The 48061-nt window shown below is 34.8% G+C and carries 37 protein-coding genes, 1 rRNA gene and 2 pseudogenes; 20 read left to right on the top strand and 20 right to left on the bottom strand.

Translation table 11 applies throughout. The features are described from left to right. Positions 1-230 precede the first annotated feature (230 nt). From F6K40_RS13715 to F6K40_RS13700, 4 genes are all read left to right on the top strand, one after another. Positions 231-3260, top strand: coding sequence for a pentapeptide repeat-containing protein (locus F6K40_RS13715; protein WP_293136701.1), 3030 nt, complete (start codon positions 231-233; stop codon positions 3258-3260). Positions 3261-3385: 125 nt separating this feature from the next. Continuing rightward, entirely contained in the window at positions 3386-6667 is a 3282-nt protein-coding gene (locus F6K40_RS13710) for a pentapeptide repeat-containing protein (protein ID WP_293136699.1), read from the top strand. Positions 6668-7208: 541 nt separating this feature from the next. Continuing rightward, on the top strand, positions 7209-10499 hold the full coding sequence (locus F6K40_RS13705) for a pentapeptide repeat-containing protein (protein ID WP_293136697.1): 3291 nt from the start codon (positions 7209-7211) through the stop codon (positions 10497-10499). Beyond that, complete coding sequence (locus tag F6K40_RS13700) at positions 10492-11010, top strand: type IV pilin-like G/H family protein (RefSeq protein ID WP_293136695.1); 519 nt, start codon at positions 10492-10494, stop codon at positions 11008-11010. The genes F6K40_RS13705 and F6K40_RS13700 overlap by 8 nt, the downstream gene beginning before the upstream one ends. Positions 11011-11157: 147 nt before the next feature. Here the strand turns inward: F6K40_RS13700 and F6K40_RS13695 are convergent, their stop codons facing one another. The 3 genes from F6K40_RS13695 to F6K40_RS13685 form a co-directional block, all read right to left on the bottom strand. Beyond that, complete coding sequence (locus tag F6K40_RS13695; protein ID WP_293136693.1) at positions 11158-11331, bottom strand: hypothetical protein; 174 nt, start codon at positions 11329-11331, stop codon at positions 11158-11160. Positions 11332-11584: 253 nt separating this feature from the next. Further along, complete coding sequence (gene cobJ / locus F6K40_RS13690; protein ID WP_293136691.1) at positions 11585-13654, bottom strand: precorrin-3B C(17)-methyltransferase; 2070 nt, start codon at positions 13652-13654, stop codon at positions 11585-11587. A gap of 293 nt (positions 13655-13947) precedes the next feature. Further along, positions 13948-14556 (bottom strand): cytochrome b/b6 domain-containing protein, encoded by a 609-nt coding sequence (locus tag F6K40_RS13685; RefSeq protein ID WP_293136689.1) that lies wholly within the window; start codon positions 14554-14556, stop codon positions 13948-13950. A 132-nt stretch (positions 14557-14688) separates the two neighbouring features. On the opposite strand from F6K40_RS13685, the gene F6K40_RS13680 reads away from it, so the two are divergent. Continuing rightward, positions 14689-15162, top strand: a complete 474-nt coding sequence (locus F6K40_RS13680) for a hypothetical protein (RefSeq protein ID WP_293136687.1) — start codon at positions 14689-14691, stop codon at positions 15160-15162. Positions 15163-15349: 187 nt separating this feature from the next. On the opposite strand, the gene F6K40_RS13675 is transcribed toward F6K40_RS13680, so the two are convergent. The 6 genes from F6K40_RS13675 to sufB all read right to left on the bottom strand — a co-directional run bounded on the left by F6K40_RS13675 (position 15350) and on the right by sufB (position 22142). Beyond that, positions 15350-15727: a DUF4177 domain-containing protein gene (locus F6K40_RS13675; protein WP_293136685.1), complete on the bottom strand. Its 378-nt coding sequence runs from the start codon at positions 15725-15727 to the stop codon at positions 15350-15352. A 142-nt stretch (positions 15728-15869) separates the two neighbouring features. Further along, positions 15870-17132, bottom strand: a complete 1263-nt coding sequence (locus F6K40_RS13670) for a cysteine desulfurase (RefSeq protein WP_293136683.1) — start codon at positions 17130-17132, stop codon at positions 15870-15872. A gap of 319 nt (positions 17133-17451) precedes the next feature. Next, positions 17452-18813 (bottom strand): Fe-S cluster assembly protein SufD, encoded by a 1362-nt coding sequence (gene sufD / locus F6K40_RS13665; RefSeq protein ID WP_293136681.1) that lies wholly within the window; start codon positions 18811-18813, stop codon positions 17452-17454. Positions 18814-19071: 258 nt separating this feature from the next. Then, positions 19072-19857, bottom strand: a complete 786-nt coding sequence (gene sufC / locus F6K40_RS13660; RefSeq protein WP_293136679.1) for a Fe-S cluster assembly ATPase SufC — start codon at positions 19855-19857, stop codon at positions 19072-19074. Between the two features lie 302 nt (positions 19858-20159). Continuing rightward, positions 20160-20516 carry a four helix bundle protein gene (locus F6K40_RS13655; protein WP_293136677.1) on the bottom strand — a complete coding sequence of 119 codons (357 nt, stop codon included), beginning with the start codon at positions 20514-20516 and terminating at the stop codon, positions 20160-20162. Between the two features lie 189 nt (positions 20517-20705). Next, positions 20706-22142 (bottom strand): Fe-S cluster assembly protein SufB, encoded by a 1437-nt coding sequence (sufB, locus tag F6K40_RS13650; protein ID WP_293136675.1) that lies wholly within the window; start codon positions 22140-22142, stop codon positions 20706-20708. A gap of 339 nt (positions 22143-22481) precedes the next feature. Here sufB and sufR point away from each other — a divergent pair, with 339 nt between their 5' ends. The 7 genes from sufR to nadC all read left to right on the top strand — a co-directional run bounded on the left by sufR (position 22482) and on the right by nadC (position 27255). After that, positions 22482-23168 (top strand): iron-sulfur cluster biosynthesis transcriptional regulator SufR, encoded by a 687-nt coding sequence (sufR, locus tag F6K40_RS13645; RefSeq protein WP_293136673.1) that lies wholly within the window; start codon positions 22482-22484, stop codon positions 23166-23168. Between the two features lie 67 nt (positions 23169-23235). Beyond that, complete coding sequence (locus tag F6K40_RS13640) at positions 23236-23607, top strand: hypothetical protein (protein WP_293136671.1); 372 nt, start codon at positions 23236-23238, stop codon at positions 23605-23607. A 250-nt stretch (positions 23608-23857) separates the two neighbouring features. Next, positions 23858-23974 (top strand): 5S ribosomal RNA (gene rrf / locus F6K40_RS13635). Between the two features lie 443 nt (positions 23975-24417). Further along, the gene (locus tag F6K40_RS13630; RefSeq protein ID WP_293136669.1) at positions 24418-24570 is read left to right on the top strand and encodes a hypothetical protein; all 153 of its coding nucleotides are present in this window, start codon (positions 24418-24420) and stop codon (positions 24568-24570) included. Between the two features lie 302 nt (positions 24571-24872). After that, positions 24873-25187, top strand: a complete 315-nt coding sequence (locus F6K40_RS13625; protein WP_293136667.1) for a tellurite resistance TerB family protein — start codon at positions 24873-24875, stop codon at positions 25185-25187. Between the two features lie 354 nt (positions 25188-25541). Beyond that, positions 25542-26033, top strand: a complete 492-nt coding sequence (locus F6K40_RS13620) for a tellurite resistance TerB family protein (RefSeq protein WP_293136665.1) — start codon at positions 25542-25544, stop codon at positions 26031-26033. A 361-nt stretch (positions 26034-26394) separates the two neighbouring features. After that, positions 26395-27255: a carboxylating nicotinate-nucleotide diphosphorylase gene (gene nadC / locus F6K40_RS13615; protein WP_293136663.1), complete on the top strand. Its 861-nt coding sequence runs from the start codon at positions 26395-26397 to the stop codon at positions 27253-27255. Positions 27256-27932: 677 nt separating this feature from the next. On the opposite strand, the gene F6K40_RS13610 is transcribed toward nadC, so the two are convergent. Then, complete coding sequence (locus tag F6K40_RS13610; protein ID WP_293136661.1) at positions 27933-28961, bottom strand: C39 family peptidase; 1029 nt, start codon at positions 28959-28961, stop codon at positions 27933-27935. Between the two features lie 776 nt (positions 28962-29737). On the opposite strand from F6K40_RS13610, the gene F6K40_RS13605 reads away from it, so the two are divergent. The 3 genes and pseudogenes from F6K40_RS13605 to F6K40_RS13595 form a co-directional block, all read left to right on the top strand. Beyond that, positions 29738-30232, top strand: coding sequence for a hypothetical protein (locus F6K40_RS13605; protein WP_293136659.1), 495 nt, complete (start codon positions 29738-29740; stop codon positions 30230-30232). Positions 30233-30336: 104 nt separating this feature from the next. After that, on the top strand, positions 30337-30393 hold the full coding sequence (locus tag F6K40_RS40835; protein WP_365671365.1) for a hypothetical protein: 57 nt from the start codon (positions 30337-30339) through the stop codon (positions 30391-30393). Between the two features lie 413 nt (positions 30394-30806). Further along, a pseudogene (locus F6K40_RS13595) lies at positions 30807-30968 on the top strand (element excision factor XisI family protein); the annotation flags it as partial. 4 nt (positions 30969-30972) lie between these two features. On the opposite strand, the gene F6K40_RS13590 reads toward F6K40_RS13595, so the two are convergent. Continuing rightward, positions 30973-31620 carry a sulfite exporter TauE/SafE family protein gene (locus F6K40_RS13590; protein ID WP_293136655.1) on the bottom strand — a complete coding sequence of 216 codons (648 nt, stop codon included), beginning with the start codon at positions 31618-31620 and terminating at the stop codon, positions 30973-30975. 279 nt (positions 31621-31899) lie between these two features. Between F6K40_RS13590 and F6K40_RS13585 the strand changes: the two genes are divergently transcribed. Continuing rightward, positions 31900-32895: an aspartate carbamoyltransferase catalytic subunit gene (locus F6K40_RS13585; RefSeq protein ID WP_293136653.1), complete on the top strand. Its 996-nt coding sequence runs from the start codon at positions 31900-31902 to the stop codon at positions 32893-32895. A 228-nt stretch (positions 32896-33123) separates the two neighbouring features. Here the strand turns inward: F6K40_RS13585 and F6K40_RS13580 are convergent. Both F6K40_RS13580 and F6K40_RS13575 read right to left on the bottom strand, forming a co-directional pair. Further along, positions 33124-33345: pseudogene (locus F6K40_RS13580) on the bottom strand (type II toxin-antitoxin system HicA family toxin); the annotation flags it as partial. A 47-nt stretch (positions 33346-33392) separates the two neighbouring features. Beyond that, positions 33393-33632 carry a type II toxin-antitoxin system HicB family antitoxin gene (locus tag F6K40_RS13575; protein WP_293136651.1) on the bottom strand — a complete coding sequence of 80 codons (240 nt, stop codon included), beginning with the start codon at positions 33630-33632 and terminating at the stop codon, positions 33393-33395. A gap of 227 nt (positions 33633-33859) precedes the next feature. Here F6K40_RS13575 and F6K40_RS13570 point away from each other — a divergent pair, with 227 nt between their 5' ends. The 3 genes from F6K40_RS13570 to F6K40_RS13560 all read left to right on the top strand — a co-directional run bounded on the left by F6K40_RS13570 (position 33860) and on the right by F6K40_RS13560 (position 35782). Further along, a complete protein-coding gene (locus tag F6K40_RS13570) occupies positions 33860-34333 on the top strand; it encodes a molybdenum cofactor biosynthesis protein MoaE (RefSeq protein ID WP_293136649.1) in 474 nt (157 codons plus the stop codon). 100 nt (positions 34334-34433) lie between these two features. Next, on the top strand, positions 34434-35090 hold the full coding sequence (locus tag F6K40_RS13565) for a sigma-70 family RNA polymerase sigma factor (RefSeq protein ID WP_293136647.1): 657 nt from the start codon (positions 34434-34436) through the stop codon (positions 35088-35090). A gap of 221 nt (positions 35091-35311) precedes the next feature. Continuing rightward, entirely contained in the window at positions 35312-35782 is a 471-nt protein-coding gene (locus F6K40_RS13560) for an anti-sigma factor family protein (RefSeq protein ID WP_293136645.1), read from the top strand. Between the two features lie 343 nt (positions 35783-36125). Here F6K40_RS13560 and F6K40_RS13555 read toward each other — a convergent pair whose 3' ends face one another. Then, positions 36126-36566 carry a gamma-glutamylcyclotransferase family protein gene (locus tag F6K40_RS13555; protein ID WP_293136643.1) on the bottom strand — a complete coding sequence of 147 codons (441 nt, stop codon included), beginning with the start codon at positions 36564-36566 and terminating at the stop codon, positions 36126-36128. A 987-nt stretch (positions 36567-37553) separates the two neighbouring features. On the opposite strand from F6K40_RS13555, the gene F6K40_RS13550 reads away from it, so the two are divergent. Continuing rightward, positions 37554-38153: a glyoxalase-like domain protein gene (locus tag F6K40_RS13550; RefSeq protein ID WP_293136641.1), complete on the top strand. Its 600-nt coding sequence runs from the start codon at positions 37554-37556 to the stop codon at positions 38151-38153. An 853-nt stretch (positions 38154-39006) separates the two neighbouring features. On the opposite strand, the gene F6K40_RS13540 is transcribed toward F6K40_RS13550, so the two are convergent. The 6 genes from F6K40_RS13540 to F6K40_RS13515 form a co-directional block, all read right to left on the bottom strand. After that, positions 39007-39555 (bottom strand): YqeG family HAD IIIA-type phosphatase, encoded by a 549-nt coding sequence (locus F6K40_RS13540; protein ID WP_293136639.1) that lies wholly within the window; start codon positions 39553-39555, stop codon positions 39007-39009. Between the two features lie 362 nt (positions 39556-39917). Next, complete coding sequence (gene mltG / locus F6K40_RS13535; RefSeq protein ID WP_293136637.1) at positions 39918-40994, bottom strand: endolytic transglycosylase MltG; 1077 nt, start codon at positions 40992-40994, stop codon at positions 39918-39920. A 291-nt stretch (positions 40995-41285) separates the two neighbouring features. After that, entirely contained in the window at positions 41286-41858 is a 573-nt protein-coding gene (locus F6K40_RS13530) for a DUF3727 domain-containing protein (protein ID WP_293136635.1), read from the bottom strand. Positions 41859-43026: 1168 nt separating this feature from the next. After that, on the bottom strand, positions 43027-43452 hold the full coding sequence (gene ruvX / locus F6K40_RS13525; protein WP_293136633.1) for a Holliday junction resolvase RuvX: 426 nt from the start codon (positions 43450-43452) through the stop codon (positions 43027-43029). A 348-nt stretch (positions 43453-43800) separates the two neighbouring features. After that, on the bottom strand, positions 43801-45087 hold the full coding sequence (locus F6K40_RS13520) for a GNAT family N-acetyltransferase (RefSeq protein ID WP_293136631.1): 1287 nt from the start codon (positions 45085-45087) through the stop codon (positions 43801-43803). A 387-nt stretch (positions 45088-45474) separates the two neighbouring features. Further along, on the bottom strand, positions 45475-46665 hold the full coding sequence (locus F6K40_RS13515) for a F420-0:Gamma-glutamyl ligase (RefSeq protein ID WP_293136629.1): 1191 nt from the start codon (positions 46663-46665) through the stop codon (positions 45475-45477). Positions 46666-48061: the final 1396 nt, after the last annotated feature.

Below are 48061 nucleotides of genomic sequence, written 5' to 3'. Positions count from 1 at the left end.
CGAATAAAAAACTATCCCAATAATTCCCCCCTTTCTAAGGGGGGTTAGGGGGGATATATTTTCAGTTATCAGTTAACAGTTATCAGTTATTAGTGATCAGGAGTAAATCTAATCCCACAGTTATGAGGCACATTGAAAATCCCCCTAAATCCCCCTTGGGAAGGGGGACTTTGAAACATCAGTTAACTACATAAATAAATTTTCTAATAACTTTTCAGGAGCAAATAATTATGCTAAATCATTCATCTAAACAACCACGGAGAAATCTTCAAGGTCGTTCTTTTAAAAATCGAGATTTGACTAATCAAGACTTTTCTTTTGCAGATATAAGAGGAGCAGATTTTACCGGAGCAAATCTCACGAATGCTAACTTCAATTATGCTTTAGCAGGATTAACAAAATTTCAGGTTATTAGACTATTTATTATTACAGTTATCCTATTTGTAACTGCAGGTATCGCAGCAGTAGTTGCTCTTGATGTTCCTGCAAGATTTCTCCTTCCTAAATTATGGAAACCAAATTATCTTAGTTCAACAGTTTTCATATTTATAGAACTTTTCAATATTGGTTTATTAGTAATTACTATTCGTCAAGGAATTGCAGAAACAATAAAATATTTTTATTATCTACTTTGTCTAATGATACTAATAATTCCATTACTTTCACAGTTGGCAAGGAGAGAGGAAAAAACCAGGGGAATTTTCAATTTTTTCGGAATTTCAGAAGCACCAGATTCCATTGTTTGGTTATTGGGAAAATTAAGAGTATTTAGAGGTGGCAATGTTCTCAGAAATGTAAATTATTGGTTCAATGGTAATACAGATATGAATCCTGTTATAGAGACGATTGTCACTTTTATTATCTCTATAGGGGCAATATTTGTACTAATTTCAACTATTAGTTTGGCAGTAGTTTTAGCTGAATTTATTGCTAAAAAATGGTTAGCAAATGTTGGAATAGGAATAACAGGAACACTGGCAACACTTATAGCAGGAAATTTTGCGAGAAACCGGGATGACTATTATCGAGACAATATGTCTTATTTATGGATGGGTGTTGTTATTACTGCATTTATTTGTCTAATCCTAATGTTAATAGCTCAACATCTGGCAAAAAAGATATTAGCTGAAGACGAAAAGAATATTTTTTTCCTCCGACTTGCTGTTGGTATTGGAACTCTCGGAGGCACCTGTTTTAAAAATGCAAATTTAACGGATGCCGACTTTAGTCACGCCATTCTTAAAAGCACAAATTTTCGATTTGTTAATGCTACTAGAACATTCTGGCGAGAAACCAAACATTTAAAATTTGCCAGAGTCGAAGCAACTATATTAGAAGACATAAAAGTCAGAGAATTATTAATAACTGGATGGGGAAAAGACCAAGATTATATAAGTGCCAACTTGAGAGGAGCAAACCTGATAAGTGCCGAGCTTAGTAATGCCAATTTAAAATTAGCAAACTTAAGCGAATCTTCTCTACAAGCTGCCAATTTAAACAACGCAAATTTAACCGAAGCATTAGCAATAGGCACTAATTTTACTACCGCTCAAATGTCAGGAACTTGTTTAGAAGCTTGGAATATTGACCATACAACTATCCTCGATCATATTGAATCAAAATATATCTATTTATTGGAAAAAGCGAAACCAGAAACAGACGATAGAGAGCGTCGTCCTAGTAGTGGATATTTTCAAGAGGGAGACTTTACAAAATTATTCACAGAAGTCTTAAATACTGTAGATTTAATATTCCGAAATGGGGTAGATTTTACAGCCTTTATGTCTTCTTTCAAAACAATACAAGTAGAAAATCAAGACACCCCCATGAAAATTCGAGGGATGGAAAATAAAGGTGATGGAGTAGTAGTAATTAAAATCGATGTACCTCCAGAAACCGAGAAAGAAAAAATTCATCGAGACTTTATGGAAATTTACGAGCAAAATGTTCAATCATTAGAGAAAAAATATCAGCAAGAATTACAAGAAACCAAACGACAGATAAATCAAAATCTTCGAGAAAGTGAGAGAAAGTATCAGATAGAGTTGGCAGAAATCAAGAAACAAAATGCTCATTCCGAAGAGCAAAATCAAAACATGAAATCTTTGGTTAATCAGATATTTCAAAAATCAACCTCTGCTAATTATTTGGTGACTCTCAATTTTGAAGGGGGAAGTTTTGCCACAGGTTTTCCAGTTATTAGAGCAAATATTTGGTCAGACAATCATCCTTTACCAATTTCTTTTACAGGTAACTTAACCCCGAATTTAAAATTTCCTCAGCTCTATCAAAACTGGAGTAAAAAATATAAACAATTAATAGAATACCATCAAAATTCCGGCTTCCTTCCTAGAATCAAAATGAAGAAACAGCAGACAACAAATTTTTCCAAAAAAGACATATATCAGGAAATTAAGGAATTAGAGAAAGAGTGGCGATCGCTCCTCAACAATTGGTTGAACGATCCGAATTTTCACAAAATCGAAAAGGAGCTACGAACTAGATTTAATCGTTCAGATCAAGTCAGGTTAATTATCCAATCTGAAGATGTTTTAATGCAGCGAATTCCCTGGCACTTATGGAATTTTTTCTCTGATTATCAATTTGCGGAAACTGCCATAGGTTTGCCAGAAGCTAACCGAGTCGAAAAGTTAAATATTGCTAGGGAAAAAATCCGCATCTTAGCAATTTTTGGAAATGACGAAAGGATAAATGTTGAGGCAGATAAACAATATTTGTCTAGTCTCTCTAGGGAAGCAGAAATTGTCTCTTTAGTTAAACCAAGTCGGCAAGAATTAGATGAAAAATTATGGGATGAAACAGGTTGGGATATTATTTGTTTTTCTGGTCATAGTCAAAGTAAGTCTGACGGAAGTACGGGATATTTTGATTTAGGAAATGAAACAAAAATGACAGTTGAGGAATTAGAACATTCCCTAGGAAAAACTATTAGGAAAGGTTTACAATTAGCTATATTTAATTCTTGCGATGGATTAGGTTTAGCAAGACAACTTGCCAAGTTACATATTCCGGCAATTATTGTTATGCGAGAAGCAGTTCCAGATGTAGTTGCCCAGAAATTTTTAGAGGATTTTATCCAGTCATTTACTAATGGTAAATCTCTATATATTTCCGTGCGAGAAGCGAGGGAAAAATTACAAGTAATGGAAGATAAATTTCCTGGTGCGAGTTGGTTGCCAGTTATTTGTCAAAATTCTGCAGAAGTTGCTCCGAGTTGGAAACAGTTATCAGCTTTCTGATAGGGGGATGGGGAGGTGTGGGAAGTGTGGGAGGTGTGGGAGGTGTGGGGAGTAGTTAACAGTTATTAATTATCAATGGACTAAATCAATAAATTTTCTACTTAATTTTTTCGAGGTAAATAATTATGCTAATTCATTCATCTAAACAACCACGCAAAAATTATCAATGTCGTTCTTTTAAAAATCAAGATTTGACTGGTGAAGACTTTTCTTTTGCAGATATAAGAGGAGCAGATTTTACCGGAGCAAATCTCACGGGTGCTAAGTTCAATTATGCTTTAGCAGGATTAACAAAATCTCAGACTCGACTTATTTTTATTCTGGTAGTTATCTTATTTTTAGCCGCAGGTATAGCTGCAGGTGGTGCTACTGTTATTCCCATTAGGCTAATCTCTAGCAGAGTAAATCAAGTAATTTCAATTCAGATTGGTGCAGTTGTTTTTCCTATCCTAGAATTTATCAATATTGGCTTATTAGTAATAATAGTTCGACAGGGAATTAAAAAAATTTGGTGGCATTTATTTAGTCTAATTATTTTGATACTAACAATAGCTGTAATATTTGCATCGCTGGGTTTTAGTGAGAAGAAAATCGTAAATTTTTTTAGTTTTTTTGAAATAACACATACATCACCTAGCATAGTTATTAAATTGTCAAAGTGGTTGGCAGATTTTAGATTTGGTCAGATGATTAGAGCCATCACTAATTTCTTAACTGATAATGGCGATTCTGAGAATAAAACTGTGATTATACTTTTCAGCCTTATTATCTGTGCAATAGCAATATTAATGTTAATTTTTACTCTCAGTTTGGGAGTTATTTTAGCTGAAATTATCTCTGATAAACGACCAGGAAATTCAGCAGTAATATGGGTGAATATTATCGCAGCAGTTCTCACAGGAATTGCTACTAAAAATCAAATAAAAAGATGGGAAACACCTTATGTCATAATGCTAATCATTCTGGCGATCGCTATTTATTTAACCCTAATATTAATAGCTCAACATCTGGCAAAAAAGATATTAGCTGAAGACCAAAATAATCTTTTTATTCTTAAATTTGCTGTTGCCATTGGAGCTATAAAAGGCACTTGTTTTAAAAATGCAAATTTAACGGATGCCGACTTTAGTCACGCCGTTCTTAAAAGCACAAATTTTCGATTTGTTAATGCTACTCGTACATTCTGGCGAGAAACCAAATATTTAAAATTTGCTAGAGTCGAAGCAACTATATTAGAAGATATAAAAGTCAGAGAGTTATTAATAACTGGATGGGGAAAAGACCAACAATATATAGAAGCAAACTTAAGAGGAGCAAACCTGATGAGTGCCGACTTAAGTAATGCCAATTTAAAATTAGCAGACTTAGGAGAAGCTTCTCTACAAGCTGCCAATTTAAACAATGCAAATTTAACCGAAGCATTAGCAATAGGCACTAATTTTACCACCGCTCAAATGTCAGGAACTTGTTTAGAAGCTTGGAATATTGACCACACAACTATCCTCGATAATATTGAATCAAAATATATCTATTTATTGGAGAAACCCAAACCAGAAACAGACGATAGAGAGCGTCGCCCAAGTAGTGGATATTTCCAAGAAGGAGACTTTACAAAATTATTCCAAGAAGTCTTGAATACTGTAGATTTAATTTTCCGAAATGGAGTTGACTTCAAAGCATTTATGTCATCTTTCCAACAGGTAAAAGTAGAAAATCAAGGCATCCCCATAGAAATTCAATCTATGGAAAATAAAGGCGATGGAGTAGTAGTAGTAAAAATCGACGTTCCTCCAGAAACTAACAAAGAAAAAATTCATCGGGAGTTTGTACAAATTTATGATGAAAATGTGAGACTGCTAGAAGAAAAATATCAGCAAGAGTTGGCAGTAATAGAAAAACAAGTTAGTCTCAACCGTCGCAAAACTGAGGAGACTGAATATCGAATGTTCTTTATGAATCAGCTATTAAAAATTCAAAATCCTGCCCGTACTATTAGCAGAGAAAAATTAGTTATTCTCAATTTTGAAGGAGGAAACTTTACAACAGGGTTTACCGGAATTAAAGCTTATATTTGGTCAGACGGACATCCTTTACCAACTTCCTTTGCTAGTCACTTAACGGCAAATAAAAAAATTCCACAACTCTATCAAGACTGGAGCGAAAAATATCAAAAATTAAGAGACTTACACAGTTTTTTCTCAAGAATTAAAGTTAAATCAGACCAGGCAACAAATGTTTCTACAACAGACGCACAAAAAATAATTAGTCAGATTCAGGAATTAGAAAAAAAGTTGCAACTTCTCCTGAATAAATGGTTAACTTCTCCTAGTTTTGCTCAGATAGAAAATCAACTGCGGACTAAAATTAACTCTTCAGATCGAGTCCGATTAATTATTCAATCATCTGACGTTTTAATGCAACGCCTTCCCTGGCATTTATGGAATTTTTTCTCTGATTATAAATTGGCTGAAACTGCCATAGCTCTCCCAGAAGCAAACCGAGTCGAAAAGTTAAATATTGCTAGGGAAAAAATCCGCATCTTAGCAATTTTTGGAAATGATAAAAGTCTCAATCTTGCAGCAGATGAAAAATCTTTGTTAACTCTGGGCGATGAAGCAGAAATCATATTTTTAGTTCAACCAAACCGCCAAGAATTAGATGAAAAATTATGGGATGAAAAAGGTTGGGATATTATTTGTTTTTCTGGTCATAGTAAAAGTGAAAAAGATGGCAGTACCGGATATTTTGATTTAGGCGATCGAACAAAACTAAAAATTGAGGAATTAGAAAATGCCCTGACAATAGCTATTAGTAGAGGTCTCAAATTAGCTATATTTAATTCCTGCGATGGATTAGGTTTAGCAAGACAATTTGCTAGGTTACATATTCCAGCAATTATTGTTATGCGAGAACCAGTTCCAGACGTAGTTGCCCAACAATTTTTCCAGAATTTTATGCAATTATTTGCTAGTGGTAAATCTTTATATATTTCCATGCGACAAGCTAGGGAAAAATTACAAGGAATGGAACATAAATTTCCGAGCGCAACTTGGCTGCCAATTATTTGTCAAAATGCCGCAGAAGTACCTCCGAGTTGGCAAAATTTACATGGCATTTATAAACCTAACTTAGCCGAAACTTTGACAGAATTACGATTAGCGATCGCTACTGAAACTTGCTTAACTCCAGCAGATAAAAAAGAAGCTTTACAACAAGTGGAAATTTTGACAGAAGTAGGAGAATTTCCCACTGGAAAAAATCAAGATGTTGTTAGATCGGCTATCATAATATTAAGAGATATTGTTGCCGAATATCCAGCAGCTACTCTCATCAATGAAGCTGTAGAAAAATTATTTTTTATTTATTCTCAAATTCAAAATTTTGAGCAAAACGGCAATTTCAGTTGAAATTTTCAGGAGGAAATCTAATGTCAACCTATCCAGATAAACCATCTAGAAAAAATTCGACTCGACACGGAAAGTTCGGCGCGCCGAAATATCTTGCTTTATTCAACTTTCATAAATTTTCTACTTAAATTTTTAGGAGGAAATCTAATGTCAACCTATCCAGATAAACCATCTAGAAAAAATTCGACTCGACACGGAAAGTTCGGCGCGTCGAAATATCTTGCATCAATCTACCTTGAGAAATTTTCTATATCTATTTTCAGGAGGAAATCTAATGTCAACCTATCCATATAAACCATCTAGAAAAAATTCGACTCGACACGGAAAGTTCGGCGCGTCGAAATATCTTGCGTCAGTCTACCTTGAGAAATTTTCTATATCTATTTTCAGGAGGAAATCTAATTTCAACCTATCCATATAAACCATCTAGAAAAAATTCGACTCGACACGGAAAGTTCGGCGCGTCGAAATATCTTGCATCAATCTACCTTTAGAAATTTTCTACTTAAATTTTCTAACTTATTTTTCAGGGAGTAATTTAATGCTAATTCATTCATCTAAACAACAACTCCAAAATTATCAAGGTCGTTCTTTTAAAAATAGAGATTTGACTAATCAAGACTTTTCTTATGCAGATATAAGAGGAGCAGATTTTACCGGAGCAAATCTCACGAATGCTAACTTCAATTATGCTTTAGCAGGATTAACAAAATCTCAGGTTATTAGACTATTTATTATTACAGCTATCCTGTCTATAACTGCAGGTCTCGCAGCAGATGTTGCTGTTGCTGTTCCCATCAAATTTCTTGTTCCTAAATCAGGAGAAGCAAATCATCTTGGTGCAGCTATTTTCATGTTTATAGAGTTTGTCAATATTGCTTTATTAGTAGCTACCATTCGTCAACAAATTACAGAAACAATAAAATATTTATTTTATCTATTTTCTTTAATGATACTAACATTTCCAATACTTGCAGCTTTGGCAATGGATGAGGAAAAAGTTGACTATTATTTCCGTTTTTTCGGAATTTCAGAAGCACCAGATTGGGTTGTTTGGTTATCAAGACAATTAGGAATGTTCAGGGGTGGTTCTATTACTGAGAGTGTAACTTTTTGGTTCAATAGGCAAGGAGATGTGAGTCCTGTTATGGGTACAATTGTCACTTTAATTATCTCTATAGTGGCAATATTTGTATTAATTTTAACTCTCAGTTTAGCAGTAGTTTTAGCTGAAATTATTGTTGAAAAATGGTTGGGATATATAGCAATAGCTGGAGCAGGAATACTAGCAGTAATTACCACAGGAATTACTACTCACAACTCAGATAACGGTTATGAAGACAAAATGTCTTATTTATGGATGGTTGTTATTCTCGCTGTATCTCTTTCTCTAACCTTAATTTTAATAACCAGACAAATCGCAAAACAAATATTAGCTGAAGACGAAAAAAATCTTTTTATCCTCCGAATTGCTGTTGGTATTGGAACTCTAGGAGGCACCTGTTTTAAAGATGCAAATTTAACGGATGCCGACTTTAGTCATGCCATTCTTAAAAGCACAAATTTTCGATTTGCTAATACTACTAGAACATTCTGGCGAGAAACCAAATATCTGAAATTTGCTAGAGTCGAAGCAACCATATTAGAAGATATAAAAGTCAGAGAATTATTAATAACTGGATGGGGAAAAGACCAACAATATATAGAAGCAAATTTAAGAGGAGCAAACCTGGTAAGTGCCGAGCTTAGTAATGCCAATTTAAAATTAGCAGACTTGGGCGAAGCTTCCCTAAAAGCTGCCAATTTAAACAACGCAAATTTAACCGAAGCATTAGCAATAGGCACTAATTTTACCACCGCTCAAATGTCAGGAACTTGTTTAGAAGCTTGGAATATTGACCACACTACTATCCTCGATAATATTGAATCAAAATATATCTATTTATTGGAAGAACCAAAACCAGAAACAGACGATCGAGAGCGTCGCCCTAGTAGTGGATATTTCCAAGAAGGAGACTTTACCAAATTATTCATAGAAGTCTTAAATACTGTAGATTTAATATTCCGAAATGGAGTAGATGCCAAAGCATTTATGTCATCCTTCCAACAAGTACAAGTGGAAAACCAAGGCATCCCCATGAAAATTCAAGGAATGGAAAATAAAGGTGATGGAGTAGTAGTAATTAGAATTGATGTACCGCCAGAAATAGAGAAAGAAAAAATCCATCGAGACTTTATGGAATTCTATGATCAAAATGTCAAAGTGCTAGAAGAAAAATATCAGAAAGAGTTGGCAAAAACAGAAAAACAAATTACTCTCTATCGTCAACGAACCGAGCAAACAGAATATCAGATATTCTTGATGAATCAGATATTAAAAACACAAAATTCTACTTCCGTCATTGCCAAAGAAAAATTAGTTACTCTCAACTTTGAAGGTGGAAATTTTGCCACAGGTTTTCCAGTTATTAGAGCTAATATTTCCTTAGACAGTCATCCTTTTCCAATTTCTTTTAGTGGTAAGTTACCCCCAAATTCAGAAATTCCTCAACTCTATCAAGACTGGAGAGAAAAAGATCGACAATTACAAGAACTAAAAAAATCAAAAGATAACGACCTTTCTAGAATCAAAATTAAGAAAAATCAGAAAACTAATGTTTCTGAAAAAGAGATAGATAAGCAAGAGCAAAAAATAATTAATCAGATTCGGGAATTAAAGAAAAAGTGGCGATCGCTCCTCAATAACTGGTTAAATACTTCAGGTTTTTACCCCATAGAAAAGGAACTACGAACTAAATTTAACTCCTCAGACAAAGTACGACTAATTATCCAATCTGAAGATGCTTTAATGCAGCGCATTCCCTGGCATCTATGGAGCTTTTTTTCAGATTATCAATTTGCCGAAACTGCTATAGGTCTCCCAAAAGCTAACCGAGTCGAAAAGTTAAATATTGCCAGGGAAAAAATCCGCATCTTAGCAATTTTTGGAGATGACAAAGACATAAATATTGAAGCAGATAAACAATATTTAGAAAATCTCTCTAAAGAGGTTACAGAAACTGTTTCTTTAGTCAAACCCAACCGCCAAGAATTACATCAAAAATTATGGGATAAAAAAGGTTGGGATATTATTTGTTTTTCCGGTCATAGTCAAAGTGAATCTAATGTCAGTACCGGATGTTTTTACCTAGACTTAGAAAACCAGATAAAAATGACAATTGAAGAATTAGAAAATGCCCTAACAGCAGCTATAAAAAAAGGCTTACAATTAGCCATCTTTAACTCTTGCGATGGATTAGGTTTAGCTCGACAACTTGCTCAATTACATATTCCCGCAATTATTGTGATGCGAGAACCAGTTCCCGATTTAGTCGCCCAAGAATTTTTAAAGCATTTTCTTCAATTATTTTCTAGTGGTGAATCTTTATCTATTTCCGTGCGACAAGCTAGGGAAAAATTAGAATCTTTAGAAGATAAATTTCCAGCCGCAAGTTGGTTACCAGTTATTTGTCAAAATTCAGCAGAAATACCTCCAACATGGCAAAGCTTGTATGGAATTTTTCAGCCGAATTTTGCCCAAGCTTTAGCTGAATTAAAGTCAGCTATTGAAGTAGAAACTTGGTTGACTTCAGCAGACAAAATAGAAGCTGCAAAACAAGTGGATATTTTGTTTAAAGTGGGAGAATTTTCCACATCAGAAAACCAAGAAACTATCAAGTCATCCATGAGAATCTTAAGAAGTATTGTTGCCGAACATCCGGCAGCTAACTTAATGGATGAAACCTTAAACAAATTGTCAATTTACTTTTTAGATCGGGGGAACCATGAATAATTTATCTGTCAAACTTTTACAGCGTCTAAACAAGCAAAACAATAATCATGGATTTACTTTAATCGAGTTATTAGTAGTGATTATTATTATTGGGATTTTGTCAGCGATCGCTCTGCCATCTTTTTTGAAGCAAGCAGACAAAGGAAAGGAAGCTGAACCTAGAATGGTTCTAAATGGTGCTAATAAAATACAGTTTGGTTACTATATTGAGAATAGTGAATTTACAGGTGATTTAGGAATATTAGAGTTACAGAATGAAACAGACAATTATACATATCAAACTCAAAACTTTGTGCCTGAATTATCATTAATTATAGCTACCCCAAACAATCCTACATTGAGGTATTTTTTAGGAGTTACATATATAGAAAATGATGGTACTCTTTATCAAAGAGTTTGTAAAGCTTATCAACAGGATTTTCTTTTAGATATTCTGCCAAAATTTTTTGATTTTAAACTAGATAAGAATGAAATAAATGAGTTAGATTCAGAATATTGTGATGGTAAGTAATATCATCAGCTAGAATTATAAAGTTAGAAATATAGGTAAAAGCGATCGCTCCTGAAACTAGGAAGCGATCGCTTTACAAACCAACATCATATTTTATATACCAGGAAAATAACGACTGATAAAATCTATTAGAATAACTTTCATTTATCAAACTTCCCGTCTGACTTCTTTTACCATTTCACTAATTTCTTGAAGAGAAGGTTGATTTCGATCTGCTCCTAATTCTTCAATACGTTTAAACCAATCATTAAGTTGCTGAATTTTTGATGGTAATTCAAGTTTTCCATCTGCTGTAATACTAACAATATTATCTGTATCCATGATTAATTATTCCTATTTTAAGATTTCACTTTTATATTATCAGGACTTACGCAAAGGAACCGGTTTTGTCTGCGTAAGTCCTCATTATTATGAAATACAGAAAATTGTACTACTTATGAATCTCCCCATCACAACTGATAACTGATTATGAATCCCCCCATCACAACTGATAACTGATAACTGATAACTGATAACTGATTATGAATCCCCCCATCACAACTGATAACTGATAACTGATAACTGATAACTGAAATTACCCTAAATAACCCCTAGGTGTAATCATCCAATTATTATAAATTCCCGTAGATTGATTACCAATTAAAATTACAGTCAACATATCAACAGAAACCTCCAATAATTCACCCAGACTTGTTAAAGTAACATCCTCATTTTCTCGATAAGCAGAACGAACAATTGCCACGGGATTTTCCGGTTGACGATACTCTAAAAAAATATTCACTGCCTTAACTAATTGTTCCGTTCGATTCTGAGATTTAGGATTATAAATTGCCACAACAAAATCTGCCATTGCAGCAGCAATCAAACGTTTTTCTATTACCTCCCAAGGTGTTAATAAATCGCTCAAACTAATAGCACAAAAATCGTGCATCAAAGGCGCACCAACTCTTGATGCAGCAGACTGTAAAGCACTAACTCCAGGAAACACTTCTACTGCCGGAATTTTCCCATCCCAACCTTTAGCTCGAAGTTGTTCTAAAACTAATCCTGCCATGCCATAAATTCCACAATCTCCGGAAGAAACTACTGCCACAGTTAAACCAAAATTTGCTAATTCAATTGCTCTTTCTGCTCGTTGTCTTTCTTGAGTAATTGGCATTTTCTCGACTATTTGTCCGGGATTAAATAAAGGTTGAATCAAATCAATATAAAGAGAATAACCAATCACAACATCCGCATAACTAACAGCAGTTTTAGCTGCGGATGTCATCTGATTTAGTTTACCTGGGCCGGTGCCAATTAATAATAATTTTCCAGTTCTACCTGTATATTCTGTTTCAGCTAAAGCAACAGCAATAGTCATTGCTCCTGGTTCACCTTCCAGACGAAATATTTGTTTACTAACTAATAAATTTGTGGAAGATTTTAAGATATTTTCTCCCTGTTGAAGTAAGGAAAACGAATCATCAGTATATCGGTGAATATCCGTGTTTTGCTGTTGTTTTTTCCCTTTTTGAATCTGAAAAAAAGAATCATCCGTATATCCGTGAAAATCCGTGTCTTGCCATCCGTCAAAATCCGCGTCTTGCCATCCGTGAAAATCTTTTTCTGGCTCATTTTGCTCCTGTCTTGCTCCTAAAATAGCTGCTGCTTCCGCAACACTAGAAGTTCCAACTTCTACTGCAACAATATTAGAAGGATTAGGCACTTCAACACAATTTAATAACTCCCCTGAAAAAGTCCGTAAAGGTAAATTTCGTTCCTGACAAAATTCTACTAATCCTATTTCATCAGCTTTAATATTAATAGTAGCAATACCAGCGATCGCTCCTGCTGCTAAATGATGAGCGCGAAATATTTCCTCGATACCAGTGGCAATTAATTTTTTAGAAGTTCCTCTTTCGCAACCAACCCCTACCCACAAAACTCGCGGGTGCCACTGCACTTCTGGTAAATCTGAATCTGGCAAAAACTGTCTGTGAGCAAAACTAATCCAAATTCTCGCCTTGGGAGTAGGCGATCGTTCGCCTATTTCTGAAAAATCAAAGTCAAACGGATGTTGCTCCGGTAAGTGCTGTTGCCACAACGTCGAACCTACCTCCTGAAGCACCTGTACAGTTTCTCCTCTAGCAACAACTGCACTAACTTGATTCCAGTTACCTTCCCCACGTTGCCAACCAAAAGGTTTACCCAAAATATCAATACCAGGTAATCCTAAATTATGAGATGCTCCTGTAATCACTGGGGTAGCGTTCAGGAGGCGAGAAAGTACATTGCTCAGTTTATCCGCACCTCCCTGATGTCCGCTACATAAACTAATCACAAATTTACCCGCTTCATCCACAACAACTACTGCCGGATCGCGATATTTATCCTGCAACAGGGGAGAAATTAAACGTACAACTGCACCGCTAGCAAGACAAAAAATAATAGCATTATACTCTTGCCAAATATTTACCAGATGGTTTTTCAGAGAGTCCGTGTAAACCTGGGTGTTGAGAGAGAGGTTGACAATTTTTTGACAAGACTCTGGTATCCACAAAGTTGCTCCCAATGTTTGACAAATAGGTTGTAATAAATTTGCTGCTGTCGGAGTTGTAGCGATCGCTGCTATTGGTTGAAATTCTTGACAAATTAGATTCATTTTTTGGGTGTTTAGGTATTGGAAATTGTACTTATAATTCAAGTTATATCTAGAGGATAAATTCCTCAAGTCGTATAAATTAAACGCAGTAATTCCTAGCTACCATAATAGAAGCTAGGAACTTTGATAAAACATATTCAAAATAGCAAAAATTCTAGACTAAGATTTTTAGGTTTTTTCAACTTATGTGTTGTCATTTTAGTGTTACTTGCAACACAAACTGCAAAAAAATATGATTAACTCAAACTGTCGCCTTCAATAATAATTAATCATTAATTGTTAATTATTAATTATTAAATCCTAGGGTGTTTTAACCAAGCAATAATTTTTTCCGGCCATAGTTTCGGACTTTCTTGGGGCAGATATTTTGTATTAAACATGGATAAAATTAGAGGATATCCACCTACTTTAGCACTCATTAATAAGTGAGTAGCGATCGCCAATAACATGATTACCCAACCTATCAGATGCAGGGAGTACCAAACATGATACATTTCACCATTAGGTAACCAATTTTCATCTTGCAATTTTCCTGAACCTATTGATAGTATTGCCGAGAATAAAATTGTGGTATTAACTACGCGATGCAGTCTATACCACCAAATATTTTTACCCACCTTATTTGTCAATTTTTGCCAATCATCTGATTTTACTAAACGGTTTCTGCCGAGTTTAATGCTAACTATAATAAATCCCAAAAATACAAAGAATAAAACAAAAGCAAAAGTTCCATGAATATCTATTAAACTACGGTTTTTGATAGTCAAACCGACTTTGCCAAATCTACCATCCCAACTATCGTAAACCAAAAACCCTGTAATTACACAAGCGATTACCAATAAAGCATTAATACCATGAAATAAACGGAGCAAAAAAGGTTGATAGGGTTGAGTTTTTGACATAATTTTTTTTTATTCTTTCTATATTCAATTTTACAGTATGACAGCTTTTTTTTTAGTATTACAACTTGTCTTTTGACACTTTCACTACTTTATGTGTACTATTTTTCATTAATAATAAACAAATCAAAAACAATGAATAAAATACTCAAACTAACATCTACAATACTAATTTTAACTGCTGGATTAGGAGTAACTACCACAGTCAATTCTTCTGCTAACTTTTTAGTTGCCGATAAGTCTCACAGTGACATGAATCATAGTCATAAAAAAGTAGAAATTCCAGCAGGAAAACCAGTTCCTCAAGTAGATTTATTTGTTTATCAAGATTCCATGAAAGGATGGAATTTAGAGCTAAAGCTAACTAATTTTAAATTGGTGCCAGAAACAGTTAATCAAAGTAGTAACCCTTATGAAGGTCATGCTCATTTATATATTAATGGGGAAAAAATAACGAGAATTTATAGCAATTGGTATTATCTCGGAAATTTAAAACCAGGTAAGAATGAAATAACTGTCTCTCTTAACACCAATAAGCACGAAGATTTAGTTAGTAATAGCAAGATAATTATGGATACAGAAATTATTGACGTTTTAGCACAAAAATAAGATTAAGAAACCGGGTTTACCGAAGCAATTTCGTGATTTGAAAAACAATGGTTAGGACTTACGCAAAGAAACCCGGTTTCTACGATAAATCATTGTTTTTGAGAATAAACATCTATGAGAAACCGGGTTTCTGGGTTTGTCTGCGTAAGTCCTGATGGTAATAAACCCGGTTTCTTGTTATCACAACTTACTTTTCTCTGACAAAAATCAAAATATATAACCCTTGTCCGTTAGTAGGATTAAAAACAACGTCAGTTTGAGTTAATTCCCATCCATCCTTACCCGCATTATTAAAAGCTTCTACATAGCGGTCTCTTTCTCCCTCACTGTTAGGAAAATCAAATTGATATTCAACTTTATACTCATATTTTTTCCCCCTACGCTGACTTAACTTTTGTGAATTTATCAATTCAATTTTTGACTCTGTTTTTCCTTGAGTTTCAGGAATAGAAATTGCCAAAGTTTGATAGGGTGAAAAAATTAATCCTACTGCTAGAAAAATAATCGCAATATTCAGAAAAATTAAGTTAATAACTATAAGTTTGTTTAGATTCCAATCTCTCATATATATAACCTTGATTAGTTGGAAAAAAAATAACAATCCTGTAGGGACGTTGCATGCAACGTCCCTACTTTTTGGTTTCCAAATCACCTTTCTTAATAGAGGTAATTATTAATTATTAATTGTTAATTATTAATTAATAAATTCAACCCATAATACTAGCAAAAAATTCTATCGTGTCTTTCAATGCCACAATAAAAGCATCAATATCATCACGAGTATTATAGAAATATAAACTTGCCCTTGCTGTAGATGAAATCTTTAAATATTGATGCAAAGGTTGAGCACAATGATGACCCGAACGAATCGCTACCCCTGCTTCATCTAACATTGTTGATAAATCGTTGGGATGAATATTTTCTACTGTAAAAGATGCTAATGCTGCTCTATTTTCACCATTAATATTTGGTTGAGGTCCATAAATAGTTACTTCCGGAATCTCACCTAATTTATCAAATAAATAAGTAGTTAATTCTGCCTCATAATTATGGATTTTTTCCATACCTATATTTGTCAGATAATCTACTGCTGCACCAAGAGCGATCGCTTCTCCAATAGCTGGTGTTCCTGCTTCAAATTTATGGGGTAATTCTGCATAAGTTGAATGATCAAAAAACACCTCAGAAATCATTTCACCACCTCCTAAAAATGGTGGCATTTCCTCCAGTAATTCCAACTTTCCATACAAAAAACCGATGCCAGTCGGAGCGCACATTTTATGACCAGAACCTACTAACCAATCACAATCTATTGCCTGCACATCTACCACACAATGAGGTACACTTTGGCAAGCATCTATTAATACTTTAGCTCCATTTTGATGAGCGATCAAGCAAATTTCTTTTACTGGATTAAGACAACCTAAAACATTAGAAACATGGGCAACTGCTACTAATTTTGTTTTGTCTGAAACCAGAGTTTTATATTGTTCAAAATTAAATTCTCCCGTTTCAGTTAATTCGACAAATTTCAACACTGCTCCAGTTTTTTGAGCAATCATTTGCCAAGGAACAAAATTACTATGATGTTCCATAACCGAGACAATTATTTCATCTCCTGACTTGAGATTATTTAACCCCCAAGAATAAGCAACTAAATTAATAGCTTCACTAGCATTTCGAGTATAAATAATTTCATTCCGAGATGCCGCATTTACAAAAGCAGCAACTTTATCTCTTGCACCTTCATAAGCATCTGTTGCTTTTGAACTTAAAGTATGAACACCCCGATGCACATTGGAATTATATTTAAGGTAATATTCCTGCCAAGCATTGATAACTGCTAGGGGTTTTTGGGAAGTAGCAGCATTATCTAAATAAACCAGTGGTTTACCATTTATTTCCTGATTTAAAATCGGAAAATCTGCACGTACTTTATCTGCCAAAGTTCTGTCTTGAATAATAGTCATCTTTTCAGTTATAGCGCTAGGGAATAGGGAATAGGGAATAGGGAATAGGGAATAGCAAACTGTCAAATAATTTTTCCTGCGGAAATGCTCCGCAAACAGGATTTATAAATGTCTGCGCCCTTTGCTTCGACTGCTATTTCAGTTTTTTTAGGGAGTAGGGAGTAGTAATTCGGGAAACAATCTCGTCGGCAAGATACCCGCACTACAAAGGTTTTATTATTAATAATATTTTCACCTCATAGACTTGGAGTTTACTGTAAGTTTAAATCTACTTTTTAACTCACTTTTCTCCTTAATTACTTCTTCCTTCTTTATTCTTTTAAACTTTACAAGCGACACATTGTTTTAAAATATTTTGCAAAGAAGTTAAGGGCAACTTGTTAATAATTTCTGCGCCAAAAGCATCAATTAATAAATTGCGACTTGCCTCTTGACTCAAACCTCGACTTTGCAAATAAAAAAGCTCATCATCATCTAACTGACTAACAGTTGCACCATGAGAACATTGAACATTATCGGCAATAATTTCTAACTCAGGTTTTGTATCAACTCTTCCTCCAGAAGAAAGTAACAAATTACGATTTAACTGAGCAGCATTTGTCAACTGGGCAGTTTGAGAAACGTAGACTTTGCCATTAAAAACAGAATGTGCTTTATTGTCAACAATGCACTTATAAAGTTGATCAGTCACACCATGGGGATGATTCAAAATAATGCTGCTGTGAGTATCCGCTTCTTGCTCGTTGCCAATAAATGCCAAACCATAAAGATTAGTTTCCGTTCCCTCTCCCATTTGAGCAACTTCTAAATTATGACGAGATAACTTCGCCCCTAAATGAATAGCATTACAGGTATAGCGACTATTTTTAGCTTGAGCGATCGCTGTTTTGCCAATATGAAATGCTGCTCCTGCATCTCGTTGCACCCTGGTATGATTAATTTCTGCATTTTCCTCTACCCATATTTCTGTAACAGTATTTGTCAGATAGGGGTGAGAAGTGGGTGCTTCTGGGCAAATTACTTCTGCTGTCACACAATGCTCAACTATTGTGGCACTACTATTACTTTCCGCTACCACTAAACAACGGCGCTGAGTCAATATGGGAACTTCCGTCTGAGTAGCAATAAATAATAGATGTATTGGTTTTTCTACAACTTGATTTTTGGGCAACCATACTACTGCTGCATCAGTTAAACCAGAAGTATTTAGGGAGGTAAAAACTTCTTGACTCCCTGGTTGTTGCCCCAAATAATTGCCAACGCGCTCTTGATATTTGCTCGGCAACTGTCCCAAGTTGCCCACAAATATTTGATTTTCTATATCTGTCACCGATGATAACTTTGGTGCAAATACCCCATTCACAAATACCAACCGACTATTTATTGCTTCCGGCAAAATAAATGGAGCGATATTCAAAGCATCCAAGTTTACTGGTGCAGGTGCTTGGAAACCCAACTTCATCATTGCAGATAAGTCAGTAAAGCGCCATTCCTCATCTCGTTTAGTCGGGATACTCAACTCACGCACCCAGGTTGCTGCGCGATCGCGTACTTGTTGTAACCAAGTTGCCATTTTTGCATTCAGAGGAAATTCTGGCGCTACAGTTGGAGAAACTGCTTTAGAAGATTCTTCTAGTAATTTTTCTAAATAAGATATTTCTGGTTTTACGGACAATTGCATAATTTTTATACCAATTATCAAAACTAGGGAACAGGGAACAGGGAACAGGAAACAGTTCACTGTCAAAGGGTTTCAGCATTTATAAATCTCCGCACCCTTTGCTTCGACTGCCATCATACTATACTTAGGTGACACTTCAATTATTAAGTAATTAAAAAGTTGTCATTTCAGTTATCAGTTAATAGTGCTACGCGCTAGGGAACAGGAAACAGTAGACTGTATCAGAAATAAGAGGAGATAATTATTAATTATTAATTGTTAATTATTAATTGCTTTTGCTGCTTCAATCACATCATCGTAACCTTTTTCTTCTAGTTCTAATGCTAGTTCTTTTGTACCAGTTTTAATAATTTTACCACTTTCTGTTACATGAACAAAGTCTGGCACAATATAGTTTAATAAACGTTGATAGTGAGTAATTACTAACATAGAATTTGACTCATTTGCTAATTGATTTACTCCGTTTGCTACTATCCTCAAAGCATCAATATCTAACCCTGAGTCTGTCTCATCTAAAATTGCTAAACTTGGCTCTAATAATGCCATTTGTAAAATTTCATTGCGCTTTTTTTCTCCACCAGAAAAACCTTCATTTACACTCCTGTCTAAAAACTCTGGTTTCATCTTCACAATATCTAATTTATCCTGTACTAAATCGTCAAAATCAAAAGCATCTAATTCTTCTAATCCTTGATGTTTACGTTTTGTATTGTAAGCAACTCGTAAAAAATCTAAATTGCTCACTCCAGGAATTTCTAGAGGGTATTGAAATGCCAAGAACACGCCATTTAATGAACGTTCTTCTGGCTCCATTTCTAATAAATTTTTACCTAAAAATGTTACTTCTCCACCTGTAACTTCATAAGCAGGATGACCTGCCAATACTTTAGAAAAGGTACTTTTTCCCGAACCATTCGGACCCATAATGGCATGAATTTCTCCAGCTTTTATTTCTAGATTCAAGCCTTTAAGAATCTCTTTTCCTTCTACATTAGCTGTTAAGTTTTTAACAGATAAAATAACTTCGCTATTTTCTTTAATCATGTTTATACCTTTTATAATGAATAATGAATAATGAATAATGAATAATTAATAATGAATAATTAATTATTAATAAAGGATAATTGACAATTAGAATATTAGAGAGTTAGATAGAAAACTTGAAATTTCAAAAACTCTTTCACTATCAATTATCAATTGTTTACTGGTTGTTTGATTTTGGCGATTTTACAATAGCCGTCTTTTGTAATGAATAATTAATAATTAATAATTAATAATTAATAATTAGAGTATTAGATAGAAAACTTGAAATTTCAAAAACTCTTTCATTATCAATTATCAATTGTTTACTGGTTGTTTGATTTGGCAGATTTGACAATACTGGTCAGGAGTTTTAAGAGTTCTATACAGTCTTGATTAATTGACTCAAACCCTTTGAAATCAATGTAATTTGCTTGATGTAATAGCTCTAACCAATACAGAGTTTCATTGACCTCTTTCAAACCAATAGCCATTTTATGTACAAAGTCAGCGGTACTTTCAGCGTATTCAGCTTCACGCACCAAAGCCCCAATTCCTGTACCACTACGAAGTAATTGCTTTGATAAAACATACTCCTGCTTCTCTTGATTAAGGTGTTTTGACAATTTAACAATTCGTAGTGCAAATGCAAATGACTTTTCTTTAACTACATTATTTTTCACAATTATCAATTATCAATTACCAATTCTCCATTATTAATTATTGGCGTTGCTGAATCAAGGTATGAAAATAAAAATTCAATAATCTCAAATATTCGTTATTCAATAGTTTGAAAATTGTAAAAAAATACGAATCATAACCCAAAATCAGCAACGCCTAATAATTATTAATTATTAATTATTAATTATTAATTATCCAACGCTTCCTTCTAATTTCAAACTCAATAATTTATCAGCTTCCGCAGCAAATTCCATTGGCAATTCATTAAACACATCCTTACAGAAACCACTAATAATCATAGACACTGCATCTTCAGCAGAAATACCCCTTTGACTAAAATAGAAAAGTTGGTCTTCTCCTATTTTAGAAGTAGAAGCTTCATGCTCAACTTTAGCAGTATTATTATCCACTTGAATATAAGGAAAAGTATTTGCTTGAGCGCGATCGCCAATTAACATTGAGTCACATTGAGAATAATTCCGCGCACCCTTTGCACCAGATCCCATTTTCACTAAACCACGGTAACTATTAGCAGAATTTCCAGCAGAAATACCCTTAGAAATAATTGTACTGCGAGTATTTTTCCCAATATGTACCATTTTTGTACCTGTATCTGCTTGTTGCTTATTATTAGTTAGAGCGACTGAGTAAAATTCTCCCACAGAGTTGTCACCAACCAAAACACAACTAGGATATTTCCAGGTAATAGCTGAACCAGTTTCTACTTGCGTCCAGGAAATTTTAGAATTTACTCCCTTGCACAAACCGCGCTTAGTTACAAAATTATAAATACCACCCTTACCATTTTTATCCCCAGCAAACCAGTTTTGCACCGTCGAATATTTAATCTCAGCATTGTCGAGAGCAACAAGTTCCACTACAGCAGCATGAAGTTGGTTAGTGTCAAACATCGGAGCAGTGCAACCTTCAAGATAGGTTACAGAACTACCTGACTCTGCCACAATTAAAGTACGCTCAAACTGCCCAGAATCACCATTATTAATCCTAAAGTATGTGGATAAATCCATAGGACATTGTACACCTTTAGGAATAAAAACAAAAGAGCCATCGCTAAATACCGCAGAGTTAAGAGCAGTAAAGAAATTATCTCCTACTGGAACCACACTACCCAAGTATTTTTCCACTAATTCTGGATGCTCCTGCAATGCTTCAGAAATAGAACAGAAAATAACACCATCTTCAGCAAGTTTCTCCTTAAAAGTAGTAGCAACAGAAACACTATCAAATACAGCATCAACCGCAACATTGCTCAAACGTTTCTGCTCTGATAGAGGAATGCCTAGTTTCTCAAAAGTCTCTAGGAGAGTCGGATCTACTTCATCCAAGCTTTTCTTCTTATCTTGAACTTTTGGCGCCGAATAGTAAACAATATTTTGGTAATCTATTTGTGGGTAGTGAACATTTGCCCAAACAGGTTCCTTCATTTGCAGCCACTTCTTATATGCTTTGAGACGGAAATTGAGCATAAACTCTGGTTCATTCTTTTTAGCAGATATCAGACGAACTATGTCTTCACTGAGTCCGCGAGGAATGGTTTCCGATTCAATGTCAGTGACGAAACCATATTTATAAGGTTGATTTACTAAGTTTTTTACTTGAGTAGTCATTTTACTTATTTCCTAGTTATATTTACTTACTTAGTAGTTAGATAAGTTTTAGTGGCCTTTAATAGTTAAACAACTTATTTGTTGCTTAAGTCTATTTTAGGTTACATTAACAACAGCGATATTGTCAAAGTCCAGTAAAAAAAATTTTCGGGGCCAAAAAATCCGAGTTCGAGTCTCCCCCTTCAAGGGGATCAATAAGGAAAATTTCAGATTTTCTTGTGTCCCTATTACTGGAGGTATTGTTTCGTTAAGCGATATGTTTGCGGAGCATGACTATGGTGAAAAAACCCAGTTCCTCCCCAGGAGGCTTTTTATATACGTAGCAAACTGATAAGTGAAATGATGGAAATTACTCAACAAAATTCAACCAAACAAGAAATCCTGCAACACTTGATGAAGCAAACTCAAGCTACTGCCTTGGAATTAGCTGAGTCGCTAGAAATCTCTCCCCAAGGCATACGTCGCCATTTAAAGGATTTAGAAGCAGAAAGACTAATTGCATACAAATCAGTATCAACAGGAATGGGAAGGCCACAACATATTTATGAACTGACAACTCAAGGACGCGATCGCTTTCCCCACAGTTATGATGACTTTGCTGTTTCTTTCCTGGATACCTTGGCAGAAACTATGGGACATGAACACGTCACCCAAGTGCTGCAGAAACAATGGCAACGTAAGGCAATGCAGTATCGCCAACTACTGGGAACAGGTTCAGTGCCGGAGCGCGTGGCCCATTTGGTAGAACTCCGCAAAGCTGAGGGTTACATGGCAGAGTGGTATCCTAATGAACAAGTCAAAATTCAAAATTCCCAATTCCCAATCAATTCAACTGCCTCTGAAGTTGAAGACTATATATTGATAGAACACAACTGTGCTATATCTAATGTGGCCGAATCTTTCCCCAGTATTTGTGGCCATGAGTTAGAGATGTTTGCTACTGTACTAGCTGATTGTACTGTGGAGAGAACTCATTGGATTGTTAATGGAGAACATCGTTGTGGTTATTTAATTACTAAAAAATAAAAACTTTTTTCATGCCTGGTATCAGCTCCCTTTTTTTGTGTACCAAAATATAAAATCAAAAATTTATATGCAACCATCTATAGAATTTTTAACACCGGAAGAGTCTGCTGAAGTTGATGCAGCGCTTCTAACTTCCAAGGATAAGTTTTCAACACGATTGGCCATTTATTCTTTGAGGTGTTTAAACCAAATAGCAGCCGAAACTGGTCTGACTATGGAGGAAATACCTGCTGAACAGGTGAAAACTTGGATTAAAAAAGATGAAAGTCTGAAGCAAAATTTAGATATAGACGCTAATTTTGAGAATTTCTTTACTAGATTGGTGATAGCTTCGTTATCTCCTTTAAAGCAGGTTGCCCAAGAATCTGCTATGCCACTCCAGGATTTAACAGTCCAACAGGTGGTTAAATGGTTTGAGAAAAAAGGGAAAATTGACTAAAAAAGGAAGGCCAGACAATGGTTTTGGGCAGGGATATACGGATGATTACGAGATGGACGCTTTTTGGGTAGAGTAGTTTAGGAAAAATGGACTATTGGAACTGAAAATTTGAGGCGGAAAAAAAATTTTGCTTAGGGGGTTGACATTTATAGAAAAGGTATTTATAGTAATAAATGTAAGGAAAAGAAAGTTACTGATGACCTGAAAGGTTAAAAGTAAATATAATAATTGTAAGTAATTATTAGCTTTTCCTGGTGTCTATGACGTAGTGGAACCACTCCGATCCATCCCGAACTCGGAAGTGAAACGCTAGAGTGGCGAAGATACTCGGTGGGTAGCTGCCTGGTAAAATAGCACGATGCCAGGTTAAATATAAACAAAGGTTCTCTCAGCGATACGAGAGAACCTTTGTTTTTTGTGAATTTAACATTCCTCTTACACAGGACTTACGCAAAATATGGAACTATACACTATATGTAGGGGCGAATGGCATTCGCCCTTACTAGATATAGCGGTTCTGCGTAAGTCCTGTTACAAATAGTCTCTAAATAGTATTAGTTACAGCGCTTTTCAAATTGATCAACCACATTGTCACAACCAAAACCCAGTAGGGACGTTCCATGGAACGTCCCTACTTATAGTCTACCGAAATGAAAATCGCTGTATGATGCCGAATCCGGTTATCATGCACCACGTTTTTAAAATTCCTTTTTAAACCTTCTGCCTTCTGCCTTACCTTCAAAATAAAGGTTTTTTGTAAACCGGATTGAGTATAATAAAAGTTATACATATTTCTCATTACTAATAACTATGAGCGATTTATCTGGAAAAAAAGTAGAGTTTCCTGAATTTTATAAACAGACGTATGGTTTATCTTATGCAGATGAAATAGCTACTCTAAAATATGGGTATGCAATGTTGACTATTGCCTCGCAGATGGAGAAGTTAGTACAGCAGAAATGAATTGGTTGATAAATCGTCAACGTTCTATAAATGTGCCAGAAGAAATTATTGAGGCATAGTTACTAAATCTATAGAAAAATCTTTTTTGATTTAGTTTTAATTAAGTGTTACCTTAACCGGGTGAACTACAACACCCTCTATCCCATTGCTAAAAACGTTTGGGACTACTTTTCGTATTGGTGTTTAAACGAACATTGACATGACTCATTGTATTTGACACCATTTTTGTTGCTTTATAAAGTCCTCAACTACATAAGGGAATTTAACTAATCCCAGTCTAAGATATTTTTAGTTGTTTTTTTATGTTTTTCTATAAAATCAATAAAACTTTACAATACAAGGTATTTGACTACAAAAATGGTAACTTGGAAGAGCTAATTCCTGATATTAATAGATGTGATGTGGCTTTTAATGTGCCTAGGGCATTAATTTTTGATGCCATTCAAATGTGTAGAGCAGATTTAGAATTCGCCACTCAAGAACAAATGGCTGTCAAAAAAGCAGCTAAACTTTTAGGAGTTCCTGATGATATTGTATTAGCTCTAAACCGTTTAGTGGAGCATGAAGAAAGTCTAAATGCTATGCGGAAAGCATTGTTAGAGACAGATAGACCATAATTATAGTCGGAATTTCCCAAATAAAATATATTACACTTAGGGATTTGATTTACACAAAATTATTAACATCGAGCATGTAAATCAACTCTACTTCAGACAAAAATTTTTTCGGTAAAATTTTAGGAAGACTGAGAAAATAAATATTATTAAGATTGAAAAATTAATATTTAATTAAAACTAGGCAAAAAAATAAATATAGCGTTTCCTAAGCTCTCGGAGGTACAGTTGTTTTTCTTCTTTATCTATTCCCTGTTCCCTGTTCCCTGTTCCCTGTTCCCTAAAACCAAAGAATTTTGTACCTCACGCTTTTTGGGAATTGCTATATGATATAAATTTATATAATTACTAACAACAATGAACAATTTATTTGAAAAAAAAATTGAATTTCCGACATTTTTCCAAGATGCCTATGGTTTATCTAATGCTAAGGAAATAGCTACTCTTTATTATGGCTATGCCTTGCTGATTATTGCTGGAGCTGATGGAGAAGTTAACCAAGCAGAAATGAATTGGTTAATCAATCACCAACGTGCCCTGAATATACCAGAATACATTCTTGAAGCATACAGAACTTTTGACTATAAAAATGGCAATTTGGAAGAACTACTTCCTAATATTAATAAAGCTAATGTGCCTTTTAATGTTGGCAGAGCCTTAATTTATCATGCAATAAAAATGTCTAAAGCTGATTTTGAATTTGCCGATCAAGAACAAAGAGCTGTCAGAAAAGCAGCTAAACTTTTAGGAGTTCCTGATGATATTCTATTAGCCTTAAATGGTTTAGTTGATGTAGAGGAAAGTGTTAATAGAACGCGAAAAGCATTGATAGAGACAAGTAAAATTTGATTAATTGAGACAAATTTTTTCATTAATTGATAATGGATAATTACCCTTTGTTTTACCCTTGAGGATTGAATATCCGGAAATCACAATTTTTTTTCTCTTGAAATAGAAGGCAATAAAGCCAAATTGATTAATTATCTCAATTATCCATTGGTAATTATAATTGTTACTCAGCCTAGTTGATTATCATAGAAGAGTCGATAAAAAAAAATTTAGGTGCCTCAGCATTTTAAGATATATTTTAATCCACATATTTATATTAAAGATTAAAGCAGTAGAAATATAAGCAAGGTACAAGATAATTATCTTTGTATAGCAAAAAAGAATTTTATTCAATTTATTAATATCGGAAACAGACAAAACTATGAACGTGGTTGTACCTCCAAAAATAATATTAGATAATTTATTAAAAGATTGGTTGTTAGAAGATATTGGTAGGGGCGATCGCACAACTTCTGGCCTATTTGCAGGAGATGAGGTAGTTCTAGGAACAGGCCATTGGTTAGTCAAGGAACCAGGAGTCATTGCAGGTTTACCCATAGCAGCTAGGGTATTTAAACTTCTGGATGAAAAGGTAAATTTTTTACCCACTGTTCCAGAGGGGGAATGGTGCGAGAAGGGAACAGTAATTGCTAAATTAGATGGGCCTTTAGATACTTTACTAACGGGAGAGAGGGTGGCCTTAAATTTGGCAATGCGTCTGAGTGGGATAGCAACTATGACTCGTAGATATGTAGACAAAATTGCCGATCTGCAAGTACAACTGGTTGATACTCGGAAAACAACACCTGGTATGAGAATATTAGAAAAATATGCCACTCAAGTTGGTGGGGCCAAAAATCATCGGATGGGTTTGGATGATGCGGTAATGATTAAGGATAATCATATTGCTGCTGCTGGAAGTATTGGGGAGGCGATCGCTAAAGTTAGAGAAAGAATGCCTTATCCTTTAAGTATTGAAGTAGAGACAGAAACATTAGTAGAAGTAGAGACTGCTTTGGAGCATCAAGCAGATATTATTATGCTCGATAATATGTCTGTTGAAGTGATGGAGCAAGCAGTTAAAATAATTAGGGAAAATAATAGTCGAATTAAAATTGAAGCTTCGGGAAATATTACTCTAGAAACTATTAGGAATGTGGCAGAAACAGGAGTAGATTATATTTCTACAAGCGCTCCTATTACTCGTTCAACTTGGTTAGATTTAAGTATGAAAATAGAATAGGTTTTAGATGGTAGGTTTTAGGTATTATGTGTAGGTTTGGTTCAGGTACAAAACCAAATATTAAAGTAGCATATCCTAATTTTCTCTCTATTCTCTATTAGCTATAGTAATCCCAAATGATTTGTGAAAAAAATACAGTAGGGGTTTGGTTTCCAAGCCATGTTTTCGCTTGGGTTTGGAGACCAAACCCCTACTACTGGCGCGTCAAGCTTGAAAATGTTAAAAAAACCTAACCCCCCAACCCCACAACTATCCCCCCTTGCCCCCCTTTGAAAGGGGGGAGGAGGGAAGGGGGAGACTCTTCTCCCCTCTCCTTGCAGGAGAGGGGTTGGGGGAGAGGTCTTCATTGACTCGCTCTTTACCCACATTTTCAAGCTAGACACCCCTACTACTACGATGAAATTTTGCAACCTAATTTACGATTACTATATTAACTATTACTATTATTTGTAGTAAGTGCAAAACTTATAGTTTTAATGCACAATTTTTTTACCCCAAAAAGTGCGCTTGTTTCAACTCTTCACGCTCAAAAAGTTAGTATTTTTTTAGGCAAACTAAGGACATAAAAATTGGTGGACAATTCTTACTATTACCTCCTCTAAATTCCCAATTCCTCCTGACTCCTGACTCCTGACTCCTGACTCCTACCCCTACCAAAAAGACTTTTTCAGCAAGCCCTATTTAGAAATAAAATGTACCCAGAAATTACCATCTGGCATACAAACATTACGAATTAATGTATAAGAATAATGTAGATAAGCACCACTTAAGTTAGTATTATATCCAGTAGAAGACCATTCGCCATAGGGATCGTGGATAAATAATCCTTCATTATCAAAACCAACACCAACAATTAGATGACCAAAAGAAGTAAAATAACTATGTATAGCTACAGGATTTCCTGCTATTAAAAAGTCTTGAACTTCTTGAATAGTGGCATTAGTTTTAAAAGTATCTCTACATCCATAATCTCTAACAATTTTAACTAAATGATATGGATTATGACGACTGTAACCTTGACTTAAAGCATATTCATAAAGTTCGTCTTCAAATTCACCATAATTAGACTTACGATTCACTTCTAAAAATTCTAAACATGAAGCGATTGAAGTAATATTACATAACCCTGTTGGATTGTACAAATCGTCTAGTGTATGCTTGTAGGGAACTTTGATTCTGATAGTATCTGGTTGGTACTTGGGATGCACAATTTGATTATTTTCATAAATTTCAATTTGTTTTTCATCAACATACCAAACTCCTGAACCGTTGTGTTTATGGTTACGAAAGGCTATTCTGAAGTGATTTCTAACTGGAACGTAAGCTAAAAGTTCAAATTCTTGATTAGCAGAAATCTGATGTTTTTCTGAATCAGTTAATTGAGAATATTGAAGCGGTTTAGATTTCAGAATAGTATCATTTTTAGTTTTTAATATGATTGGAACTGCGGGAATATTTACTTCTATTGCCTCGAACAATTTTTTAATAGTTTTCTCCCCTAAATATCCAGCTTCACCACTTTTTTGATTGACTTGAAACCGATGAAGTGCTGCTGTGGTTAATGGGCCAAATATCCCATCTACTGGCGGGTTAAGCATATTTAGGTCAATAAGTATAGCCTGAATCTCGCAAGTCAGGTATTCATCCTCGGCGAGGGTTTTAACGTCGTATTTAAGGTTTGTCCCCAGAAAGTCTTTGAGTTCCATATTAGGTTGATAGAACAGGAAAATAGTAATCAGGAGCTATAATATACTATTCTCTGGACTAGACCAAATTATGGGACCTTTTTGAGAAGTTGGTGGGAATTTTAGTTTGTTTTAACTAGCTATTAGCTTTTAGCATTTCCGTGCCGGAATGCTCCGCAAACAGCTAGTATCCTGGATCGTAACTTCATTAACAGCTTTTAGCAGCTTGGGTTAACATCCCCGGTTTAAGAAGTCGGATGCTTGACGAGGGATTGAAATTCCCCTTCCTGACGGAATGCTCCGCAAACGAGGACGTAAAAAAAATGTTTTGCTACGCAACATGAAACCCAGAGCGGAACGGATATCTATCCTACTAAGTGCTGAGTGCTTTTTTAAGTTTTGGGAATAGTTATTGCCAGTGGAAGGGAATAATCTGTAAGATAGTAATCCGAAAGTTCTAAAGGTTGCTGTAGTCTGGTTGCCAACGAGAATTGTTTTCCTAGACAAAATATTATAGTTGTTGGGTGGCAATGACTTTGCACTTGATGATATTTCGATGAAAGTTGTAGAATCTTACTATGATTCTGAACGTGAACGTGTGCCCCAACCTTCTACACTAATAGCACTGTTTCCTGTTGGCGCTGCCGGTGTTAGTTCGCGCTTATTAAAGCGTAAGTCTCAATAGAAAGCTGTGTGTCAGCATTGGTTAATTGATGTATAGCGATCGCCATGGTTTGAAAGAAAGCAATCCTCCTTGTCTTTAGGATAAATCATAAACTTATTGAGGAAATAAAAATATGCTCAGAAAAAATTACTTATCCCTACCGTTTTTCGCCATTTTGACAACCATGACTTTCTTGGTTCCCAAAGAAGCGCTTGCTATTTCTAGAAAAGCTACTGCTACTGGATCTCCTACCCTAACTCCTGTTTTTGGAAGAAATCTAGAGAATGGAGATTTTCTGATTCTACAGAGTCGAGTTTCCTCAAGGTTTACTACAGGTGATGGACATAGTGAAAGAACAAAGTGGTTATTTGATTTCTCAGGTGACAGTAATCTAAGGCTTTTTCCGACTTCTAGTCCTCTAGATTCGGTTCTCCTAACATTAACTCTCTCTCCTGGTGATTCTTTAGTTACAACAGATATCACTGGAGTTACTGGCGAAAAATTTATTCGTCAACGTAACATTCCTGGCATCCCTGCTGTGAGAACTACAGGTACAGTTTCTATAGATTTGCTAGACTTTGGATTTACCTCTGAAGATATTATCAGTTCATTAGAGTTACTAATATAATTCCCTGGTTTTATGCCGATGATGCGCTTATTTCTTCCGCAGAACTAAAGCTGACAGTAGAACAAGAAACAACATCAGTTCCCGAACCAACTAGCACAGTCGGAATGGTGGGTTTAGTAGCGATCGCCGCCTTATCCCGAAAGCAGCAACAGAAAAAATAACCATAAAAATTTCTCATATAGCAATTATCAAATTGATGAGGTAAACCTACGATCTCCCTAAATCCCCCGATGAATTGGGGGACTTTGAAGTTCCCCCCTTAAGAAGCTATGCCTTACTCACATCTTTCTTAACATAAAACTTGGGCATTATAGATAAGTTATGTGCAAGCGAATCAAAGGATTTTTTGGGAGAAAAGTGTGTTGAAAAATACATTTTTTTGATAATTTTACACAGAATTGTTCCTCCCCCTCCTCCCCCTCTTGCCCACCCTCCCACAAGGGTTTCAAGAGTTGTGAGTAATGGATAGCCTTAAGAAGGGGGGTTAGGAGGGATTGAATATCTTTACTTCACAGATTAAATAATTGCTATAGCTAATTTATCAAGGAAAGAATTCAACCTCTAAATTCCTTGCTTGATTTTTTTTGATAGTTTTAGCGATCGCAACCACTTTCTATTAATCAATGAAGGATGGGAAGAGGGCCTCCGTGTATATGGTACTATTGTCCATGCTGAAATCCACAATGATAAAATTTAGATTCACCAAGATGGTATCGAAGATGGTATTACAGATGAACTTGTTAGTGCTGGAGTACCGAAGGATAGAATTGTAGTTGCTTTTTACCGACCACAGGAATACCTAACAAAGATACTTGAAGCAATCCAATTTTTCCCAGTAGAAACAGCATCACCATACTTGAAAGGGTAAAAGAAAGATTGATCGCTTGTACAAAAGTCTCTTTACTCAAGTCTAAAGCGAGAAAGAATGGCAAAATAGGGATAATCTGAGAACCAGTGATACCATTTATTACTCCCGTTGTCAATCCTACAGGAACAGTCAACCATGTTTTCATTTTCTCAGAAAGAATAATAGGTCGCGATCGCAACGCCCATAGAGCATAGAGAAATAAAATAGCTCCCAAAATACCTCGACTAATTGCACCTTCTATAGAATTGAGAACGTACACCCCCAGAAGCAACCCTGGGAACGTCGAGACATAAATAGGCCAAAAATTACTAAGTGCATCTTGAAATTTTCCAGCTTGTGCCATCACCAGCAGGTTACTTGAGAGAGAAGGTACAATCACTAAAGGTATAGCTATTTTCGGATCGAGAAAAGTTGCCATAGTAGGCAAGGATATAGTTGAAAAACCTAGTCCTGTAATTCCTTTGAGAAAAGCTGCAAAGAAAAACGATAAAAATATAGAAATTATTGTCTGGACATTCATCTAAGATTGATAAAAGCGAACTTACGCAGAAACCGGGTTGATCGAGAAAATTTTGTGAGTTGAAAAACAAGACCTAATAAACCCGGTTTCTTATTTAAGCAGGACTTACGCAATACACCATTTGTAGGGGCGATTTCCTGCGGAATGCGGAGCAAACGCGAATCGCCCCTACAACGCGAATCGCCCCTAGGAGATATGGTGGTTCTGCGTAAGTCCTGTTTAAGATTGACAAAACCTAATTAATTAACTGATAATTATTTCACAAAAATTCAATCAAAAATGTCTACAAACTCTTGGACTCGTCGTCATATTCTCTCTCTGGCAGAATTTACACCCACAGAATACAACATCATACTCCAAACAGCAGCTAGTTTTCAAGAAGTTCTAGGTCGCCGAATGAAAAAAGTACCTGCATTACAAGGTCAAGTTGTAGCAAATTTATTCTTTGAACCCTCAACACGCACCCGTAATAGTTTTGAATTAGCTGCCAAACGCTTATCTGCGGATACCCTAAATTTTGCCCCAGGAACCTCCTCTCTGACGAAGGGAGAAACTATTCTTGATACAGCAATGACTTATCTAGCAATGGGAACAGATATGATGGTCATCCGACATCGAGATGCAGGAGTTCCAGCAGCAATCGCCTCTGCAATGGAGCGAAACGGTTATCAAGTCCGAGTTCTCAATGCTGGAGATGGTCAACACGAACATCCTTCTCAAGCTTTACTTGACCTCTTTACTATTTGTAAATTGTTAAATTCAACCGAACCGAGAATAGAACTTTTAGAAGGAAAAAAAATTGCTATTGTCGGAGATATTCTTCACTCTAGAGTAGCACGATCTAATATTTGGAGTTTAACAGCTTCTGGTGCAGAATTACATTTAGCAGGAACCCCCACTTTACTACCTAAATATTTCGCCGAATTTGGCAAAAATAGACCTAGTAAATTATTTGTACATTGGCAAATCGAACCTGCCTTAGAAAAAGCTGATTTTGTGATGACTTTACGCCTGCAAAAAGAAAGAATGAGCCAACATTTACTCCCTAGTTTACGAGAATATCATCAACTATTTGGCATTACACGCGATCGCCTCAAACTTTGTCAACCAACAGTTAAAATATTACACCCCGGACCAGTTAACCGAGGAGTAGAAATTAGTTCTGACTTAATGGACGACCCCCAATTAAGTTTAATTTCTCAACAAGTAACCAGTGGTATTGCTGTAAGAATGGCTTTACTATATCTGTTAGGAGGAGGCAAAATGAGTAATTAATAATGAATAATTAATAATGAATAATTGATGATTAGGGTTTGCTGAAAAAGCAGAGTGTGGGGAGTGTGTAGAGAAAGAAACTTCTAAAAAGTAGCAAGATTGTTAACACTAATAAAATATACCAATCAGTTGTGATTTGTGAGAATTTGTAATATTTGATCGTAGGGGTTTGGTCTCCAAACCCAAGCATAAGATAGGGTTATAAGACTAAACCCCTACAGTTTTTTCTCACATCTCATTCCTGATTGCTATAGGATTGCTATATAATAGTCTAATTAAGACCTTAAAAAAAACATCTACATCAATATTAGCTTGTTTTAAAATACTTCTTAATGTTCCCTCCTTAATTTCTTGATGATGGGGAATGGTTGTCCTAAATTTTGTTTCAGGATTAAACCAAATTTCGTGGTCTCCTTTTGCTGAACGATAAAAAATAAAGCCTAATTTACCTAACTTTTTTGTTACTTATCGATAAGAAAACCCTGCTAATCTTCCCATTAAACCTCCATAATTAACGGATATTCAAACTGAGATGGGATAGCTTGTAACTGTAAATTATCATTCATTTCTTTTTCCAAAGTCAACAAACATTTGGCCACATCCTCGGCAATTTCTATCGCTTCTTGTATTGTTTTTCCTTCGGCCACCAACCCTTGTAAATCATCACTCGTAGCGATGAAATACTCCGTTTCATTTTCCCAAAAACGCTCAATTTTTAATCTAATTAATGTTTTCATTTGCGTAAGTCCCAAATTAATTGATAATGAATAATGAAAACTATCTCTAACTATCAATTATTAATTACCTCTGTTTAAAACCATCGGATCGAATCAAGTACAGAAATATGATTTCTTTGTTTATCCTGAAAAGGAGAGCCTTGAAACTTCTGGAGATTAATTATTAATCATCAATTATCCATTATTATATTAATTATTAATTATTCATTATTAATTATTCATTATTCATGCCTTTATCTACCAAACCAAAACAAGAACAAGATAACTTTTCTATTACTATCGCCCCTTTGTCCATTGAAGATATTTACGCTTTAGCAGATAATCCCGCCAATGGTGCTGTAGTAGTAATGAGCGGAACGGTTCGCAATCAAACAGACGGCAAACCTGTAGTTAGTCTAGAATATCAATCCTATCAACCTATGGCTATCAAAGTCTTCGAGCAAATTGCCACAGAAATTCGCATTCAATGGCCAGAAGTTAATACAGTAGTAATTCATCATAGAGTGGGACGTTTAAAAATTAGTGAAATTAGCGTGCTAGTGGCCATTGGATGTCCACACCGCTCAGAAGCCTTTGAAGCTTGTCGTTATGCCATTGATACTTTAAAACATACAGCCCCCATCTGGAAAAAAGAACATTGGGCAGATGGATCGAGTAGTTGGGTAAGTATTGGAGCTTGTGAAATGGAGAATGAGAAGTAGTGGACTCAAGAATGGAGAAATTGGGAACTATGTAAAATATTTCTCGTCCGAGTAACTGTAGCTTAAGTAGCCACATAAAACTGTTGAGGCAGTTCCGTTGATGAGTCAATATATATCTGTACCTTGGTCTAAGGTTGAGACAACCTTTTCGCAAGTGGATTTGCCACCAGAAAAACTCTCTAACTACGATTTAGTATTGCACTGCCAACAAGGTAGTCGCCCAGATCGAACTATATTTGCCGAACTTCTACATCGGTACCAACTCCATGTAGATAAAATTTTGTATCACTTGGCCCCCGAATGGCAAGATCGGTCAGATTTGGCTCAAGAGGTTTGGATTCGTGTATACCGTAATATTAAACGTTTACAAGAACCAGCCAAATTTAAGAGCTGGTTAAGTCGGATAACAACTAATTTATTTTACGACGAGTTACGGAAAAGAAAACGAGTTACTCCTCCTCTATCATTGGATGCCCCTTTGGCCTTAGATGATGGTATTATAGAATGGGAAATTGCTACAGATACTCCAGGACCAGAAGAAGAATTAACTACACAAGAATTTTACGACCATCTTAGAGAAGCTATTGCCCAATTACCTGAAGTATTCAGGGTAACTATTATTTTGAGAGAAATTGAGGGTTTATCTTATGAAGAAATTGCAGAAATTACTGGAGTTTCTCTAGGAACTGTTAAATCAAGAATTGCTAGAGCTAGACAAAGATTACAATTGCAACTCCAAAAATATTTGGATATTTGATGATTTTAATAGGCTGAGATTTTGTTATGGCATTCTATTGTAAATTACTAAAAAATTCCATAAATAAAATATCAACCTAATTTTAATCAAAAAGTTTAATTGCTAGACAAATTTATCAAAAAAAATAAGTCTCAATTCCTTAATTCGCTATTCAGTAAAAGTATGAGTCAAAAATTTAATTCAGATGATTTTGATAATCAGCTTCAGGGTGGAAAAAAACAATGAAACAAGAAAGATTTGAATTAATAAGTGCATACCTTGATGGTGAGGTAACATCATCACAACGTAGAGAAATAGAAGCTTTACTAGAGACAGATCCAGTTGCTAAACATCTTTATCAGAGACTACTACAACTACGTTCTGAGCTTCAAAGAATGCCAATAAATCCAACACTAGAACCTGTTGATAAAACCGTCGCAGGAGTATTTGAAAAAATTGACCGTAGATCGAGACGACATTTTGTTTTGGTTGGTAGTGCAGTTGCTGGTTTATGTATAGCAGTTATATCAGGATTTATTTCTGCTACTCGTTCTCCAGTAGTTAAGTTTGCAGAGGTATCTAATTCTGAAACTGTGCAAATTGCTTTAAATGAACCTGTTATAGAAATAGTAAATCCAGATAATGTTATGTTAACTGTAAATGAACCGTTATTACAAATTCCCCAAGCACCTATTACACCAGAAAAAAATTAATAGACATCTCTATAGCAATCATATTTTATTTGTGTATAAAAATCTTACCCCTTTCGGGAATAGGGAATAGGCAATGGGCAATGGGCAATGGGCAAGAGTTTCAGAATTTATTTCTAGTTTTTGAGTTGTTACAACCTATTTAGGATTGCTATAGAAAAGATGGAACAGGGAACAGGGAACAGGGAACAGGGAACAGGGAACAGAGGGGAATAATTGATAATTTATGGATTAAGGATTTGTTTTATTTTTCATTTTTGGAGAAGTCTAATAGTATAGTGTTACACATTTAAGATTAAGACATAGTAGTTCCAGCAAAGATTAGAACATTTATAAATCCTCAAACTCAGTCAGGGATTACTTCTGACTTCTGACTTGCGGGCGGCGCGATACCTGTCCAAACTCCACCAGGTAATATTTGACCACCAAGTAACTCTACCTTTTCTGGTAACATTAAATAACTCCAAACTTGGCCTAAATATTTTCCATCTTGGCTCAAGATTTTGATATTTTGTCTTTGATATTCGTTTTTCTCAGGAAGGCGTTCAGGATGATAATCCTCTAACTTATCCAAATCTTGCAAAATCTCTGGATTTCTGAATGATAAAACAAATCCATGGACATTGCTATCTCCTCTAGTCATTGCCGGATAACCAATGGGTAGTTCATACAATAGACCTTTTGCCACTGCGGGAAAAAACTCCACAACATATTCAGCACAATAAGAATGATAATTTACTTCTCCTGGTTTGAGAGTACCATAGACAAATACTTGAATATAGTTCATCTTGACATCCTTCCTATTTTGCACATGGCACAACAACCAGTTATCCCTAAACCTTACAATCTAAATCGTTTCAAGGAAGTTAAAAGTTAAAAGTCAAAAGTTAAAAGTTAAAAGTAAGATTTCATAGACTGAAAACTTTGTACCCTATAGTAATTTCAGAAAATTATTTCAGATATAAAAGACATCTCCAAAAATCAAAAATGAAATCAATTCAAGATATGAAATTAACAATTTAATTTCCTATTTCCTATTTCCTATTTCCTATTCCCTATTCCCTATTCCCTGACTTCTGCAAGAAGTCTAAAGTTTAAAACTATTTGTGACATCTTTATAGTGAATTGGTATAACTAACTATCAGCGGTATGGCGCCAATCCCCATTTCAATTCCAAGATATTTTCTGCACAACCCAAATAGCACTACTCTTTAACGAATTCAGAAGTATGTAGGGACGATTCGCTTGCTCGCCCCTACAGAAGTTGTTTTTGTAACGAGGATTAGGGCAACCCTCCAAAAACATTTCGCTTTAAATTTAAAACGGAGGGTGTTAGACCCAATTTTTTTAATAATTTTAATAATACTATAGTATTGTAAAGTTTTATTAATTTTATAGAAAAACATAGGAAAACAACTAAAAATATCTTAGACTGAGAAAGGATTGCAGAACAGCTCGTTAAATGTTGACAGGAGGGATAATACAGTTAGTAGAACGTACTATTATTAAAAAAAATAATCTGGTGTCAAATACAATGAGTCATGTCAATGTTCGTTTAAACACCGATAAGAAAAGCAGTCCCAAACGCTTTTAGCAATGGGATAGAGGGTGTTGTAGTTCACCCCGTTAAGGTAACACTTAATTAAAACTAAGTCAAGGAATATTTTTCTATAGATTTAGTAACTATAATATAATAGTAGAATTAAACTTAAATTAAACTTGTGGTAAAGCCACAAAAATTAATCAATAATAATCCTTAATATCTGATTCAACGATGTCAGTAGTAAATGTTATGGCTTTCTTGCTTCCCCAATTACCTCTAAATACTTTTTTACTAGAATTGCCCCTTGATAGTCTATTTTCTACTCAGGGAATAATGGTTATGCTATTAGCTGCTTATGCTGTAGCTATGTGGATGTTTCTTACTAGCGCCCCGAAAGTTCATACAATAATGGTTTCCGACTTGGCGATCGCCCAACAATTATATGAAGGAATGCTAGAATTACCTATAGCAGAAGTGCCGTTACATTACTACTACAATTATGAACAAACATTAGGAGCAACTGGTATAGACCCACTCTACCTATCAAATGATTATACCAGACCCAGCACTACTAACCAAGGAACACCAGGTTCAGATGGTTTGTGGTATCAATTAATGAAAAATACTCAACTACACATTATCAGTGGAGCAAGTCTGGGTGAAAAAAATCGCCAACGTCATGTTTGTTTTGACAAAGACTGTTTAGAACAAATATTAATGCGCGTACAAATGCGAGGTCTTAAGTACAAAATTAGGTCGGAAAAACCCCTTAATTTATTGGTTAAAGACTGGAATAGTCAAGTAATAGAAATAGCAGAAGTCAAGAACTAAATATTATAAGTATTCAGCTATTAGCAGTCAGTTTTCAGATTTTTAATGAATAAAGCAAGCATTGGTTGAACTTCTATTACGATATTACTTTTAATTCTTTAAAACCTTTATAGAAAATCCGGTTGAATAGTTATTTTCTAGTTGGGGAGTAGGGAAGATTGAAGTAATTATAGAATTCTCAACATATATCTTAGATAACTGGATTCTATATTAATGGTAATGAAACTGATAAGTAAGTTGGCACAAAAAAACTAACTACGTAACAGAAAGTAAGGTAGCTCTAAAACCTCTTCCATTCTGCCTTCATTTTAGAACAAACAAATATTAATGCGTGTACAAATGCGAGGTTTTAAGTACAAAATTAGGTCGGAAAAACCCCTTAATTTATTGGTTAAAGACTGGAATAGTCAAGTAATAGAAATATCAGAAGTCAAAAACTAAATATTATAAGTATTCAGCTATTAGCAGTCAGTTCTCAGCTTTTTAATGAATGAAGCAAGGATTGGTTTTACTTCTACTAAGATATTACTTTTAATTCTTTGAAACCTTTCTATAAAATCTAGTTGAATAGTTATTTTCTAGTTGGGGAATAGGGAAGATTGAAGTAATATCAAATCCGGTTAAACAGTTATAGATTGTTTAACTCAAGAGGATTCAGGATTCAGGAGTCAGGAGTCAGGAGGAGAGAGAATCATAAAGATTTAGTAGTTATGAAGATAGGAGATTTTTTGTATGCCCAATCAAGCGGATTTGATATAATTAATTATAGAATTCTAAACATACATTATTATATAGCCGGATTCTATATTAATGGCAATGAAACTGATACCTAACCGTAAATGCCTAGATAAAATCATTTTTTATGGTCAGAAATTAAGTTATGAGTAGTCATATTTAAAGACGCTCCTAATACTTGAGACACCCATACTTCAAGAGAACGAACTTTATAATTCGTAAATTCTAAACCATGATTAGATATAGGTTCCACAAGAATAGTAAACATTCCTAAACGATTTCCTGCTAAAACATCAGTAAACAAGCGATCGCCTACCATAGCAATTTTTTCTACTGGTAAATTCATCGCATCAACAGCTTTTTTTAACTTACGACGAGAAGGTTTAGCTGCAGCAGTAATATAAGGTACATTCAGTGAATAACCAATTCTACCTATTCTATATTGACTAACATTATTACTAACTAACCATAAACTTGCTACAGTTTTAATTTCTTCTACCCATGCAGTTAATTCAGGAGAAGCTTGACTATCACGAATTGACACAAGAGTCTCATCAACATCTAAAACCAAACCTTGAATTTGATGTTTTTGAATAATTTCTGATGTTAGACTTAAAATTGAGTCACCCAAAACTAAATCTGGTTGTAAAAGTTTACCCCAAGACATAACATTAATATTTAAAATAATAACTTTAAGCTGATAAATTAAAAGTCAAAAATTAGCAGATTTTAAACATACCCAAAAATAATTTATTAACAAGTCGCTAATTTTGACTTTCTCAATCGGAAAAAAAACAACAAATCCCCAAAAATTAGATATTGCAGCTTTACTCAAGTAATCCATCAATGACAAAATACTCAAACTCTTATCCATCAATAGTATTCCCTAGTCAAGCATTTCCCTAGGAAAAACTTAGTCAGATATGAATTTTGAATTTTGAATTTTGAATTTTGAATTCCTTAGTCAAGCATTTACCGAGAAAAAACTTAGTCAGATATGAATTTTGAATTTTGAATTTTGAATTATTTTTACTGAGATGATAACATTCTCTCTACCTCTGCAATAGCTGCCTCATGTTCCGCAGCAGTACGACTAAAAATATGAGTACCATCATAACGAGCCATAAAATACAAATATTCTGTATCTTCTGGACTAAGAGTTGCTTCCAAACTAGCTAAACCTGGACTAGCAATAGCAGTTGGTGGTAAGCCAGTATTCATATAAGTATTATAAGGAGAAGGAGTTTCAATCTGACTATAAGTAAGAGGCTGATCTTTCGTTTGACGAATACCAAGACCATATTCTACCGTTGGGTCTGCTCCTAACCTCATACCCTTTTCCAAACGGTTATTAAATACACCTGAAATTAAACCACGTTCTTCTGCAACTACAGCTTCCTTTTCTACAATACTTCCTAAAGTTACCCATTCATGCAAACTCAACTTTGTTGTATTGTCCTGGTTTTTCTGATATACTGGTAATGCTATTCGCTCAAACTGTCCTAGCATTTGGTTAATAATACCTTCTGGAGTAGTATTCTCCGCTACTATTTTATAAGTATCTGGGAATAGATAACCCTCTAAATGAGGAATATTACTCGGTAACCATGGAAACTTCTCGTAGGGAATATTTTTTGTAGCAGCAATAAAATCAACAGCAGGGAAAAAACCTTGAGCTTCCAAATATTCAGCCATTTGTTTGATTGACCATCCTTCACGAATGACATAACTGAGTTTAACTACATCTCCCTCTAAAATTTGATCTGCGATCGCGCTAAGTGGTTCCGTCGGTGATAACTTATAAGTTCCAGCTTTAAACTCCAGATCTGAATTTTGTAAACTTAACCATTTTACCCATAAATTCCAAGCTGTTGCAGAGCGAATGATACTAGCAGCTTCTAAATCTTCCCCTATCTGTTGACCATAAGTTCCCACAGGAATTTTGATTGTTACAGCATTTGCTTCTGGAGACTGAGTAGATGATGTTGCTGAAACTAGGGGTCCACTTACCCAACTCCACCAACTCCATCCCTGCCAAGCAAAAATACCACAGCTTACAGGTAGAATGGCTAAGTAAAACAGGGCACGATTGGAAATAAGTTTCATACTTTTTTTCATTTGATTGGTTAATACTTTTTGGCAACAAAATTGCTCTGAGGTTAGTTGGTCAAAATTCTGACTTGGACTATTCTAGAATATTACTAAATCTAATCTTTAGCTTAAAAATCCTAAATTTCCTAAAATTTACCGAATAATTATTAATTATTAATTATTATTAGCCTCCCCTTGGATAGGGGAAAAAAGAAATAAAGTTTCCTTATTTTCAATTCCCTAAAGGTTTTAACCAGAGGTAATTATCCATTATCCATTATCCATTATCCATTAATGAAAAATGCTTTATTGCATATCATCGAACAGTCTATCTTCTAACATTGCTTGAACCATTGGCTGAATTTGCTTAAACTCTTCTTCTGAAAGTAATTCCAATTTTCCATTATCACTTTTACAAGCTGGAATCAAAAATGGATCTAATGGAGTATATATAGCGTATTTCCGATCTTGATACAAAAAAGTTGCTAGTTCTTCGTAATATTCCCCTGTTTCATCATTGTCATCTATTTCATCTAGTTCCTCTTCATCCCATTCTGGTAACTCCCCAGTCACAGTTAAAGTTATAGCTGTTCTTTGCAGGATCAGGTTTTGTTCTTCCAGGACAACTTTGGCCGTATCAAAAATTTTATCAATTTCTGATTCATCACCTACAGGAATACTTGCTTGTGCTATATCTTCTGGCCCCCAAGTAAAGATTTCTACAGGTAGGTCTAATGGTAATAACATTACATACTGTTTATCGTTTAACTCTAGAGAATATTCTATGGTACAATGTAGCGATCGCTCTGCCTCATCAGTTAGGGTGATATAGGTTTCTTGAGATTGTCCATTTCCTTGTGATTCTGGCGATGAAAACATTTTAGGTATTTTGATTATTCGTTTATCTAAAAAAAATCGGTAGTTTGGAAGCCATTTTGCTTGAGCAATGGTCCGAAAAGTACTGAGATAGTTATGTTTATTTTAACACTCAACAGTTTTTCAGTATTAAATTATACTCTCTATATCATACATCTTTTTCTACAAAATTAATTAATAATTAACTATCATTTATCACAATGATATTCAAGTGAGATTTAAAATTGTAAATTTTTACTATAGCGTTTCTCTCGTTACTGAGGTACAGTTGTTTTTCTTCTTTTCTATTCCCTGTTTTTTGAATTACTAATCTCTATTCTCTATTCCCTACTGCCTAAAAATTACAAATAAAAAACTCAAGCTTTTTGGGTATTGGTATAATTAGGGTTTGCCCTCAAAAGTCTTTTTTAAGGAGTAGGGGAGCGGGGAAGTTCGTACGGGAGTAATTTTTTGCCCTGTACCAAAAATGCTAACTTTTTGAGCATGAAGAGCTGAAAACCAGGTACTATTTAAAATACCTAAAAAGGCTAAAACCTTTATCGGTAATTGCTTTGAGATTTGATCAGCAGAGCAATAATTAAATAATCTAATTTGATTATTATTTTTGATATAATTTTATTTCTGGAAATCTCTAATAAATGTTATTAAAATTGCTCTTATAATAATTCTTCCCTAATCAGAATATCAATAATTACCCAAAATAATTTATATGTATTAATTTACTAAATTTATCTTGATTATTTCAATTACCTTGAACTTCAAATACCTTTTTGATAAATCTCATTTTTTTGCCAATAATCATTAATTTGAATCTCACCAAGAATAAATCATATAAGTTATATATCAAAATTTTTATTGTGTTTTCGCCCTTGCACTTTTGGAGGTTGCTGACTCTAATAAACATGAAAACTTATAAGTAATAAATATGTAAAATAACCAAAGTATTTAACACAAATTAAAATTTATTCAAAACCTCTTATATATCTGAAATTTTATATTTCCCGAATTATAAACTTACTCAGCTATCCGACAGTTACCCTACTTCTACCTACCTTTTCATAACAATAATATTTAATAGATACCCAGTTAATATTTTTATTGCTATTTATCAAAATAAGCCTTAACTCAATCTAACTAGATTGCAATTCTTAACTTATAAACTGAGTATTTTTTATCTCCGTTCATCAAGCCATTGTTGCAAAATTAAAGCTGCTGCCTTTCTATCAATTAAACCCTTATTTTGAGAAGGAGAAATATTAGCAGCTTTTAGCATTTCCTCAGCTTGAACCGAAGTCAAACGTTCATCAACATATTCTATCGGTAATTCCAGAGCTTGCGACAACCTTTGAGCATATTTTTGTATCTCCTTAGCTTGGAAACCTATAGAACCATTCATAGAATAAGGCAAACCAACTACAAGAAGTTCGACTTCACGTTCTTGAACAATAGTTTGCAATTGAGCTATATCTTTCTGAAATGAAGTCCGCTTGATAGTAGTAATACCAGTAGCAATTAAACCAGTACCATCACATCCTGCAACCCCCATACGTTTTCTACCTATATCCAAACCTAAAGCTGAAATCCGATCTTGAGGCATTGGGAATTATACTCCTTTTTCTATTAAAAATATTCATAATTTAATTTAATTACAAACTCAAAAATCATATAGCGTTTCTCTAGTTAGTTAGGTACGGCTATTTTTCTTATTTTCTATTCCCACTCAACCAGAATTTACTACTCCCTACTCCATAAAAATTACCGAATAATTAATAATTATTAATTTAATTATTCATATTTAAAGCCTCCCTTTTCAAGGGAAAAAATGCTAGAATATCTCCTTATCTTCAATTCCATTACTATTTTCAGCCGAGGTAATCATCCATTATCCATTATTAATTAATGAAGAATTTTGTACCTCGCTCAGAGATAGAAATTTATGTAATTATCAGATTTTTTCATCATCATTATTTTCTACACTTTTTGAATCAGGAAGCATAAATTCCGATGCAGAATTTAGTTTTTCATTTTTCCCTTCCCAATAATGGTTATTATTAGCATTTGCCTGAGAATTACTACGCATATCTTTTTTATTTTGCATCATTTTCAGCCAAGAACTACGACTAGGAACAGGTTTGCGAGCTGGTTGTAAACTTTGCAGAACGTCTGAAAATTGGAGGTCAGAAATAACTGATCTAGACTCTCTAACCTTATGCCAAACAGAACGAGACATCAACAAAGTATGTTCAATTTGTTCAGCTTTTATCTGTTCCAAATATGCTTCACGTTCAGGTTGATAATCAGCAGAAGCAAGTTGCAAAGATTGATTAGGAAAATCTTGAACCAACGTTGCCATTTGTGATAATAATTCTGGATATAACCAAGTATAAGCTGGATGTACAGTTAACTCAGCTATGTGTGGTTGTGTACCATCACGACATAATTGTATTTGGAAGTAACCTATTGCTGCTTTGCGTTGAGATTCAAACACATACCCACTCACCAACTCAGTATGATTAAGCCATTGCCTAACTCCTTCAATCAAACCACCAACAAAGCTAGTTTGAAAATCTTGGACATGGCGGTCAAATACTTGCCTTACTAGAGGTGGCATAGATGCTGTATCTAATTGATAAAGCAACTGAGCATCAGCATTACTAACAGGTAGTAAGTTTGGTAAATTTGGCTGCTTTTGGGCTAACTCTTCTAATTTTTGGGGAGCGATTGTCCAGTAAGTAATTTGAGCCAATGGCTGAAAACCATTTTGGCGATACAATGCCATGGTATCTTTATCATTAATATTAACTTGCAATAACCATGTCCGTGCTTCCCAAATTTTTTCAAAGCAGTATCTAAGTAGTTGAGAACCGATTCCCCTAGCATTTCCTGCTTCTTCAATAAATATCCTTTCTACTCGCCAACTGCTGCGAGTGCGATTGCTTGGACAAACTTGAATTGCTCCCTTAATTTGTCCATCTATTTCTGCAACGTAGGAAGTTAACAAATATCTACAGGGATTAGGGAAAAGGCTCAACAACTTTATTGGCCAGTACCAATGATTAATTTGTGCCAATTTCTGGCTAAGGTGAATGGGAGAGAGATTAAAAGTAACATCTCGGTGGCTATGTTGGACTTCTGGAGTTTCCTGACATAGCTTTTTAATAGCTTCTAGGTCGCGGTACTCTAGAGGACGGATGAGCACCTGGCTTTGCTTTTGGCGGATAAAAGGTTTCATAATTTTGTGTTCTTGGTTTTGGGATGCTTAGGTCAAGATTAATGAATTTAGAATTTAGAATTTAGAATTATTAAATTGTTAGGGCGTGTCATCAATTAAAAAATTGACAAAATAGTTATTGTGTGCTGTAGGTCGATGGTAATCGCTATGCCAATAAAATCACTGAAGCTACCCAATACCTCCTAGAAAGTTAACCGAACGTTTATCGTATCTAGAGCGTGTCATCAATTAAATTTGAAAGGGTTATTTGGTAAGAGTTTTGGGATGCATGGCCTGAAAAAACTCTAGAGGCTAAAAACCTTGAGTGACAAAGCTTATAACTTCTAATTGATGACACACCCTAAGTAATATAAGATTTTCAGTTAAGTTTACAAATCAGCTCTAATTCTAAATTCTAAATTCATCTGATGACAATGGCCGAATCAGAACTATAGGGGTTTGCTCATCAGCATTTCCGGCAGGATTACTTATCAAAGCTTCCTCTAGTAAAGATTGAGATACGTTAGATGTTGCTGCTAATATCTTAACTGCTTTTAAGTCATTAACGTCTACTATTGCTGCACCTAGACCTGTTGCTTCTTGTATTTGGTATACTACTTGCTGAGGATTTTCTGGACCTAAAACTATAAATTGGTCATAAGGAGGTAAGGTTCCAGTCACATCATCTATTAGTCTGGCTTGTTCTCCCGCAAGTTGGTAGAACATTCCTGGTTGTCCTAATATTTTGGCAATGGAGCCTCCAAAAAAAGCTATTAATACTTTTATTGGTCCGACAATATCTACTAGAGTTTGCATTCCACAAGCTGTGGCCAAACTTGAGGTGGGCAGAAAGAAGTAACAAATACGTTTGGCCACCCATCCTGGTTTGACATCTGTGGGGTGACGAAAACGGCCTTGTATTAGAGCTAGAGGTGTTTCACCTATTGTAACTATGTCCCCTCTTTGAGCATGAGGAACTACATAACGTTTGATAATTTCTATCGGATCATCTAACTCAGTTAATAGGTGAGTCCGAATAGGAAATACTTTTGCATTTTTTGCTTCTCGTTGATTTGGCGTAGTATTTGAGTCAGGAAATTTTAGAGGGACAATAATATGTTTGACTTTGGGAATTCGACCACCAGGTCCGTAAGTAATATAATTTACTTTAATCCAAGCTGATTTTAATTGCTCTAAATTATTACCTTGAATATCAATTGATATTTTGAGTTTTGTCTTTTTTCCTACTTTTACTATATAAGCAAACCAATAGTTATCGGTTCTAGCTGGAGCATCTTCATGGAAAGGAGTAATCTTAGCTTCACAATTTACTCCTTCTAAACTTCCATTTGATAGTAGTTTTACTTCTGCCTGTACTTCTGGCACCATAATTTCTAGGCTTTTAGTACAGTTGCATAATTCCATTTCACCTACTAATAGATATTTTTCTGGTTCTGCAACTGCTAAATTCCAGTCTCCAGAGGTTAATTCTAAGGCATTACCAGGACGTTTACGATATTGTAATTCTAGTGCTAACCAGCTTAAAGTTATAAGTATGGCTAAAACAATAATTCCTATTGTTAAAATTTCTGTAATCACTTAATCTCCTAACTAGATATTATTTAATCTAAGTTTACTTAATATAATTTCCTTCATTTTATTTGAAAATCCTGTTGATTCTACATAAGTCTAATTTATTTAGCCAACTATAAAATATATTTTTTATTGATATATACTATATATTATGATATAATATTATTCTTTTTTGTGAAGGAAGAAGTATAGCACTACGCATTAAGGTATTTGACAGTAAGCATTCAGCCATTAGCAGTCAGCTTTCAGCTTTTTAATGAACAATCTAGCTCCATAGATTTTTAAGATTAACTGATGGACTTTTACCCATACTTTGAAAAATCTCTAAATTACTTTTTCCTCTTTTAAAAGTAGTAAAGCTGATAGCTGAGAGCTGACCGCTGAATGCTTACGTTCTCCAGAGATTTTTAAGATTAACTGATGGACTTTTACCCATACTTTGAAAAATCTCTAAATTACTTTTTCCTCTTTTAAAAGTAGTAAAGCTGATAGCTGAGAGCTGACCGCTGAATGCTTACGTTCGACATCTCTAAATCTTGTTTGCGCAGCATGACCTAGGAAAACCTTTTGACAGTTTACTATTCCCTATTACCTATTCCCTATTCCCTAGCGCTATAAAACTGAATATCCAGCAAAAAATTTCACTTTTACTTCTGAGTGAAAAAAACAAAATTTAAAAATATAAACAAAAAAATATATTGGGCTATTGTCGTTCTTTTTTTGTAAAGATTTGTAAACTAGATAGATAGTGTTTTGTGGAATTGTGCGACTCGTTGGCCACTAAACCAGTAAAACTGGGTATAAATGGCCGTCCGTGACCAATCTTAAAGGAGGTTAAATATTCGGTCATTGGATAACTCTTATTACCTTGATGGTGAAATTCCATCCGCCTTGTTGTTAGGTTGACATCATAGATCACACTGGTGAGACTGAACATCAAACTGGTGAAGCTGGTCTAAAAGCGGGAAAATACCAGTTACCGAGGAACGATACCGCGAGCAAAGGTTGACAAGTGGACGAAGAGGAAGGTAATTAAACTCTCGTAAAATACAACCACTCCGAAGGTAGCTATGGAGTGTAGGACGAAAGTCAGGGGGTCTTTGGATAACCTTATAATTTCGAGGTTATCAGCAACCACACCGAACCCTCCGGGAGACTTTACCCCACTAAATCAATCGTAATAAAGGAATAAGGGAACGAGGAAACCTCCTTAAGACACCTAAGAATACAGGTCGAAATCTTAGGAAGCCATTCAAGGTCAATCTGCACTATGGATGCAGGTCTTAGGGAGAGTAGGATTGGGTAAGAAGCATACTAATTAATAATTAATAATTAATAATTAATAATTAAGAGCGGACGAATAAGAGTAAATATTCAGTATCTGAATTGCTTAGTTTTCCCT

It is taken from the genome of Okeania sp. SIO3I5, from assembly GCF_010672085.1.
GTDB lineage: Bacteria > Cyanobacteriota > Cyanobacteriia > Cyanobacteriales > Microcoleaceae > Trichodesmium.
The sequence above is the reverse complement of the archived record's forward strand: the minus strand, read 5'-3'. Positions and strand labels throughout refer to the sequence as shown.

What these genes read in the sequence shown, in the direction of transcription:
- F6K40_RS13715 (WP_293136701.1), top strand. Translation starts at nt 231, where the DNA reads ATGCTAAATCATTCATCTAAACAACCACGGAGAAATCTTCAAGGTCGT.
- F6K40_RS13710 (WP_293136699.1), top strand. Translation starts at nt 3,386, where the DNA reads ATGCTAATTCATTCATCTAAACAACCACGCAAAAATTATCAATGTCGT.
- F6K40_RS13705 (WP_293136697.1), top strand. Translation starts at nt 7,209, where the DNA reads ATGCTAATTCATTCATCTAAACAACAACTCCAAAATTATCAAGGTCGT.
- F6K40_RS13700 (WP_293136695.1), top strand. Translation starts at nt 10,492, where the DNA reads ATGAATAATTTATCTGTCAAACTTTTACAGCGTCTAAACAAGCAAAAC.
- F6K40_RS13695 (WP_293136693.1), bottom strand. Translation starts at nt 11,331, where the DNA reads ATGGATACAGATAATATTGTTAGTATTACAGCAGATGGAAAACTTGAA.
- cobJ (WP_293136691.1), bottom strand. Translation starts at nt 13,654, where the DNA reads ATGAATCTAATTTGTCAAGAATTTCAACCAATAGCAGCGATCGCTACA.
- F6K40_RS13685 (WP_293136689.1), bottom strand. Translation starts at nt 14,556, where the DNA reads ATGTCAAAAACTCAACCCTATCAACCTTTTTTGCTCCGTTTATTTCAT.
- F6K40_RS13680 (WP_293136687.1), top strand. Translation starts at nt 14,689, where the DNA reads ATGAATAAAATACTCAAACTAACATCTACAATACTAATTTTAACTGCT.
- F6K40_RS13675 (WP_293136685.1), bottom strand. Translation starts at nt 15,727, where the DNA reads ATGAGAGATTGGAATCTAAACAAACTTATAGTTATTAACTTAATTTTT.
- F6K40_RS13670 (WP_293136683.1), bottom strand. Translation starts at nt 17,132, where the DNA reads ATGACTATTATTCAAGACAGAACTTTGGCAGATAAAGTACGTGCAGAT.
- sufD (WP_293136681.1), bottom strand. Translation starts at nt 18,813, where the DNA reads ATGCAATTGTCCGTAAAACCAGAAATATCTTATTTAGAAAAATTACTA.
- sufC (WP_293136679.1), bottom strand. Translation starts at nt 19,857, where the DNA reads ATGATTAAAGAAAATAGCGAAGTTATTTTATCTGTTAAAAACTTAACA.
- sufB (WP_293136675.1), bottom strand. Translation starts at nt 22,142, where the DNA reads ATGACTACTCAAGTAAAAAACTTAGTAAATCAACCTTATAAATATGGT.
- sufR (WP_293136673.1), top strand. Translation starts at nt 22,482, where the DNA reads ATGATGGAAATTACTCAACAAAATTCAACCAAACAAGAAATCCTGCAA.
- F6K40_RS13640 (WP_293136671.1), top strand. Translation starts at nt 23,236, where the DNA reads ATGCAACCATCTATAGAATTTTTAACACCGGAAGAGTCTGCTGAAGTT.
- F6K40_RS13630 (WP_293136669.1), top strand. Translation starts at nt 24,418, where the DNA reads ATGAGCGATTTATCTGGAAAAAAAGTAGAGTTTCCTGAATTTTATAAA.
- F6K40_RS13625 (WP_293136667.1), top strand. Translation starts at nt 24,873, where the DNA reads ATGTTTTTCTATAAAATCAATAAAACTTTACAATACAAGGTATTTGAC.
- F6K40_RS13620 (WP_293136665.1), top strand. Translation starts at nt 25,542, where the DNA reads ATGAACAATTTATTTGAAAAAAAAATTGAATTTCCGACATTTTTCCAA.
- nadC (WP_293136663.1), top strand. Translation starts at nt 26,395, where the DNA reads ATGAACGTGGTTGTACCTCCAAAAATAATATTAGATAATTTATTAAAA.
- F6K40_RS13610 (WP_293136661.1), bottom strand. Translation starts at nt 28,961, where the DNA reads ATGGAACTCAAAGACTTTCTGGGGACAAACCTTAAATACGACGTTAAA.
- F6K40_RS13605 (WP_293136659.1), top strand. Translation starts at nt 29,738, where the DNA reads ATGCTCAGAAAAAATTACTTATCCCTACCGTTTTTCGCCATTTTGACA.
- F6K40_RS13590 (WP_293136655.1), bottom strand. Translation starts at nt 31,620, where the DNA reads ATGAATGTCCAGACAATAATTTCTATATTTTTATCGTTTTTCTTTGCA.
- F6K40_RS13585 (WP_293136653.1), top strand. Translation starts at nt 31,900, where the DNA reads ATGTCTACAAACTCTTGGACTCGTCGTCATATTCTCTCTCTGGCAGAA.
- F6K40_RS13575 (WP_293136651.1), bottom strand. Translation starts at nt 33,632, where the DNA reads ATGAAAACATTAATTAGATTAAAAATTGAGCGTTTTTGGGAAAATGAA.
- F6K40_RS13570 (WP_293136649.1), top strand. Translation starts at nt 33,860, where the DNA reads ATGCCTTTATCTACCAAACCAAAACAAGAACAAGATAACTTTTCTATT.
- F6K40_RS13565 (WP_293136647.1), top strand. Translation starts at nt 34,434, where the DNA reads ATGAGTCAATATATATCTGTACCTTGGTCTAAGGTTGAGACAACCTTT.
- F6K40_RS13560 (WP_293136645.1), top strand. Translation starts at nt 35,312, where the DNA reads ATGAAACAAGAAAGATTTGAATTAATAAGTGCATACCTTGATGGTGAG.
- F6K40_RS13555 (WP_293136643.1), bottom strand. Translation starts at nt 36,566, where the DNA reads ATGAACTATATTCAAGTATTTGTCTATGGTACTCTCAAACCAGGAGAA.
- F6K40_RS13550 (WP_293136641.1), top strand. Translation starts at nt 37,554, where the DNA reads ATGTCAGTAGTAAATGTTATGGCTTTCTTGCTTCCCCAATTACCTCTA.
- F6K40_RS13540 (WP_293136639.1), bottom strand. Translation starts at nt 39,555, where the DNA reads ATGTCTTGGGGTAAACTTTTACAACCAGATTTAGTTTTGGGTGACTCA.
- mltG (WP_293136637.1), bottom strand. Translation starts at nt 40,994, where the DNA reads ATGAAACTTATTTCCAATCGTGCCCTGTTTTACTTAGCCATTCTACCT.
- F6K40_RS13530 (WP_293136635.1), bottom strand. Translation starts at nt 41,858, where the DNA reads ATGTTTTCATCGCCAGAATCACAAGGAAATGGACAATCTCAAGAAACC.
- ruvX (WP_293136633.1), bottom strand. Translation starts at nt 43,452, where the DNA reads ATGCCTCAAGATCGGATTTCAGCTTTAGGTTTGGATATAGGTAGAAAA.
- F6K40_RS13520 (WP_293136631.1), bottom strand. Translation starts at nt 45,087, where the DNA reads ATGAAACCTTTTATCCGCCAAAAGCAAAGCCAGGTGCTCATCCGTCCT.